Consider the following 55805-nt stretch of genomic DNA (forward strand, 5'->3'; position numbering starts at 1 on the left):
GCGCGAGCGCTGCGGCATCGCCGACGACCCCGCCTTCGACGCACAGATGGACGCCGACCGCTGGCCGCTGCTCAAGCTGCGCATGGCCGACGTGTTCCGCACCCGCACGCGCGACGAGTGGTGCGTGCTGCTCGAAGGCAGCGACGCCTGCTTCGCGCCCGTGCTCGACTGGGACGAGGCCCCGGAGCATCCGCACAACGTGGCGCGCGGCACCTTCGCCAACGTGGGCGGCGTGGTGCAGCCCGCGCCCGCGCCACGCTTCAGCCGCACCGCGCCCGTGGTGCCGCCGGCCACGGCGCGCGACGACGGCCCCACCATGCTGCGCCGCTGGGGAGTGGCAGCGGATGCCATCGCGCCCCTGTGCGGGGCCTGAAAGAGCCCCTCATGTTCCTCACCCAACCCCTGCTCAAAGGCCGCCGCGAAAACGCCAAAGCCACCGCCGTGGTCTGCGGCAACACGCGCCTGGACTTCGGCTCCTTCACCGACCGCGTCGCGCGCCTGGGCGCCGTGCTGAAGCAGCTCGGCATGGCGCGTGGCGATCGCGTCGGCATGATGAGCCTCAACTCGCACCGCTTCGTCGAATACTTCTTCGGCACCTGGTGGGGCGGCGGCGTCATCAATCCGGTCAACATCCGCTGGAACCCGAAGGAGGTCGCGTACTCGCTCGACGACTGCGACACCCGCATCCTGCTGGTCGACGACCTCTTCGCGCCCATGGTGCCCGCGCTGCGCCAGCTGTCGAAGTCGCTGCGCACCGTGGTGTATTGCGGCGACGGCGCCGTGCCCGATGGCATGGCCGGCTACGAGGCGCTGCTGGCGCAAGCGGAACCCATCGACGACGCGCCGCACAGCGGCGACGAGCTCGCGGCCATCATGTACACGGGCGGCACCACTGGCCAGCCCAAGGGCGTGATGCTCACGCACGGCAGCCTGTGCATCAATGCGCTGGGCACGGTGGCGGCATTGCCGCGCGACACGCACGACGCGGCCGCCATCGTCGCGGCGCCCATGTTCCACGTGGCCGGCTGCGGCGTGGCGTTGCAGAGCCTGTTGCGGCAGATGCCGGTGCACGTAGTGCCGATGTTCGACGAACTGGCCGTGCTGCAGACCTTGCAGTCAGCGCGCATCACCGAGATGTTCCTGGTGCCGACCATGATCAAGCGCGTGATCGAGCATCCGCGTTTCGCCGAGTTCGACCTGTCGAGCCTGCGCCTGCTGTCGTACGGCGCGGCGCCCATCGACGCAGCGCTGCTCGACCAGGCCATGCGCGCCTTTCCGGGCACCGCGTTCGCACAGGTGTACGGCATGACCGAGCTGTCGCCCGTCGTCACCGCGCTGCCGCCGCACTGCCATCAGCCGGGGCCCGACCGCGAGCGCCTGCTGCGCTCGGCGGGTACGCCGATTTCCATTGCCGAAGTGCGCATCGTCGACGGCGAAGACAACGAGCTGCCCCACGGCCAGGTCGGCGAGATCGTCGCGCGCGGCCCCATGGTCATGAAGGGCTACTGGAACAAGCCCGAGCAGACCGAGGCCGCGCTGCGCGGCGGCTGGATGCACACCGGCGACGGCGGCTACATGGACGAGCAGGGCTTCGTGTACGTGGTCGACCGCATGAAGGACATGATCGTGAGCGGCGGCGAGAACGTGTATTCGGCCGAGGTCGAGAACGCCATCGCACAGATGCCGCAGGTGCTGATGTCCGCCGTGATCGGGGTGCCCGACGACAAGTGGGGCGAGCGCGTGCATGCGGTGATCGTGCGGCGCGAAGGCATGGCGCTGGAGGCAGAGGCCGTCATCGCCCATTGCCGCGACCACATTGCCAGCTACAAGTGTCCGCGCAGCGTGGAGTTCCGCGACGCGCTGCCGCTCTCGGCGGCCGGCAAGCTGCAGAAGTTCCAGCTGCGCGAACCCTTCTGGGCCGGCAGGGAGCGCCGCGTCGGCTGAGCGCCCGAAGACAGCAAGACAACAAACCAAGGAAGACAACATGTCCATCGATTTCCGCCGCTCCTGGAGCGACGAAGACCTGGAGCTGTACCGCGACAACGTGGTGCGCTTCGTCGAGACCGAAGTGCTCCCGCACGACGAGGAGGCCCGCAAGCGCGGCCACGTGGGGCACGAGGTGTGGCGCAAGGCCGGCGCCCTCGGCCTTCTGTGCGCCGACATTCCCGAGGAATACGGCGGTGCGGGTGGCGACTTCCGCCACGAGGCCGTGGTCTACGAGGAGATGTCGCGCCGTGCGCTCACCGGCATGGCAACTTCGGTGCACGCCATCGTGGCGCACTACTTCCTCAACCACGGCACCGAGGCGCAGAAGCTCCACTACCTGCCGCGCATGGCGCGCGGCGAACTGATAGGAGCCATCGCCATGACCGAGCCCGGCGCGGGCTCCGACCTGCAGGGCGTGCGCACCCGCGCCGAGAAAACGAAGGACGGGAAGGACGGCGGCTACCTCATCAACGGCTCCAAGACCTTCATCACCAATGGCTACCTCGCCGGCGTGGTGCTGGTGGTGGCCAAGACCGATCCGACGCAGGGCGCGAAGGGCACGTCGATCCTCATCGTCGAGACCGAGGGCTGCCAGGGCTTTCGCGTGGGCCGCGTGCTCGACAAGATCGGCATGAAGGCGCAGGACACCTCCGAGCTGTTCTTCGACGACGTGCGCGTGGGCGCCGATGCTCTGCTGGGCGGCGTGGAAGGGCAGGGCTTCTTCCAGCTCATGAGCGACCTGCCTTACGAGCGCACCATCATCGGCCTGAGCGCGCTGGCCACCATGGAAGGCGCCTACCAGGCCACGCTCGACTACGTGCGCGACCGCAAGGCCTTCGGCAAGCCGATCGCCGAGTTCCAGAACACCAGGTTCAAGCTGGCCGAGATCGCCACGCAGATCAAGGTGGGCCGCGCCTTCATCGACCGCTGCGTGGAAGACCTCGTGGCCGGCAAGCTCGACACCGCCACCGCCTCGATGGCCAAGCTCTGGGGCTCGGAGGCACAGGGCCGCGTGATCGACGAGTGCCTGCAGCTCTTCGGTGGCTACGGCTTCATGAGCGAGTACATGGTGGCGCGCATGTATGCCGACGCCCGGGTGCAGCGCATCTACGGCGGCACCAACGAGATCATGAAGGAAGTGATCGCCAGGGCGCTGTGAGCCCTGGCGTGTTCAGTCACGACAGCCGCCGGATCTCCGCCCGTGCAATCTCGCGGTGGGGGTACGACGGCGAGAGGCCGATGAACTGCGTGTACTTCTCGCGCGCCGCGTCGGTGTGGCCGGCGTCTTCCAGCTCCAGCGCTTCCAGCGTGAACTGGGTGAAGAGCCGGTTGGCATCGTTCTCGCGCGCCGACGCGGCCAGCGACTTGGGCTGCAGTTCGGGCTGCGCGGCGTAGATCTGCCGCTGCACTTCGATCACCTCGATCAGCGCGCGGCCGATGCGCTGGATGTTCTCGTCCACGGGGTCGAGGCCGGTGGCCCGCACATCCGCTGCGGCCTGGTCCAGCAGATGCGAGGCCACGCGCAGCAACTGGTGGAGCTGCTTGTGCGTCGTCATGGGTGGGCCGCTCCGCGCACGCAGCAGCTTTCGGGCTTCGCCGCTTCGGCGAAGCCGGTTTCGTGCAGAGCCTTCATCCGTTGTTCCGCTTGGCGCTGGATGCCGCCGCCCGTGCGCGCGGCTTGCGCTGCGAGGCTGGCTGGGCCGCAGCTTCTTCTTCGGCGCGCAGCTTCTCGGCGAGCTGACTTGTCCGCTCGGCGATGGCCAGGCTCTTGGCCATTTCGGCGCCGTGCACCTTCACCGAAAACGCCTTGCTCACGCTGCCCTTGCCTGTGCTGTAGGTAATGGCCAGCCAGTAGCCGGGATGGCTGGGGTTGGGCGTCTTGAAGTGCACGCCGCTCACGCCGCTGGTGTTGTTGCGCCGGGTGATCTCGGATTTGGAGCGCTTTGCCGTGCGCGGCCCGGGCGGATGGGCCGACAGCCCCATGCGGATCGCCTCCTCGGCCGGGTGTATGCGCGCCAGGCCCGTCATGCGCTTGAGCTGCTGCGCGCGCTCCTGGATCGCCAGCGCCTGCGCGTCGTCGCCCAGGTCCGCGACGGAGAAGTCGGTGCGAAGAATTTCGTCGGGCGCGATGTAGGTCTTGGCCATCCACGCCCGCACACGGCCGCCCGGCGCGAGATGGTGGAACACGCCCGTCACGCCGGTGCTGTTGTTGGTGCGGTGTTTTTCGGCCCGCTCGCGGCGCGCCTGCGGCGGCACGCTGCGCACGATGAAGTCGCGCCAGTCCTGCGCGTGGAGCAGGGCCTGTTCCGCGCCGCCATAGCTGGCCTTGCCGAACAGCCTGTGATGGCGAACGCCGTTGCGAACGATGGAAACTTCGAAACCCCAGGACCTGGAGTAGATGCCGTACATGGCTGCCGGGTTGGGGATACCTTTGGGCATTCTCGACGTGATGCTGCTACTTTTGCGCTCAGTTTTACTGAGTCTGATGGGCTCCCCGATCTGCTCGTCGCTCATCGGCGCGCGCATTTCGCAGCTATTTTGGCCGAAGCGCCATGACGATTCCGCGGAAGCGGTCATGCCCGGGACAAAGCGGGGGATAGCGCCGGGAACAGCACCGGGGATAGGGCGTGCATTTTCACCGGCCCTCGCGCGAACGAGGCCGGTCCCGAGGGGCTGCACTCTCACTGCTGCGGCCTCGCCTCGGCGGCGGCCTGGGCGGTCTGCCGGGTCTCCTGCCGGAAGGGAATGACGAGCAAGTCGGCGGTGGAGGTTTTCGGCATCAGCTTCTGCTCGAGCTGGCGCTCGCGCTCCTCGATGGCCAGCAGCTTGGCCTTCTCGGGCCCGTGCTCCTTGATGGAGAAGGCCTTGCTCACGCTGCCCTTGCCCGCGGTGTAGGTAATGGCGAGCCAGTAGCCCGGGTGGCCCGGGTTGGGCGCCTTGAAATGCACGCCGCTCACGCCGCTGGAATTGGTGCTGCGCCTGATCTCGGACTTCGAGCGCTTGGGCGCCAGCAGTTCGGAGTGGCTGGCCGGCGGGCTCTTGCGGATCGTTTCCTCGGCCGGATGCAGCTTTGCCAGCCCCGCCATGCGCTCCAGCTGTCGCTCGCGCTCCTCGATGGCCAGCGCCTGAGCGGCCTCGCCCACCAGGTTCACGGGAAAGTCGGTGCGCAGGATCTCGTCCTGCCCGATGTAGGTCTTGGCAACCCAGGCGCGCACCCTGCCGCCCGAGGCGACCTGGCAGAAGACGCCGGACACGCCGGTGGTGTTGTTGATCCGCAGCTTCTCGGCCCGGGTGCGCCGCGGCACCGGCGGCACGCTGCGCACCACGCCGTCGCGCCAGTTCTGTGCCTGCAGCAGCGCCTGCTCCTCGCCGCCGTAGCTGGCGCGGCCGAACTGCTTGTAGTAGCGCGTGCCATTGCGCACGATCGACACCTCGAAGCCCCAGGCACGAGGGTAGATGCCATACATGGCGGCGGGGTTGGGAATACCTTTGGGCATGGTGGCTTCGGCTTGCGTCGCTCTCTGTTGCTTGCGGTACCGCAGCGTTCGGAAGGCGCGGTTCCTGAGAGGGATGCTAGGGATTGCGAGGCGGCCGGGGTATCACCGGAATCCGTAGTAATCGTGACTGCCGAAGTCACGCCTGAAGAACAAAGTTCTACATCGAGAGCCGGGCAGGCCGCTACCTGATCACCCCGAGCCTGCGCGCGATCGCCACCGCCTGCGTCCGGCTCTTCGCGTCCAGCTTCATGTTGATGTTGCGCAGGTGCGTGCGCACCGTGCTGTCCGACACGAACAGCTTCTCCGCCATCGCGTTGTTCGAGTAGCCCTCGGCCAGCAACTGCAGCACGCGGATTTCCTTGCGCGTCAGCGGCTCCTTCATGGCGTTGTCGCCGGTCGGCGCCTCCGCTTCGCCTGCTACCGCCGGTCCCACGGCTTGCAGCAGCCGCTGCAGATGGTCCGCCAGGATCGGGTCGTTGGTGCTGCTGCTGCGCGCGCCTTCATGCTGCGCCGCCGCATACCGATGCACCAGCATTCCCACGGCCGGCCCTTCGTCGAGGATCAGCCGCATGAACCCTTCCTGGCTTGCCGTCTGCAGCACTTCGCCGAATTCATCGACGGCGGCGGTCACGTCGCCGACACGCTGCAGCGCCAGCGCGCGCAGCACCTTGAGCTTGAGCACGCGCCGGTTGCGGGCCGAGGCCAGCGCGGCGTGCAGCTCCGCGTCGAGCACGCCCAGCGCCGCGCGCGCATCGCCGAAGGTGATCTCCCAGCGTGCCTTCGCCAGCGCGAGGTAGTCGAGGTCGTGCGCGGGCAGGCGCTGCCGCTGCTCGCGTTCCCACAGCGCGGGGTCGTCGGCGCGCAGCAGCTCGTCGTGCGAGGCGGGCCCGTTGCCCTGCAGCAGCAGCATGCGCGAGCGCTCCAGCTTGGCGCCCGCCACCACGCGCGGCAACTGCCGGTGGTGGCCCAGGTATTCGAGCTCGGTCAGGGCCTGGAAGGCCGCGTCGATGTCGCCCGCATGGAAGGCGAGGCGCGAGCGCATCACATGGCTCAGGATCATGTGGTCGGGCAGGCCCACGTCGCGCGCCAGCGGCAGGTACACGTTCAGCAGGTGCTCGGCCTGCACGAGCTGGTTGGTTTCGTACACGGCGCCTGCGTACAGCACGCCGGCCCATGCATTGCCGTGGCTGTGGTTGTAGGACACCGCATGCGTCGAATCGACCGCCATGCGCAGCCGCGCGGTGGCCTGCCGCAGCCGGCCTTCGTGCAGGTCGAACAGGCCCGCCAGCGACTCGGTGTACATGCGGTTGAAGGTGCTGTTGCCCTGCTCGCGCCGAGCCACGTCGAGCAGGCGCCGCGCTTCCTGCTGGTCGCCGCGCACGGCCAGGATGTGGGACATGGCGTTGAGCAGCACGCTGTCGGCAAAGGCCAGGCCGGTGGGCAGGCGCGCCAGGCTCGGGCGGCCGGCTTCGTAGGCCTCGTCGTGCCGGTCCTGCATGGCCAGCAGCAGGGGCACCAGCGTGTGGGCGCTGGCGCGCACTTCGGCAATGGGGCTGTCGAGGCAGCCCGATTGCTCGAGCTGCCGCATCGCATCCCATGGGCCATGGGTGAAGCAGGTGGCCCAGAGCGAGATGGGCTGCAGGAACGGGTGTTCGCGCAGCTGATGCTCGGGTATGGCCGAGAACCAGCGCGCCAGCATGCGCATGCGGCCCTGTTCGAGGAACTGCGTCGCGTAGCTGTCGAGCAGGGTCAGCGCATACGGGTGGTCGCCGCCTTCGATGGCATGGTCGATGGCAGGCACGGGGCGGTCATGCGCTTCGTACCAGCCCGCCGCCGCCAGGTGCAGGCGCTCCAGCTCGCCGGGTTGCTCGCGCGCCAGTTGCGCGCGCAGGAAGTCGGCAAACAGGCTGTGATAGCGCCATGCATCGCCGTCGCCGCTCACGGGCGTGACGAACAGGTTCGACGCGGCCAGCCGTTCGAGGATGGCCGCGCAGTCCACGCGCGGGCACAGCGCCTGGCACACCGACGCGTCGAGCTGCCGCAGGATGCTGGTGCGCAGCAGAAAGTCGCGTATCTCCTGCGGCTGGTGCGCGAGCACGTCTTCGGCCAGGTAGTCGGCCACGGCGCGGTCTGAGCCTGAAAAGCGTTCGACAAAACCGCTCGTGGTGCCATGCCGCTCCAGCGCCATCGACGCGAGCCAGATCGCGGCCACCCAGCCTTCGGTCTTGCGGTGCAGCTGCGACAGCATGTCGGCCGGCAACGCCTGGGTTGCCTGCACTTGGCGCAGGCTGAAGAAGGCGCTGGTTTCTTCGAGGCTGAAGCGCAGGCGGTCGGTGTCGATCTCCATCAGCTGGCCGCGCGCGCGCAGGCGCCCCAGGCCCAGGTCGGGCAGGCTGCGCGAGCCGATCACGATCTGCCCGCGTCGCGGCAGGTGCTCGATGATTTCGCGCACCAGCCCCAGCACGGCCGGCTCCTGCACTCTTTCGAAATCGTCGAGAAACAGCGTGAAAGGCGAGTCGTGCGCGGCCAGCGCGGCCACAGCATCGAAGGGCGCATTGGCGAGCGGCTCTTCCACACCCAGGCGCTGCACGGCCTCGGCCAGGCAGGCGAGAAAACGCGATACGTCGTTGTCGGCACGGTCCAGCGTGAGCCACGCGGTGGCAATGCCCTGCGCCTCCATGCGCTCGCGAATCTGCGCCATGGCTGTCGTCTTGCCGAAGCCGGCCGGCGCCCGCACGAGCACCAGCTTCACGGCTGCCGAGGCGATCTCCTCGCTGATAGCGGTGCGCAGCACCTGCGTGGCGACGAAGGCCGGGGGGTTGAGCTTGGTTTCGAGAATCCGGGGTGTGGGGGACTGCATGCGGTGCTGCTGAAATCCCGTCGTTTCCGACGATGTGTGCGGCTGATTCTGCTTCCTAAACTGGCTGTGGACAAACCCGTCAAGACACCTCAAGGACACCAGCAGATGCAACTCGATTCCAGCATTGCAGCCGTCGTCACCGGCGGCGCCTCGGGGCTCGGCGCCGCCACCGCGCGCCGCCTTGCCAGCCACGGCGTGAAAGTCGCGCTGTTCGATCTCAACGCCGAGCAGGGCGAAGCCTTGGCCAAAGAACTGGGCGGGGTCTTCTGCAAGGTCGACGTCACCTCCGAAGAGCAGGTCGACGCGGCCTTCGCCAAGGCACGCGCGGCGCACGGCCAGGAGCGCGTGCTCGTCAACTGCGCCGGCACCGGCAACGCGGTGAAGACCGCAAGCCGCGACAAGGCCACGGGCGAGATCAAGCACTTTCCGCTCGCGAATTTCGACCGCATCATCCAGATCAACCTGGTCGGCACTTTCCGCTGCATCGCCAAGTCGGCGGCCGGCATGCTCACGCTCGACATGCTGCAGGACGGCGAGCGCGGCGCCATCGTCAACACCGCCTCGGTGGCGGCGCAGGACGGCCAGATGGGCCAGGCCGCCTACACCGCGTCGAAGGCCGGCATCGTCGGCATGACGCTGCCGATTGCGCGCGACCTCATGAGCGAGGGCATCCGCGTGAACACCATCCTGCCGGGCATCTTCGACACGCCGCTGCTGCAGGGCGCGCCCGACAACGTGAAGGCCGCGCTGGCGGCGTCGGTGCCATTCCCCAAGCGGCTGGGCAACCCGGCGGAATACGCGACGCTGGCGGAGCTGATGATCACCAACGGGTATTTCAACGGCGAAAGCGTGAGGCTCGACGGCGCCATCCGCATGGCGCCGCGCTGAGCGGTTCGACCCTCCGCACTCTCGCGCTCGGACATACCTCTTATGGGGGATGTGCAGGTGCGCACCTTCCGATTGAATTCGCAGCCAGAGGCAGCATGGCCGGCCGACGCATCGGCCGCACCAGGTGCCACTGGAGGGGAATTCGATGAGCGCTATCGACGAAGAGGTGGCCAGGCGCCGTGCCGCACTGGGAGATCCTGCCTTGACAGGTTCGACCCAAAAGTGGGGGCTTGCGCTTTCGGGTGGTGGCATCCGCAGCGCAACCTTCTGCCTCGGCGTCTTCAGCGCGCTCGCGCGGCGAGGGGCGTTGCTGCGCTTCGACCTGATGTCTTCGGTGTCGGGCGGCGGCTATGCCGCCTCCATGCTCGGGCGGCTCTTCAGCCGGGCGCGCAATCGCGCGGATCTCGATCGCATCCAGGACGAAGTCGGCAAGGCAGGGTCGAGCTGGTTCATCTGGTGGCTGCGCGCCAACGGTCGCTACCTGATTCCGCGCGGGCCGCTCGACCGCACCTTCGCGGTGGCGCTGTACCTGCGCAACCTGCTCGGCGTGCACGTGGAGCTGGGCCTGGTGTCCGTGCTGGCGGGGCTCGCGCTTGCAGCGCTGAATCTGGTGGTCTGGTGGGGCATGGCGGAAGTGGGGTACCTGCCCGGCATCGCGGGCTACTTCCAGTGGCTGGCCGAGTGGCTGCCGTCGTGGACGCCGGTGGTCTGGCTGGCGCTGCCGGTGGTCGGGGTGTTCGTGCTGGTCCATGCGTCGGCATATTGGGCCGTGCCGTGGGTGGCGGCCACGCGCCAGCAAGGCGGCGTCTGGAGGATCTGCCTGGGCGTGCTTGTCGCGAGTGCCCTGCTGCTTGGGCTGGGCCTGACATTCGGAGATATCCGCAGCGAGACCGGCGACGATCTCAGGAACTTTCTCTGGAGCGGTTTCGGCGTGCTGATCGCCGTCTGGTTCTTTGCCGTGCGTCTGGCGGATGGCGTGTTGACGGAGTCCGAGGACCGCGGCACCCACCAGCCGCAGCCCGACAAGGCGCGGAACCTCCTGACGAACAAGCTCGCCTTCAGTTTTCGCGTGCTGATCGTCGTGCTGGCGGTCGGGCTGGCCGATCGGCTCGCATGGCACGTGGCGTTCCAGCAGATCGGGCTGGCGAGCGCGGGCATTTATCTCGCGATGGCAGCGGCAGTGTTGCGTGTGGTGCTGCCGCTGGCGTCGAACCTGGTGCCGGGGCGGTCGACGTCGAAGGCCCTCATGGCCATTGCGCATCTGCTGGGCTATTTGCTGGCCTTCCTGCTGTTCGCGTGGTGGGTGTCGCTGGTGTACAAGGCCGTGCTCGGCGGGCTGTTCGTGCCGCGCCAGGACCTGGCTTTTTCCGATGCATGGCGCATCTGGGGGCTGCTGCTGGTGCCAGTGGTGAGCTATCTCTGGTGCACGGGCAAGACGCCGGCGTTCCTGAACCTCTCGTCGCTGCATGCCTTCTATCGGGCACGGCTGATCCGCAGCTATCTGGGTGCGGCCAACGCGCAGCGTTTCGGCCAGCCTTCGGCGCAGGGCGCGTACGGGGTTCTGGGGGCGTTGGACTCTGTGCCGGCCGTGTTCCCGCCAAACCTGGACACCGCCTCGGTCAACACCATCGTTGCGGACGATGACGCCGATCTTGCGCACTACAAGCCGCAGGCCTCAGGAGGACCGGTCCACCTGCTCAATGTGTGCCTCAACCAGACCAAGGACCCGAGGGGGCAGCTCTTCAACCAGGACCGCCGCGGCCTGTCGTTGACCGTGGCATCGGGCGGCCTCATGCGAGTGGGGCAGGAAGAGTGGAAGGAGCTGAAAGGCAGCGACACGCCGATGACGCTCGGCAGCTGGATGGCCGTGTCGGGTGCCGCCGTGGCACCGGGCCTGGGCAAGCTCACGCGCGGCGGCGTGGCTGCGCTGCTCGTGTTCGCGGGCGTGCGGCTGGGCTACTGGTGGCGCCAGCCGGAGAAAGACAAGAAGCATTGGTCGGATTTCCTGACCAAGTCGTGGGGCCTGATGCGCGAGACGCTGGCGATTTTCGAGGGCAAGGAAGGCCGCGACTGGTTCATGACCGATGGCGGGCATTTCGAGAACACCGGCGCCTACGCGTTGCTCTCGGAGCGCGCGGAAGTCATCGTCGTGGTGGATTGCGGAGCCGACCCCGACTACACCTTCGGCGATGTCGAAAACCTGGTGCGCAAGGCGCGCATCGACTTGCAGGCCGACATCGAGTTCCTGCGGCCCCGGCGGGCACTGCCGGGCGAGGTTCCGCGAGGGCTGGCGTCGGAGCCCTCGGGCTTCTACGGTGCGCTGCACGCATTCGGCTCGCTGCAGGAGCTGGCCTCGAACGCGAGCAATGCCTGCCTGGCGGTGGCCCGGATCAACTACGCCGACAGGGACGGAGTTGTGGAGGTCGGGCCGAAGCTGACGCGGGAGCGCGGAATCCTGCTGATCGTCAAGCCGAACATGTGCAAGGGCCTGCCCATCGATCTTCAGAACTTCAAGCGGGCAGCGCCAACCTTTCCCCAGGAAACGACCGCCGACCAGTTCTTCTCGGAAGCGCAATGGGAGAGCTACTTCCGGCTCGGGCAGGTCCTGGCGCAAGACCTGAGCCCGGCATTCATCGAAGCTCTGCGCGCGGACTGCGTCAAGAACGAACCGGCGCATTTCGTGCCGGACGACTGCTCGGTGGCCCTGTCGGGCGCTGCGCTGAACGGCGACGAAAAAACGGCGCGCGGACGCATCATCGGCAGCGTGGGCGCCACGGCGGTGGGCGCGTCGATCGGGCTGGGCGCGGCGGCGACGCTGGGTGTGTCCGCGTGGCAGGCGATCGACAGCGTGAAGGTGGGGAGTGCCAGCCGCGTGGACAGGGAGCGCAAGGCGCTCGATGAACTGAGCGATCTCTGGAGCAAGCTGCCCGTGGCTCTTCCTGCGAATGCCAGGCCCATGCAGGTCGCTCCCCAGCTCGAGGCGCTGGCCAGCGAACTTCTCAAGACCGCGGACACGCTGTGCCCGGCCGGCGAGGTGGACTGGTTCAAGCGCTCCGAGCTGGCCAAGCGCATCTACGCAGACACCCTCGCCGAGTGCAGCAAGGTGGTGCCTTATGTCTTTTCTCGCGCTTGCAAGGGGCTTGTGGAGGCGGAGCATCCGGAGGCGCAGAGCGGGCTTGCCGCCTGCCTCAAACAGGGGCCGGACAAGGTCGCCAAGGAGCCGCTGCCGCGCTATTGGGGCTATGACTATTCGGCCGCGGCGCCGCTCGATGGCATGCACCTTTGCAGTTCTTTCCGTGCCGAATTGCTTGTGGCCCGTAATCACTATCTGACGGATTACGGAGAGGCTGGCGATCAGAGCGCTTCGCCGTCCGGGAAGGATGCAGGAGCGTCGAAATCGGACGGTCTTGGTGAGCGTCGCGCATGTCCCACGGTAGAGACGAAGCCAGCCGGGGCTCCGCCGGCGGTGGGTGCTCCTCCCGTGAATGCGCCGGTTCCGGCGCCGCCGCCCGCGCCGGCGGCTTCCGCGCCCGCCCCGGCTGTACCTGCCGCATCGCCGCCTTCCGCCGCGCCACCTCCCGCCGCGCCGCTTGCACCGGCTGCTGCCGTGACGGCGCGAGCCACCTCGGCACCTGCGGCGACGTCTGGCAGCGAGGGCCCGAAGAGTGAAATCTGCAAGGGCGTGCAGGTCTACATCCAGATTTACGACGGCAGCCAGAGAGACGCCGCACGCACCTATCGTGAGGGTTGGCAGGGCATGGGCGCCAGCGTGCCTCCGATCGAGAACGTCACGGAGTCGGCGCGCAAGAACAACCTCCCGCCGCCGAGGCAGGTGAGCCAACCCACGGTGCGCTATCACGACAAGGCATCGATCGGTTGCGCCTACGCGCTGCGCCGCGATGCCAATTGGTCTGTGGAGCCGCTGTCCCCCCGACTCAAGCCGAGCAACCGCACCGTCGAGGTCTGGATTCCGACCTCGGCGTCACTCTCCGCGAAGTAGGGGACGCAAAGCGGGAGTCCAAAATCGTCCGTTCCGACGACGCTGCGCCGCGGCACGGCGCCAACAATTCTCCAAACCCCAGACCCAGCCGGAGAATTCCCCATGCCCGAAGCATTCATCGTCGCCGCCGCACGCACCGCCGGAGGCCGCCGCAACGGCCGCCTTGCCGGCTGGCACCCGGCCGACCTCGCCGCGCAGGTGCTCAACGCCCTGGTGGAGCGCACTGACGCCGACCCCGCGCTGGTCGAGGACGTCATCATGGGCTGCGTCGACCAGGCCGGCGAGCAGTCTTCCAACATCGCGCGCAACGCGGTGCTGGCGTCGAAGCTGCCCGAATCGGTGCCGGCCACTTCGGTCGACCGCCAGTGCGGCTCGTCGCAGCAGGCGCTGCACTTCGCGGCGCAGGCCGTGATGTCGGGCAGCATGGACATCGTCATCGCCGCCGGTGTGGAAAGCATGACGCGCGTGCCGATGGGCATGCCCAGTACGCTGCCGCTGAAGAATGGCCTGGGCTTCTACGTGAGCCCGCTCATGGCACAACGCTATCCCGACATCCAGTTCAGCCAGTTCACCGGCGCCGAGATGATCGCCAGGAACTACGGCATCGAGAAGGACGAGCTCGACCGCTACGCATTCGAAAGCCACAAGCGCGCCATTGCCGCCACCCAGGCCGGCCTCTTCGAGCGCGAGATCGTGCCGATTGCGGTGCGCATGGCCGACGGCACCGAGCCCGGCGAGCTGCACACCACCGACGAGGGCATCCGCTACGACGCCACGCTGGAGAGCATCGCGGCCGTCAAGCTCATTGCCGAAGGTGGGCGCTGCACCGCCGCCACCGCCAGCCAGATCTGCGACGGCGCGAGCGGCCTGCTGGTGGTGAACGAGCGCGGCCTGAAGACGCTGGGCGTGAAGCCGCTCGCGCGCATCCACCACATGAGCGTGATGGGCCACGACCCGGTGATCATGCTGGAGGCACCGCTGCCCGCCACGCAGCGCGCGCTGAAGAAGGCGGGCATGAAGATCGAGGACATCGACCTGTACGAAGTCAACGAGGCCTTCGCACCGGTGCCGCTGGCCTGGCTGCAGGCACTGGGCGCCGACCCGGCCCGGCTGAACGTGAACGGCGGCGCGATCGCGCTGGGTCATCCGCTTGGCGCCTCGGGCACCAAGCTGATGACCACGCTGGTCCACGCGCTCGGCCAGCGCGGCAAGCGCTACGGCCTGCAGACCATGTGCGAAGGCGGCGGCATGGCCAACGTGACCATCGTCGAGCGGCTCTGAGCGCGGCGCGCCCGCGCTGCGGGGCGCCCGGATCGGCGATGCCAACATAATCGGGCCCCATGGGCGCCCTGCCAGCCATCCTCGACCCCCGCTCCGTCATCATTCTTGCGGGGCTCATGGGCGTGGTGATGGCGCTCGTGATGTTCTTCATGCGGCGCAGCTACCCGGCCACCATCCAGGGGCTGGACGAGTGGTCCCGGGCGCCGCTCATGGCGTTCGTGAGCACCATGCTGTTTGCGGCGCGCGGCTTCTTTCCGGACTTCCTCACGATCGTCGTCGCCAACTTCGTGCTGTACCAGGCCTGCATCCTGTACTACGCGGGCAGCCAGAAATTCCTGCTCGGGCGGCGCGACACCCGGGGCTGGACGGTGCTGAACGGCTGCCTGGCGCTGGCCATGTTCTGGTTCAGCAGCGTGAAGCCCGACTTCGAGACCCGCCTGCTGCTCATTACCCTGGCGGTGTCGGCGCTGTTTTTCTTCCACGCCCAGCTGTACATGCGCCACGAGGGCGGGGTGTTCGGCAAGCGGCTGATGATCGGGCTGCTGCTGGCGCAGGCGCTGGTGGCCGGCCTGCGCTTCGTGTCGGTAGTGGCGGGGCTGGCTGGCAGCAGCCTGATGGACGGCACATGGATCCAGGCGCTCTACATCAGCATGTACTCGTTCACCGTGCTGCTGCTGTCCATCGCCGTCATCCTCATGGCCACCGACCGGGTGCACACCGAGTTCGAATACCTGGCCACGCGCGACCCGCTCACCGGTGCGCTCAACCGTCGTGCGGTGCTGGATGCATGCGGCGCCGTGTTTACCTCGGGCCGCCGGCGCATGGCGCTGCTGATGGTGGACCTTGACCACTTCAAGGACATCAACGACCGCTTCGGCCACCAGATGGGCGACGCGGTGCTGCGCGAGGCGGTCGGCCGCATGCAGCGCGCCATCGGCGACAAGGGCCTGCTCGGGCGCTACGGCGGCGAAGAATTCGTGGTGCTGCTGCCCGATGTGGGCAAGACCGAGGCGATGGAGATCGCCGCGCGCCTCAAGCAGAACATCGACGAACCGTTCCCGGCCGATTCGCCGATGGCCGCCGTCGGCTCGATGGCGGTGAGCATCGGCGTGGCGGCCAGCGAGAGCGGTACAGGCAGCACTGGCGTCGACGATGTGCTGGCGCTGGCCGATGCGGCGCTGTATCGCGCGAAGGCGATGGGGCGGGATCAGGTGATTGCGGCTGCCTGAGGGTCGTTGTCACCGCCGGACCGCACCGCTCGCCAGCACGATCCCCGGCACCACCAGCGCCAGGGCCAGAAGCACCGCGCCGGTGATCGGTTCGTTCATCCAGACCGCCGCGCCCAGTGTGGTCAGCACCGGCACCAGCGCCGCCGACAGCGACGCGCGCGGCGCGCCGAGCCGCGCGACGGCCACCATGTAGACCACCAGCCCAAGCACTCCCGCGACCACGCCTTGCGTCGTGGCTTGCAGCGCGATATCGGGCCATGGCGCGCTGAGCAGCTGCGGTGCACCGACGATCAGCAGCACAGGCAAAAGCGTCAGCGCCGACCACCCGTTCACGAACGCCGCGCCTTGCCACGGCGTGAGCCCGCAGTGCGCGAACGCGAGCGAGTGCACGGCCCACAACATGGCCGCCGCAAGGAAGAGCAGATCACCGCGCCAGTCGAGCGAGCCGCCGCGAAAGCTCCCCGCAGCGAACAGCGCCATGCCGATGGCAATGCAGGCCAGCCCAACAAGCCTGAGGCCCTCGACCTTCTGCCCCTTGTGAAGCCACGCGCCAATGGCTGTGAAGAGCGGCAGGCTGCCTGCCATGAAGATGCCCATGTGGCTCGCGGGCGCCCATTGCGCGCCGGCCAGCACCAGCAGTCCGAAGGGCAGGCCGCCGCCGATGACTAGCAGCGCGAGCACCAGCCGCGAAGCCTTCGGCGCGATGCGCTTGCTGCCGAACCACAGCGGCGCGAGCAGCAGTGCGGGGATGCCGTAGCGCATCAGCGCCAGTTCCATCGGCCCGAGCGTGGTGGTCACGCCGTGGCGCGAAACGAGTTGCCAGGCGCTGCCGATGAAGGCTGCGGCCAGCGCGGCGAGCAGGCCGGCGGAAAGATTGCGATCCATCATCGCGGCGAGTCTCGCGATCGCGCCGCGCGGCGGCTATCAAATTCGTGCGCTGCCGGCGAGCACGCGGCGGGCTTCGCCCAGCGTCACGCCCACTTCGCGGCGGAACACCGCGCCCAGGTGGCTCTGGCTGCAATAGCCGAGGTCGTGCGCGATGCCCGCGAGGTCGCTGTCGCCATCGACGAGCCGCTCCATGGCTACTGCGAGCCGCAGATGCTGGCGGTACTGATGAAGGCTCAGGCCAGTCTGCTGCCGGAAGCTGCGTGCCAGATGGAATGGCGAGCGCGAGACTGCGTCGGCCACTTCGCGCATCGGGAGCTTCGCCTCCCGGTCGGCGGTTTCCGCGAGCAGCCGCTTCGCGCGAATGACCGCACCCGTCAGCGGCAGTTGCCGGCGCGACATGCCGAGTTCATCGACCAGTGAAGCGATGGCATCGGCACCGGCATCGCCCGCACGCAGTTGCCGCTGCGCCGCGTGAACCCGGTACAGCGACCGTGGTGAAAGCAGGCAGAACACCGGCGCCGCATCTGCGCGAGACGGCCGATGCCGACTGACGACCATGCTGTGTCGGGCTGCATGCACCACCGGCCGCAGTTGATAGACCATGGCGTCGCAGAACTGCATGGCGGTGAGCCCGTCGACCAGCCAGGTGCCGTTGCCCGTGCGCACATCTAGCACCGTGCGGCCCACCGGGAAGATGATGCGCCGCGATTCCAGCGTGTAGGGGATGCTCCAGTCAGGCCCTTGCTGCGCGTGGGAGCGCACGTGCTCGACCGTGAACTCGTGTCCGGTGTAGAGGAGGGTGCGTTCCTGTGGCATGACTGGATGGCCGTCGACTACTTTTCGCCCCAGCGCCAGCGCGGTGGCTCGCCCTTGATCCAGCAGACGGCGACGAGCGCGATGGTCAGCCCCATGAGGGCCGCGAAAAACAGCAGGGGTTCCCGTTCGGGGCGGATGGACAACACAGCCGTCACCACCAGCAGGCCGTACACGGCCATCACCGCCCAGCCTTGCCAGCAGTTGGGCAGGCCCCAGCCCCAGCCGTAGCGCTTGGCGGGAAACCAGTAGGGCTGCTTTTGCATCACGTCTCCTTGTCGATTTGCCGGATTCTGTCCGCTCTGCCTGAAGAGATGCTGAGCTTCAGCCTCACGCAAACGGATAAGGCCCTTGCATCTTCCCGATGTGGCTCACATGGCTCACCATGCCGTGCACCTCGTCCCACAGATGCAGCATGCAGCCGGGCCGGCCCATGTAGGAGGCCGGCGCCGCATCGGCGGCCAGCTGCAGCGCGATCTCGGTCGTGCTGCTCGGGCATGAACACACGACCGTGCCCGCCCAGCGCCGCAGCATGGTGCGGTGCACGTGGCCGCACAGCACCAGCTCGATGTTGGGGGCGCCGCGCACGATGGCCTCGAGCGGCGCCGTGTCCATGTAGCGGTACGTATCCATGTAGGGAATGCCGCTCACGAAGGGCGGGTGATGCAGCATCAGCAGCGTCGGCTTGATGCGGTCGGCTTCGAGCGTGCGCCGCAGCCACTCCAATCCTTGCGCATCGATGCCGCCATGGTGAAGGCCGGGAATGCACGAGTCCAGCGCCACGATACGCACCGCGTGGTCGTCGATGCAGTAGTGCAGCGCGCCTTCGGCCGGCAGGTACGCGTGGTCCGCGAAGGCCGCACGAAAGTTCTCGCGGTGGTCGTGGTTGCCGGGAATCACGAGGTACGGAATCGTCAGCTTCGCGAGCAGGTGCCGCACCTGTGCGTATTCCTCGGGCCGGCCGTCGTCGACAAGGTCACCGGTCAGCAGCACCAGGTCGGGCTTGCGGTCGAGCGCGTGCAGGTGGTCGATGGCTTCCTCGAACATTCGGTTCGAATCGGCCACGCCCTGGTAGAGCTGGCCGGCGGGGCGGACGTGGGGGTCGGAGATCTGTGCGATGAGCATGCCGCATCATCAAGCACGATCCGTTCCCTCCGGTGGATTCAGATGCCGACGAACTCGGCCACGTCGGCCAGCGGCGCGCGCTCGGTCACCAGCGCATCGAGCGGTCGGCTGCGGTCGGCATAGCCGATGGACATGCCCGTGAACAGCATGCGCTCGGGCGGCAGGGCGATGAACTGGCCGATGGTCTGCGGGTAGATCGCCCAGCACTCCTGCGGGCAGCTGTCGAGCCCTTCTCCGCGCAGCAGCAGCATCACGTTCTGCAGCATCATCCCCAGGTCGGACCACTGTGGCGGGCCCATGCGGCGGTCGACGCTGCAGAACAGCGCGAGCGGCGCGCCGAAGAACTGGTAGTTGCGCGCAAACCATTCGCGGCGCGCGGCCTTGTCTTCGCGGGGAATGCCCAGGCGCGCATACATCGCCTCGCCCACGGCGAAGCGGCGGTCGCGGTATGGCGCGACAAGCTCGCGCGGGTAGATGTCGTACTCGCTGCCTTCGCCGGTGGGCGCCTCCTGCACGCGCGTGCGCATGATCGCCTTGAGCTCGGCGAGTTTTTCTCCACCCACCACATGCAGGTGCCACGGCTGCAGGTTTCCGCCCGAAGGCGCGCGCAGCGCCTGCTCGACGACGCGGCGGATGACATCGCCGGGCACCGGCGTGTCGAGAAAGTCGCGCACCGAGCGGCGGGTGGCGATGGCGTCCTGAACGTTCATGCAAAAGTCCTCTTGAAGGGCCATGCTAGGGGCAACCCTCGAACGACCTCAATCGTCCGTTCCGACGATGCGGCGCCGAGTGGCGGCTGCCTAGCATCGCCCCAGCGTACAGGAGACAAAACATGTTCGGATTGATGCAAGACCGCCCGCTGCTGATCTCGTCGCTCATCGACCACGCGGCCACCTTCCACCCGCATGCCGAAGTCGTGGGTCGCACGGTGGAGGGGCCGGTGCATCGCACCAACTACGCGGAGATACAGCGCCGCGCCAAGCAGGTGGCCAACGCGCTGAAGACGCTGGGCATCGAACCCGGCGACCGCGTGGGCACGCTCGCGTGGAACACGTACCGCCACCTGGCGCTGTACTTCGGCGTGTCGGGTTCGGGTGCGGTGCTGCACACGGTGAACCCGCGGCTATTTCCGGAGCAGATCGACTACATCGTCAACCACGCCGAAGACGAGGTGCTGTTCTTCGATGCCAACTTCGCTCCGCTGGTCGAGAAGCTCGCCCCCGGCCTGAAGTCGGTGCGCGCCTTCATCGCGATGACCGACCGTGCCCACATGCCCACCATCGACGTGCCCAACCTGCTGTGCTACGACGAGCTCATCGGCGCGCAGAGCGAGACCTACGCCTGGCCCGAGTTCGACGAACGCACCGCCTCGTCGCTTTGCTACACATCGGGCACCACCGGTAATCCGAAGGGCGTGCTGTATTCGCATCGCTCCACGGTGCTGCACTCGCTGATGGAATGCGCGCCCGACACCTTCGGCGTCAACTCGCAGATGACGCTGCTGCTCGCGGTGCCCATGTTCCACGCCAACGCATGGGGCATGCCGTATGCGGCCGCGATGACCGGCATGAAGCTCGTCATGCCCGGCCCGCACATGGACGGCCAGAGCCTGTACGAGCTGATGCGCGACGAGAAGGTCGGCTTCTCGCAGGCCGTGCCGACCATCTGGCTCATGCTGTTCCAGTACTTCGACGCGCACCCCGAAATCGACACGCGCGCCATTGGCCTGAAGCGCATCGGCGTGGGTGGTGCGGCCACGCCGCGCAGCATGATCGAACGCTTCGAGCGCGACTTCGGCGCCGACTTCGTGCAGGGCTGGGGCATGACCGAAACCAGCCCCATCGGCGTGATCGGCAACCTGCTGCCCAAGCACCTGTCGATGCCGAAGGAAGAGCAGATGCGCGTGAAGATGCGCCAGGGCCGCGGCGTGTGGGGCGTGGAGCTGAAGATCGTCGGCGAGGACGGCCAGCGCCTGCCGCACGACGGCAAGGCCTTCGGCCATCTGCACGTGCGCGGCCCGTGGATTGCGAGCGGCTACTTCAAGAGCGAGGGCGGCCCGGTGCTCGACGCCGAGGGCTTCTTCCCGACAGGCGACGTCGCCAATATCGACGAAGACGGCTACGTGCAACTGGTCGACCGCGCGAAGGACGTCATCAAATCGGGCGGCGAATGGATTTCTTCCATCGACCTGGAGAACGCCGCGAGCATGCACCCGGCAGTGGCCGAAGCGGCGGTGATCGGCATCGCGCATCCGAAGTGGCAGGAGCGTCCGCTGCTCATCGTGGTGAAGCGTGCGGGTGTCGAAGTCACGCGCGAGGAACTGCTCACTTTCCTTGCACAGCGCGTCGTGAAGTGGTGGCTACCGGAAGACGTGGTCTTCGTCGACACGCTGCCGCATACAGCCACCGGCAAGCTGCTGAAGACCAAGCTGCGCGAGCAGTTCAAAGGTTACGTTGCGACGACATCTGTTTGACGGTTTGATGACTTGTTAGATTTTTCTGTGGACAACTCTGTGAGTTGTGGGTGGAGGCGCAGAGGCGAAGCGAGGATTGGCGTGGCTTCCCACCACGTTGCCTGTTGAATAGGCAGCCCGTCGATGGGGGAGGCCGAAAGGCATAGGGTGGGTGCGTATGTATACAAACAGGAGGGGCGATCGGCGTCGACTCCCTCCTATAACTGGACACCGCGAAACTAGCTGGTGCCCCGCGCCAGCTGAGCCCGCCCGAACGGCGTGATGCGCCGGATCACCGCCAGCTCCTGTGGCTCGCGGCTCTCCTTCCACGCCAGCACCGGGCTGATCGCCGCATCGACGAACCCGGCCTGCTTCAGCGCCTCGATGCAGTTGATCTCCTGCGCGTCGTCCACGCGAAGCGGGAATGTCGAACGCTCGATCATGCGCAGGTAGTGCAGCGGTTCGATGCCCATGCGTGCCGGCTTCGGTGGGGCGTCGGTGTTGCTGGCGCTGCGACCGCGCAGGTTGTCGATCTCGGCGTGCCCCTCGTCGGTGATGCAGACCACCAGCGCCGCCTGCGCCAGCCTGTAGCTGCCCCCGGTGTCGAAAGCAGGGTCGATGGCGGCCTCGATCAGGCCGGTTGCTTTCAGGACGGAAACGCGTCGCACGTCCTGCGCGTCCGTCACGTGCATCGGCAGGCGAGCGTGTTCCAACTGAAGAAGGTAACTGAGCGGCACCGAAGATCCCCTGTCTACGTTTTCCCCGGCCCTCAAAGCCGCGTCATGCCGTCCAGCCAAAGCAGGGGCGGCAAGAACGCCCCCCGACTTCCTGGACAACTCATGCGCCTCGGACCAATCCAGCCCGCGAGGGTGTTGGTCGAGAAGGGTGTGAATTGTGAATATTTGTCAACAATTCTTGTAGGACGGCCGGTCGAGCGCCATCACCGAAACAGGGTATTTCCTCTGGCCGGGTTCTGGGGGTTCAGAGAAAGCAGTCGACGCGCTTGCTCAGTGCTTGTGACCGCCGTGTCCCGCGGGCTGCGCAGAGGCATTGAGCGCCCGCACTGGCGCTTTCACTTCGACGGATTCACGCTTGCCGTCCTTGCCTTCGAACACCAGCGTGAGCGGCACGGTGTCGCCTTCCTTCACCTGCTGCTTGAGGTCAAGCAGCATCACGTGATAGCCACCGGGCTTGAGCTCGACGTTCTTGCCCGCGGGCAGGTCGAGCGCGGGGACCTGGCGCATGCGCATCACGTTGTCCTGCATGGCCATTTCGTGCACCTCGACGACGGGCGTGACGGGCGAGCTTGCCGAGACCAGTTTGGTGTCTTTCGCGGCGCTGAGCTGCATGAATGCGCCGGTGGCCTTCTGTTGCGGCACGGTGGCGCGCACCCAGGCGTCCTTGACGGTGACCTGGGCGTGGGCGTGTGCGGCGAGCAATGCGGCGGTGGCGATGAGGAGGGTGCGTGCGATGGGGTTTTTCATGAATGAAATCTCCTGGAGTTGAAGTGATGGAAGTCAGGCGGATGCGGTCTGAAGGATCTGGCGAAGGTCTTGCGCGCATTCTTCCGCGCTCTGTTCGTGGCGCAGCACGAGGCGGATCTTTCCCTTCGGGTCGAACACGTAGCTGAAGGCCGAGTGGTCCATGGTGTACGAGGAGCCCGTGGGCACTTTCTTGTAGAACACCTTGAAGTCTTTCGCGGTCTCGCTGGTTCGCTGCATGTCGCCATAGAGGCCGATGAAGCTGGCGTCGAAGGCCTGCGTGTAGGCCTTGAGCACGACAGGCAGATCACGCTCGGGGTCGACGGTGACGAAGATCACCTGCAGGCGCTCGCCGTCCGCGCCGAGCAGTCGCTTGATTTCTGCCGCGCGCACGAGTGCTGTGGGGCACACGTCGGGGCACTGGGTGAAGCCGAAGAACATCATCACGGCCTTGCCTTTGAAGTCGGCCAGCGTGCGTTCATGGCCGTCCGCGTCGGTCAGGCGGAAGTCCTGCGCGTATCTGGCGCCGGTGATGTCGACGCCGTTGAAGCTGGCGGGCAGCACCTTGTCGCAGGCTGCGAGGGTCGTGAGTGCGGCGAGGCTGCCGACGGACAGCAGCAGGAAGCGCCTTGTTGGATGGGGTGTGTGGATCATTGAAAAAGCTCTCTTCGGCACAGGTGCGGGTGCCGATGGATTCATTGCAGGAACACACGCGATGGGCGAGCCTCGACCGAGGCGGCAGCATCACGCGCGCAAGAACTGAAGAAGCGTCAGGAGAGCGAAGGAGGCCCGCGCGCCGGCAAGGGCGCCGCAGTGACCGCGGCGATGTGCGCGGACGGAATCGGCTGGACTGCGCGAGCCAGCGGCATGAGCGCGGGCAGCTCGACGATGGGTGTTGTCGCGGGCGGGGCTCCGTTGAGCACGCACAGCGGGCAGTCCATGTGGCCCGCGCCCATCTCTTGCGCGCCGTCGTCGGTGTGCACGATGGCTTTCACCGAGCCGGCGTTCGAGCAGACCAGTTCCACGGTCTGCGGATGCACGACTGGCGAGGCGATGGCCGCGCCGAGCGACAGCGCGAACCACAGCAGCACCCAGCGGATCAGGTCCACGCCCGGACACCGCAGGCCCGCTCGGGCGGCGGGCGGGTTCGGTGTGGCGAGGGAAGGCGCGAGCATCGGCGCGGATTATCGGTCAGCATGCTCGGTAAAGAAAAAATCCTTGTAAGTCATTGACTCACAAGGCTTTTTCGTTTTGTTGGTGGCTCTTCACGGACTCGAACCGCGGACCTGTGGATTATGATTCCATCGCTCTAACCGACTGAGCTAAAGAGCCGTCAGTGCTGATTTGCACCGAGCCCAAAATTATAGCCCAGGCTGAGGGCCCAGTTCAACCACCCGCGGGCAACTTGCCCAATTCTTCGGAAACGAGCCGCACGATCAGCTTGTCCAGCGTCTGCACCGAGTAGTTGCCGACGTCGTGCACCGTCTGCGTTCCCGGGCCGCTCGCCGGGTTGGTCGCTTCCCTGTAGGTCAGGAACACGAAGCGTCCGCCGGTGTACTGCGCGATCTGGCGCTGGATGTATTCGCCCTGCTTGTCGAGCCCCGAGGCGCCCACGCTCAACACCTTGATGCCCTTGCCCAGCGCGGCGACCATGTCGTCGTCGTAATGCGGGCCGCCGTAGTCGAGGTGCGGCGGAGCGTCGGCCAGCAGCACCACGAGGCGCGTGGTGCCGTTGCCGCGCCAGCTCATCTTGTGGATGGTTTCGTTCAGGGCCTCGTTCATCGCCTCGGGGTAGTCGCCGCCGCCTGCAGCACGCAGCGCATCGAGCACGCCCTGGAAGGCGTTGAGGTCGTTGGTGAAGTCGTGGCGGCGCACGAGAAATTCGTCGGTGCGGTCGCGATACGCCACCAGGCCAAAGCAGGTGTCGGGGCGGCTCGGCAGTTTGGCGACCTGGTCGGCGATCGTGCGCAGGGTGGTCTTGAGCTTCGCGATCTCGTCGTCCATCGAGCCGGTGGCATCGATCAGGAAGACCAGGTCGAGCCGGGCGCGCGCGGGCACGGCGCCCTTGCCGTCGAGTACGACGTCGATGGCGTTCTTCTGGCCACGCTGCAGGAAGGCGGTGCTCTGGCGGCCGTTCTTGCGCACGGTCACTTCGTACACCGGGCTCTGCGCCTTGTCGAAGGCGTTCGGATGCAGCCATGCGCGCCCGCCCGCATCGGTGCGGGCCCACATGGCGGCGCCGTTCGCGGCCTGCACGGCCACTTCGGCATCGGGCACGACTGCGCCGCGCGCGTCGCGCACCTGGAGCAGGTAGCGCGCGCTGATGTCGCGCTCGCGGTGAACGACCTGGGTGCGGCCGCGAAAGGCCAGGTATTCGCTGAAGTCGGCGTTGTCGTCGACCATGCCGGCGGTGACGGGCTCGTTGGCGGGGCGCGGGGCCTGGGCTGGCGGCTGGAGGCCGCCGCTTATGCGTGCCGCGGGGGCTGCCGGTGTAGCGGGTGCCGGTGGAACTTCCGCGATGGCGGCGTCGGCGCGGGCCTCCGCTGCGGGAGCCGGCATGGATTTCGCCGCCGAAACCGAAGGCGCCACAGGGCGACGCAGCGAGTAGTCCTTCAACGCATCGGTGCCCGCGGGTTCGCGCCGGAATTCGGAAACGCGCGCCATGCCCGGTGTCTCGTAGGTCTGGACCGGCCTCGCGCAGTGCGTGGCCGACGGCGCCTCGAAGTTCGGCACCGTCTGCGCTACCTGCAAGCGGCTGTCGGGTGCGGGCGTGGGCCAGCGCGTGGCGCCGGCAACGGCAGGGGGCTCGGTGGCGCCGCAGGCGGTCAGGAGCAGTTGGGCGCACAGCAGCACGACGAGCGGGCGGCGAAACCTGGGAACGAAAGCTTGGGTCATGAAAGCACTCCGGGTTGTTGGGTGCAGGCTGATACGGCCGGCCACCGCCAGCGGGGTTGAGCCTCGTCGACTTTTTTTGCCACCCCGAACCCCGGTGCGGTCCGCCGCCCGTACAAGCTGGGGTGAAAATCCTTCGATGTCCGCGCTTCCCCGCGCCCCTTCCGCCAAGAACGCCCCCGAGCGCCAGGCCATGCCCGACGACCAGTTGATGCTGGCCTACGCACAAGGCGACGCCGCCGCGTTCGACGTGCTCTACGCGCGCCACGAAGGCGGACTGTTCCGCTTCGTCAAGCGGCTGCTGGGCGCGCGGCTCGTGGCGCAGGCCGACGAGGTGTTCCAGGACACGTGGGTGCGGATCATCTCGGCGCGCGACAGCTTCTCGCCACAGGGCGCGACGTGGCGCACCTGGGCCTTCACCATTGCGCACAACCTGGCGATGGACCGGCTGCGCGTGAGCGGGCGCGAAGTGACGCTCGATGCGCACCCGGACGACGACAGCGACCCCGTGCCCACGCTCGACCGCGGCGTGCGCGGGGCCGTCGATGCGGCGGCGCATCCGTCGGCCGAAGAGCTGGCGTTCTGGCGCGCCGCGGGTCGTCGCTTGCTGGCCTGCCTCGATGAACTGCCGGCTGAGCAGCGAGCCGCGTTCCTGCTGCACCATGAGGACGGCCTGACCGTCGAGGCGCTGGCCGCGAGCCTGGAGATTGGCTTCGAGACCGTGCGCAGCCGCCTGCGCTATGGCTTGCAAAAACTGCGCGGCTGCATGGAGCGCTATCTGTCGGTGCTGGAGCAACGGGCATGAGCGGCAACAACACCGAATTCGACGACGACAACGGCGATCTGCGCGACCCCGCGCTGCGCCGCGCGCTGGACCATGCACCCGACAGCGAGGCAACGCCCGATCCGCGCACGCGCGCCGCGATCCTGAAGATGGCGCACAACCTGGCTCCTGCGTCGGTGACAGCGAGCCCTGCCGCCAATAGCGCGAGCGCCGCATCGTGGTGGCGACGCCTTTTCGGCGGTGGCGGTGAGCCGCGTGCGCGCATGCCGTGGAACGCGGCTTTCGCGACGGTGCTGGTGGCTGGCTTCGTGGCGGTGCTGTGGCATCGCGAGCCAGTGCCTGATGTGCGACTCGATGGTGAAGCGCGTGTGGGCGGGGCGACTGCGCAAGCGCCGGCGCCGGTTGCACCACCTGCACCGGCACCAGCTCAATCGGCCGCGGAGGTTGCGACTTCAGCCGAAGCACCGGCGGCCGCCGCTGCGCCGCCGCCAGCCGTCGCAAAAGCGCCCGCAGCACCTGCAGCCGAGCAACGCGCCAAGGCCCCGGTCGCGCGCGACTCTTCTTCCCCCAAGAAGGCCGCTGATGCGGCGAGTGCAGATGCCCCCCAGCGAGCTGCGCCGCAGCCATCTCTCAAGCAGGCAGCCCCTGCGCCCGCCGCGCCTGTGCCGGCCGCTCCCGCCGAGCCGGCCGTGCCTTCTACGCCGCCTGCCGTCGTGGCCGAGCAATCCGCACCCGCGCCCGTCGTTCGCGATGAACGCCGCGAAGCGCGCGTGGAAAACGAACGGCGAAGTGCTTATGCGGCAGGAGCGCCCGCAGCGGCAGCACCACCGCCACCAGCCGCCGCGCCCGCGAACCAGGACAACGCCAGCGCTGAACTTTCCGGCGGACTGAGTTCGACCGCGCCTGGCGCTGCCGCCAAGGCCATGACAAGGTCTCGGAGCGCGGCAACGTCCTTCTCCGCACTCGAGCGATGGACGTCTTTCAACTTCACGCGTTCAGGCGCCAGCGTGCGCCACGAGCGCGGCGACATCGAAGGCCTGCCGGCGCTCGTGAGCACCGTGGCGCGTTCGGCCACGACGCCCGATGAACCACTCGCCGCACCGGTCGAGGCGCGGCTTGAGCTGTACCGAGGCAATGCGCTGCTCGCCGTGCTGGAAATCGCCGGCGGCCAGGTGCGCTGGACATCGCAGCCCGGCGGCGCGGCTCTCGTCGGCACGCCGCCGGCGCAGGCGCTCGACGCGCTGCGCTCGCTGCTTACGCGCTGATCAGATCAGGCGTTCTTGAAATCCGGCGCGCGCTTGTTGAGGAAGGCGTCCATGCCTTCCTTCTGGTCGACGGTGGCGAACAGCGCGTGGAACAGGCGGCGCTCGAACATCACGCCGTCGCTCAGGCCACTTTCGAAGGCGCGGTTGACCGATTCCTTCGCCGCCATCACCGAGATCTGCGAGTAGCCGCAGATGATCAGCGCCGCGCCCAGCGCCTCATCGGCGAGCTTTTCGAAGGGCACCACGCGGCTCACGAGGCCGGCGCGCTCGGCTTCGGCGGCGTCCATCATGCGGGCCGTGAGCACCATGTCCATGGCCTTGCTCTTGCCCACCGCGCGCGGCAGGCGCTGCGTGCCGCCGGCGCCGGGGATCACGCCGATCTTGATTTCGGGCTGGCCGAACTTGGCGTTGTCGGCCGCGATGATGAAGTCGCACATCATCGCCAGCTCGCAGCCGCCGCCCAATGCGAAGCCGGCCACCGCGCCAATCACGGGCTTGCGGATCGAGCGGATGGCTTCCCAGTTGCGCGTGATGTAGTCGCCCTTGTAGGTGTCGATGAAGCTGTACTTGGCCATCGCCGCGATGTCGGCGCCGGCCGCGAAGGCGCGCTCGCTGCCCGTGAGGATGATGCAGCCGATGGCGTCGTCCGCATCGAAGGCCTTGAGGGCCTGGCCCAGCTCGGTCATGAGCGCGTCGTTCAACGCATTCAGGGCCTTCGGACGGTTGAGGGTGATGATGCCGACCTTGCCTGCTTCGGTCCGCACTTCGATGTTTTCGTAGCTCATGGTGTCTCCGGGGGAAGGGGAAGAAAAACGCGCTTCACTATACCCAGCATGGCCGGCGCGGGTGGCGGGGCATTGCGAGTTCCCATAGAGTGCCCGCCATGAGTTCCAACTACGCCTACCTGTTCGTCGCCATCGTGGCCGAAGTGATCGCCACCAGTTTTCTCAAGGGGTCCGAAGGCTTCACCCGGCTGTGGCCCACGCTGGCCTCGGTGGTGGGCTATGTGATCGCGTTCTTCTTTCTCTCGCTCACGCTGCGCACCATCCCCACGGGCATCGCCTATGCGATCTGGTCCGGCGTGGGCATCGTGCTGATCTCGCTGGTGAGCTGGCTGTGGTTCGGGCAGAAGCTCGACGGGCCGGCCATTGCGGGGCTCGCGCTGATCATCGCGGGCGTGGTGGTCGTGAACGTGTTTTCGAAGTCGGTTTCCCACTGAGCGACCCTGCTCGGCGCACGTGGCTTTTAGTTGAGAATTGTTCTCATCTAGAATGCCCGCCATGGAGTTCCCGATGCAAGAACATGCCGTGTTGCTGCGGGCCTATGCCCGCGTGCAGGAGCGCTGCTCGCGCCTGCTGGTCGAGCAGGCCGCGCTCGTCGAAAGGCTCGAAGCGCAGATCGTGCGTTTGCGTGGCGCGCTGGTGGCGCGCGACTCGGCCATTGCCATCGTGCGCGAAGAGCTCGCAGTGCGTGCCGCCACGGGCGGTGCGCTGCCGAAGCGGCTGAGCGCGCTGCTGTCGCCGGGCAGCAAGCGCCACCTGAAGACGCCGCCCGAACCGCAGGCGCCCGCCGACCTGCGCGAGAAGGCTGTGCTGTGCGTCGGCCATGAAGACGAGGCGCCTTCGCTCGCGCGCCAGCTGGTCGAGATTGCCGGTGGCCGCTACCTGCACCACGACGGTGGCGACGACGCGGACGATCCCGCGCTCGAAGCCAGCCTGCGCGCCGCCGACCTCGTGATCTGCCAGACCGGCTGCGTGAGCCACGGCGCCTACTGGCGTGTGCAAGACCACTGCCGACGCACCGGCAAACCCTGCGTGCTGGTCGGTGAGCCGCAGCCGATGCTCTTCGTGCGGCACCCGACTACGGCAGAAAACGCCTAGCCGGCCAACCAGCCCGCCACCTTCGTGGCGTCGTGCGAGAACAGGCGCCAGGTGGTCACGCCGACAGGCAACACCAGCGGCAGCCTGATCAGCTTGCGGTCGCGCGCCACGATGGCCGTGCACTTCGCGGCATCGCCCAGGTACAGCGCCAAGTCGTCGAGCTTGGCGATGCGCCAGGCCTGCGCAGCCTGCTGCTGGCCCTTCTTGCCGACAGCGGGCAATTCGATGCCGATCCACTCGTCGTTTGCGGAGAAGCCGGCCTTCTCGGCCGCGCCGCCGCGCAACACCACCTTCACCTGCACGCTGCCATTGGCCTCGGCCACGCGCAGGCCCAACGCCTGCGCCTGCTGCGACGGGTCCTCCAGCGTGGCCACGCCGTGCGCGCGCAGCAATTGCGCGAGCGGAAGCTCCTCGGTCGAATGCACCCAGCGCGCCAGCTCCAGCGCATACGAGCGGCCGCTCACGGCCTCGAGCGCCGCTGCAATGTCGGCCTCGCTGATGGGCCCGCCACTGCTTTGCGTCCACAGGTGGCGCATCACGTCGTCGAGCGAACCCTTGCCTTCATGGCGCAGCGTGAGGTCGAAGCACAGCGCCACCAGCGCGCCCTTGGTGTAGTAGCTCACCGTGCTGTTGGGCGTCTGCTCGTCCTGGCGGTAGTACTTGACCCAGGCGTCGAAGCTCGCGTCGGCCACCGGCTGCACCAGGCGGCCCGGCGTCTGCATGACCTGGTTGATGGTCTTGTTCAGCAGGCGCAGGTAGGCTGCGTCGTCGATGCGACCGGCGCGGCGCAGCAGCAGGTCGTCGTAGTAGCTGGTGAAGCCCTCGAAGAACCACAGCAGCTGCGTGTAGTTCTCCTGGCTGTAGTCGTAGCGCGCGAACTCGGCCGGCCGCATGCGCTTGACGTTCCAGGTGTGGAAGTACTCGTGGCTGATGAGGCCCATCAGCGTGGTGTAGCCATCGGGCTGCTTCTTCTTTTCGCCGCGCTGCGGAAGGTCGCGGCGGTTGCAGATCAGCGCGGTGGAATGGCGGTGTTCGAGCCCGCCGTAGCCGTCGTCGACCGCATTGAGCATGAACACGTAGCGGTCGATCGGCGGCTTCGGCCCGCCGCGCTTGCCGACCTTGTCGCCGTGCCAGAAGCGCATCTCGGCTTCACAGATCGCCTTGGTGTCGGCAATCAGCTTCTCGCCGTCGAACGAGGCCGCGGCACCGGCAACCACGAAGCGGTGCGGCACGCCGCAGGCTTCGAATTCGGCGCTCCAGAAAGCGCCCAGCTCGACCGGACTGTCGGCCAGCTCGTCGTAACCCGAGGCCTGGTAGCTGCCGAAGCCTTGCTTGTCGGCCTTCAGCGGAACGAGGGCAGTGGCGCACGACCAGCGCGCGGCGTCGTCGGCCAGCTTGGGCGCGACGATCTCCAGCGCATGCGGCGCCTCGGTCTGGCCTTCGACGCGCAGGCACACGCTGGTGCCGTTGAAGAAGCCGCGCTCGGCGTCGAGCCAGGCAGTGCGCACCGAGTTGTCGTACGCGCAGACCTGGTAATGCAGCACCAGCGGCTGGCCGGGCGTGCATTCAACGAGCCAGCTGCATTTGTCGAGCTGCATCAGCGCCGGCTTGCGGCGGCCCTGCGTGGCGCGCAGGCCCTGCAGGTTCTTGGCGAATTCGCGCACCAGGTAGCTGCCCGGAATCCACACCGGCAGCGACACGTGCTGCTGCGCGGCGGGCGCGTCGATGGTGAGCGTCACGCTGAACAGATGCGCGTGCAGGTCCGCGCATTCGACGCGATAGCGCACGCCCGCCACGGGTGCGGCGACAGCGGCGGCGCGCCGCGAAACGGTCTTCGTCGCCATCAGCTGGACGAAGCGGCGAGTTGCTTCTCGACCTGCTCTGCGGGAATGGCGCCGGGCGTGCGCGTGCCGTCGCTGAAGATCAGCGTGGGCGTGCCGGTGATGTTGTACTTGCGGCCGAACTCGACGTTGCGCTGCAGCGCGGTCACGTCGCAATTGCCCGTCGCGGTGGTGGGACGGGTGCTCGATTCCATCCAGTCGCCCCAGGCCTTGCCCTTGTCCTTGCTGCACCAGATGTCGCGCGACTTGATGTTCGAATCGGGGCCCAGCACCGGGTACAGGAACAGGTACACGGTGACGTTGTCGACCGTCTTCATGTCCTTCTCGAAGCGCTTGCAGTAGCCGCAGTTCGGGTCTTCGAACACCGCGAGCTTGCGCTTGCCGTTGCCGCGCACGATCTTGATCGAGTCCTTCAGCGGCAGCTGGTCGAAGGCGACGGCGCTGAGCTTTTCCACGCGCTCTTCGGTCAGGTTCTTGCGCGACTTCACGTCGATCAGGTTGCCCTGGATGAGGTAGTTGCCCTGCTCGTCGGTGTAGAAGATCTGCGAGCCGTTCACGCGCACTTCGTAGACACCCGGAATCGGCGACTTCGACACTTCGTCGATGGCCGGGAACTGCGGAATGCGTGCGGGCAGGTTCTTGCGGATCTCGGCTTCGCCGGCTGTGGCGGCCACGACCGCGCCCAGCGTGCAGGCGGCGAGTAGAAGGTTGCGTACGAGTGTCATCGGGAGATCCGTTGGTTCGGTTCTAAATCTAAAAGAGGTGCGGGTCGTGTCAGGCCTTCAGGCCCATGGCCTGCGCCGTGATCCAGCGCTTGACGAGGCGCGTGCGGTCGAAGCCGCGCATGCCCCAGTTGCGCAATGCAGGAAGCGGACCCAGGTTGTGCGCGAAAAGCTGCTGCAATCCGTCGGTCGCCAGGCTCATCTGCAGCACGTCGGCGCGGCGGGCGCGTTCGTAGCGGCGCAGCAGGCGTGCATCGCCCACGCTGCGCCAGTAGTCGCGGTTCTTGATCACGTCGGCCAGCGCGGCCGCATCGGCCAGGCCCAGGTTCAGGCCCTGGCCCGCCAGCGGATGCACCGTGTGGGCTGCATCGCCCGCCAGTGCCCAGGAGCGGTTCGGCTGCCCGGGCATGGCGCCGGTCCAGCGGTCGGCGATGGCGCGGGCCAGCGGCCAGGCGCCACGCTCGCTCGTGAGCTTGAGCGCGCCGAGCGCGTTGTGGCTGGCGTCGGTGATGGCTGCGTTGAATTCGTCGTTGCCCTGCGCGAGCAGTTCGGGCGCGCGCAGCTGGTCAACTGACCACACCAGCGCGACCGTCTTGCCGTGCGCGCCGCCGAGCGGCAGCAGCGCGAGCACCTCGCCCTTGTCGTTGAACCACTGGCGCGCGATGCCGTCGTGCGACTGCTCGGCCTCCAGGCGCGCCGCGATCGCGTGTTGCGGATAGCGCGTGACCTCGTAGCTCACGCCGAGGGCTTCGCGCGTGGTGCTGGCCTTGCCTTCGCACACCACGGTGAGTGGGGCGGCCACGGGCTCGGTCACCACTTCGATCAGGGGCTGGAAGCGCACCGCGTCGGCCAGTTGCTGCTCGAGCGCGGGCACGTCGACGATCCAGGCCAGCGCATCGACCTTCTGGCGCGCGGCGCTGAACTGCACCCGCCCGCCTTCGTCGCCATGCACGAGCATTTCGCGCACGGCCGTGGCATGGGCCGCATCGGGCCAGGCGCGCAGCGATTCGAGCAGCGTGCGGGAGGCGGTGTTGAGCGCGTAGGCGCGGATGTCTTCCTTGCCCTGCATGGCCGGCGGCACCACCAGCGCGACGCGCACACGCTCGCGCGCGAGCAGCAGGGCCAGCGTACGGCCAACGATGCCGGCGCCGCGAATGCAAACTTCAGGGGGGAGGGCCATCAAAGGATTGTAGGAGTTGCCCGCCAGCCCGCGCCTGGCGCCTTTCCCCCGGGGCGCCAAGGTCTTCCGGCTGCCGCGATGCGGGACAATTGCGGCCGAATTCCAAGGAACCCCCACCGTGTCCCAGCCCGCTTTCGACCTCGAAGCCACCATCGCGCGCCTGTTCGTCTACCCGGTCAAGTCCTGCGCCGGGGTCGAGCTTCCCGAAATGCTGCTGACCGAGACGGGGCTGGAGTTCGACCGGGCCTGGATGGTGGTCGACGCCCAGGGCGAATTCGTCTCCCAGCGGCAGCTGCCGCGCATGGCGCTGATCAAGCCGCAGATGAAGCACATGGAAGTGGTGCTGCGCGCCCCCGGCATGCTGGCGCTGCACCTGGCCTTCGATCGGGTCGAGGAGCCGGTGCGGGTGCGCGTGTGGAACGACGACGTGGCCGCCTACGACATGGGCGACATCGCCGCGCAGTGGTTCAGCGACTTTCTCTCCGAGCCCGGCAAGCCACAGACCCTGCGCCTCGTGCGCTTCGACCCCGAGCACAAGCGCCTGTCGAGCATGAAGTGGACCGATGGCGTCGAGGCGCAGACCCAGTTCGCCGACGGCTACGCGCTGCTGGTGGCAAGCGAAGGCTCGCTGGCCGAGCTCAACGAACGCCTCGCGGCGCAGGGCCACGGGGCAGTGGGCATCGAGCGCTTCCGTCCCAACATCGTGCTGGCGGGTATCGAGTCGCACGACGAGGACCGGGTCGATGCGCTGCACATCACGACCGGCGAAGGCGAGGCTGAGCTGCGCCCCGTCAAGCCCTGCACGCGCTGCCCGATTCCCGACATCGATCCGGCCACGGCCCTCAGCAGCCCGGAGGTTGGCGACACGCTGCGCACCTACCGCGCCGACGTGCGCGTGGACGGCGGCATCACCTTCGGCATGAACTGCATCGTGATCCAGGGCGTGGAGCACATGCTCAAGGTCGGGCAGGCGGTGGGCGCGAACTACAAGTTCGAATGACCAGCGCCAGGCCGGCGCTTCAGAACTTCACGCCGGCAATCAGGATGATGTTGGCGTAGGGCGTGCACTCGCCCGTGCGCACGACGGCGCGGGCTTTTGCGCTGCGGCGCTTGAATTCTTCGTGCGACACCGTCTGCGGCGCGATGCCCAGCGACTGCGGATACCAGCCCGGCAGCTTCTTCGCATCGCCCAGCGCCTCGTCGGCCACAACGATGCTTTCCACCTGCATTTCCGACAGCACCGCCTGCAACACGTCGGTGAGCTGCGGCACGCCGCGTGCCACGGCGAGGTCGATGCGGCGCGGGCCGTCGGGAATCGGCAGGCCGGCGTCGCCGAGCACGAGCATGTCGCCATGGCCCAGCGAGGCGATCACATGGGACAGTTCGGCGTGCAGCAGGGGAGAGCGTTTCACAGCTTGATCCAGTCGGGAGGCAGGGGGCTGCGCAGCACGGCGTCGCGCTGCGGAATGGAGGGCTGGGCGCCGGGCTGCTGGATGCACAGCGCGGCAGCGCGGATGCCCAGGCGCACGGCTTCATCGAAGGACTGGCCTTCGCCCAGCGCGACTGCGAGCGCGCCCAGGAAGGTGTCGCCGGCGGCCGTGGTGTCGACCGCCTGTACCTTCGGCGCGGGATGGTGGCGCGCGCCGTCGGCATCGACTGCCACGGCGCCGCGCGCGCCGAGCGTGACGACTACGCGCGCAATCCCCTTGGCGCGCAGGGCCTGACCGGCCTGAGCGGCTTCCTGCGGGCTGTCGGCCGACTGGCCGCACAACGTCTGCGCCTCGATTTCATTGACGACCAGCGTGTCGATCTGCGGCCAAAGCGGTTCGGCTATCGCCTGCACCGGCGACGGGTTGAGCAACACCTTGCAGCCCGCACCATGCGCCACCGCGATGGCGCGCGCGACCTGGTCCATCGGTGTCTCGAACTGCGTCACGAGGAAGGCCGCGCCCTGCACCTGCTGCTTCAGCGCGGCTTCGTCGATCTCGAGCCGGGCATTGGCGCCGGGAATCATCACGATGCGGTTCTGGCCGCTGTCCTCCACAAGGATCAGCGCCGTGCCGGTCGGCTCGCCCGCCACGGTGCGCAGCGCGGCGGTGTCGATACCGTCGCGCTCCAATGCCTGGCGCAGCGACTGGCCGTGCGCGTCGTCGCCGACGCAGCCGATCATTTGCACCTGGCCGCCTTCGCGCGCGCAGCTCACGGCCTGGTTGGCGCCCTTGCCGCCCGGAATGTTGGCGATCGAATGGCCCAGCAGGGTCTCGCCCGCGGCCGGCGCGTGCGGCACACGCAGCACCAGGTCCATGTTGAGGCTGCCGAGCACCACGATGCGCGGCGCCTGGGAGGAACTGGTGGAAGAAGAAGGCTTCAGGCTCACGGGGTGCGGGACTTTCGGGTTTCCGTTGAAGGCGTTTCGGTCGCGACAGGAGCTGCGGGCTCGCGGAAGCTCGCGTGCCGCGCGGTCGAGGCGCGCACGCGCAGCTCGGGCTGCAGCACCACCTTGCGCGCATCGCGCCGCTTGCCGCCGACGCGTTCGAGCAGCATGTCGACCGCCAGCGCGCCGATGCGCTCCTTGGGCTGCGCCACGGTGGTGAGCGGGGGGCTTGTGTAGGCCGAGAGTTCGATGTCGTCGAAGCCGACGATCGAGAGTTCGTCGGGCACCCGCACGCCGCTTTCATGCGCGGCACGCAGCGCGCCGATGGCCATCAGGTCGTTGCAGACGAACACGGCCGACGGCTTGCGCTCGGTGCGAAGAATGGCGTGCATTGCCTCGTAGCCGCCCTGGCTGGTGAAGCCGCCGCGCCACAGCAGCGCTTCGGCATTCGCGATGTCGGGTGTTGCGCCAGTTTCGGCCAGCGCCATGCGCCAGCCTTCGATGCGCTGCTCGCTCGGCATCACGCCCACCGGTCCGCCGATGCAGGCAATGCGCTTGTGGCCCAGCGACAGCAGGTGCCGCACCGCGAGCAGGCCGCCCTGCATGTGCGCGGTTTCCACCAGGTCGCAGGCCGGGTCGGCGATCTCGCGGTCGACCAGCACCGTGGGCATGCGCAGGCCGCGCAGCTGCTTCATGAGGGAGTCGTCGTCGCCCGCGCCGGTCGACACCACGATCAGCCCGTCAATGCGGCGTTCGGCCAGCACCTGCAGGTAGACGCTCTGGCGGTGGGGCTCGTCGTCGGTGTTGCACAGCACCAGCGTGTAGCCGGCGCCGAAGCAGCGGTCCTCCACGATGCGCACGATTTCGGCGAAGTAGGGGTTCGAGCTGTTGGGAATCAGCATGCCCAGCGTCGAGGTGGTGTTGCTCTTCAGGCTGCGCGCCATCGCGTTGGGCACGTAGCCCAGCTCGCGGATGGCGAGCTCCACGCGCTCGCGCACCTTGGCGCTCACGTGGCGGGTGTCGTTGACCACGTGCGACACGGTGGTGACGGACACATCCGCCTTGAGTGCGACGTCTTTGATGGTGGCCATGGCTTTTCCTGTTCCTGGTGGGGCGGGATTCTGTCGTCAGGCCAGACGGCGGTCGGCACGGCGCTGGCGCAGGGTGTCGATGATGACCGCCACCACAATCACGGCACCGGTGATGATGCGTTTGCTCGGCTCGCTCGCGCCAACCTGCGCAAGGCCCGCTTCGAGCACCGCGATGATCAGCACGCCGAAGAAGGTGTTGATCACCGAGCCGCGGCCGCCCATGAGGCTGGTGCCGCCGATGACCACGGCAGCGATCACCTGCAGCTCGATGCCGACGCCGGCGTTCGGGTCGGCTGCTTCGAGGCGCGCCGATTGCATCAGGCCCGCGAGGCCGGCCAGCAGCCCGGTAACGGCGAACACGATGATGCGGATGGGGCGCGGGTCGACGCCCGCCAGGCGCATGGCTTCTTCATTTGTGCCGATGCCCACCACATGGCGGCCGAATACCGTGCGCGTGAGCACCATCTGCCCGATGACCACCAGCACCACCGCCAGCACGAAGGCGGCCGAGATGCCGCCGATCCACGGCGCGGCCAGGCCCGAGATGGCGTCGCCCACATATTGCGTGCGCGAATCGGTCACGAGGTAGGCGCCGCCGCGCACCGCTTCGAGCATGCCCAGCGAAACGATGAAACTTGGCAGCCGCCATGCGACCGACACCGCGCCCGTGACCGTGCCGCAGATGAGCCCGGTAACGAGGCCGAGCACCGCGGCCACCGGCACCGAGAGCTTCCATTCGAGGATCGCCGCCGCCGTGACGGCCGCGCTCAGCGCCAGCACCGAGCCGACTGAAAGATCGATGCCCGCGATGATCAGCACGAAGGTCATGCCGACCGCCATCACCGCCAGCGCGGGAATCTCGTTCGCGATGGAGACGAAGGTCTCGCGCGTCAGGAAGTATTCGCTCAGCGAACCGAAGAGCGCGATCATGCCCACGAGCACGACCGTCAGGCCCAGGTAGGTGCCGAGCTGGCCCTTGAGTGCGGAGGGCGAGGCCGGCAGGTTTTGTTTGGTGGAGGCTTCGGCGTTCATTGTGTGTCGGCGGTGACCGGGGTCGAATCGGAAACGGGAGATACCGTCGGCGGGCTGGCGGCGCGTCCTGTCGCGTCGCTGAATGCTGCGGCCAGCAGCGATTGTTCGGTCCACTCGCCGCGCTCGAACACCGCGACCAGCCGGCCGGCGCTCATCACGCCGATGCGGTCGCACATGGCCATCAGTTCGCGCAGGTCGCTCGACACCATCAGCAGCGCCTTGCCGGCGTCGGTCATGCGGTCGAGTTCGGCGTACAGGTCGGCGCGCGCGCCCACGTCCACGCCGCGCGTGGGTTCGTCGAGCAGCAGCACCTTGCATTCGCGATGCAGCCAGCGCGCGAACACCACCTTCTGCTGGTTGCCGCCGCTGAGCGTGGCCACCGGTTGCTCGATGCTGCGCGAGCGGATGCGCAGCAGTTCCACCAGCTTCTGCGCAATGCTGCGCTCCTTGGCGCGCTGCAGCCAGCCGGCGTGCGAGATCGCGCCCAGGTCGCTCAGCGTGGCGTTGACGCGGATCGATTGCGTCAGCAGCAGGCCTTGCGACTTGCGGTCTTCCGTGACGAGGCCGATGCCCGCGCGGATGGCCTGCATCGGCGAGCGCCAGCCCTTGCGCGCGTGCTGCGTGGGCTGGCCGTTTTCATAAAGGGTGATTTCGCCGCGGTCGGCGCGGTCGGCGCCGAACAGCAGCCGCACCAGTTCGGTCCGGCCCGAGCCGACCAGACCGGCCAGGCCCATGACTTCGCCCGCATGCAGGTCGATGTCTACGTCGCGCACGACCTGCGCCCGGCCGATGCCGCGTGCGCTCAGCAGCACGGGCCCGGCCACGCGGCGGTCGCGGCCTTCATGCTCGTGCACCGCGCGGCCGACCATGCGCTGCACCAGTTCGGATTCGCGCACGCCGGCCATGGCGCGCACGTCCACCAGCCGGCCGTCGCGCAGCACGGCCACGCGGTCGGCGATGCGCTGCAATTCTTCGAGGCGGTGCGACACATACACGATGGCCACGCCGCGCGTCTTCAGCAGCTCGATCTGCTCGAACAGGTGCGAGGTTTCGCGCGGGGTGAGCATGGCGGTGGGCTCGTCGAGCACCAGCACGCGCGTGTCGTCCTGCAGGTTGCGCGCGATCTCCACCATCTGCTGCTGGCCGATGCCCAGCCGAGCCACGGGTGTGGCCGGGTCGATGTTCTCCATGCCGATCTTGGCGAGCTGGCGCGCGGCCAGCTCGTGCAGCTTGCTGCGGCGGATCCAGCCGGTCTTGTTGGGCAGCCGGTCGAGCAGCAGGTTCTCGGCCACCGACAGCGTGGTGACGAGGCCGAGTTCCTGCATGACCATGCGCACGCCCAGCCGCTCGGCGTCGCGGCGCGAGCCGGGCGCAAAGGGCTTGCCGTCGAGCAGCATCTGGCCGCGCGTGGGCTGCACCAGCCCGCAGACGATTTTCGACAGCGTGCTCTTGCCGGCGCCGTTCTCGCCCGTGAGGGCCAGCACTTCGCCGGCATTGAGCACGATCGAGACGTCGTCCAGCACCGGCGCCGCATAGTCCTTGCCCATGGCGCTCAGCGAGAGCACGGGCATGGCCGTTGTGAGATTCATGGCGGCGGATGCTGTCAACGTCTGCTCTTTCTGGTTGCTTACTTCGAGTCTTTGGTGACCAGCACCACGTCGGTCTTCACTTCGGCGGGCATCTCCGACTGCTTCTTCTTGTCGGCGATGGCCTTCAGTGCGGTCTCGATGCCGAACACGGCTTGCTTGGCGGCGAACTGGTCGGCTGTGGCGAGCACGCGGCCGTCCTTCAGCATCGGCTTGATGGCGCCGATGTTGTCGTAGCCCACCACCAGCACCTTGCCGGTCTTGCCCGCGGCCTTGACCGCAGCCACGGCGCCCAGCGCCATGCTGTCGTTGCCGGCGAGCAAGGCCTTCAGGTCGGGGTGCTCGCGCATCATGCCGGCGGCCACGGTGTTGCCCTTGTCGATTTCCCACTGGCCGGACTGCACGCCCACCACCGTCACGCCGGCGGCCTTCATTGCGTCCTGGTAGCCCAACGTGCGCTGCTGCGCATTGAAGGTGGTCGACACGCCTTCGATGATGCCGACCTTGTCGCCCGACTTCAGCTCCTTGGCCAGCGCGTCGCCCACCAGCTTGGCGCCGGCGCGGTTGTCGGGGCCCACGAACGGCACCAGGATGCCCTTTTCCTTCAGCGCGGCACCGTCGAGCTGGTTGTCGATGTTGACGACCAGGATGCCCTTGTCGATGGCCGCCTTGATCACCGGCACCAGCGCCTTCGAATCGGCCGGCGCGATGACCAGCGCGTTGATCTTCTGCGCCACCATCTGCTCGACCATCTTGATCTGGGCGGCGGTGTCGGTCTCGTCCTTGATGCCGTTGGCCACCAGCGTGTACTGGGCGGCATTGGCCTTCTGGTGCGCCTTGGCGCCGTCTTCCATGGTGCGGAAGAACTCGTTGGCCAGCGACTTCATGACCAGCGCGACCTTGGGCTTGTCCTGGGCGAAGGCGGGTGTTCCGGCGATGGCGCCCAGCAGCGTGAGAGCGGCGGCGCTTTGCAGGGTACGGCGGGTGAACTTCATGGTGAATGTCTCCTGAGGTGGTTGATCAGAACGGTGCGCCGGTCTTTGCCGGGGGCTCTGATGTTAGCTGAGGGAAACGTTTGCGCAAACGTTTGCCAGTCGGTGCTAACCCTGAGGTTTCGAGCAGGCAAATGCGAGCTCGAAGACCTGCCGGACGGGCCTGCAACCATGCTCGCCTAAAATCGCCGGTTACCCAAGAGGACCTCCCATGAGTTTGCAATGCGGCATCGTCGGCCTGCCCAACGTCGGTAAATCCACCCTTTTCAATGCGTTGACCAAGGCCGGCATCGCGGCGGAAAACTATCCGTTCTGCACCATCGAGCCCAATGTGGGCGTGGTGGAAGTGCCCGATCCCCGGCTCGCGCAACTGAGCGAGATCGTCAAGCCCGAGCGCGTGGTGCCCGCCATCGTCGAGTTCGTCGACATCGCCGGCCTGGTGGCTGGTGCCAGCACCGGCGAAGGCCTGGGCAACAAGTTTCTGGCGCACATCCGCGAGACCGACGCCACCGTCAACGTGGTGCGCTGCTTCGACGACGAGAACGTGATCCACGTGGCCGGCAAGGTTGACCCGATCTCCGACATCGAAGTGATCCAGACCGAACTCTGCCTGGCCGACCTGGCCACGGTCGAGAAGGCGCTGCACCGCCACACCAAGGTGGCCCGTTCCGGCGACAAGGACGCGCAAAAGCTGGTCGGCCTGCTCGAGCGCTGCCAGGCCGCGCTGAACGAGAACACGCCGGTGCGCGCGCTCGACTTCACCAAGGAAGAGTTGCCGCTGGTCAAGAGCTTCACGCTCATCACTGCCAAGCCTGCGATGTTCGTGGGCAACGTGGCGGAAGACGGCTTCGAGAACAACCCGTATCTCGACCGCCTGCGCGAATATGCCGCCAAGCAGGGCGCTCCGGTTGTCGCCATCTGCGCCAAGATCGAAGCCGACCTGGCCGAGATGGACGACGAAGACAAGAAGATGTTCCTCGCCGAGATCGGCCAGGAAGAGCCGGGCCTGAACCGCTTGATCCGTGCGGCCTTCAAGCTGCTGGGCCTGCAAACGTACTTCACCGCCGGCGTGAAGGAAGTGCGTGCATGGACCATCCACATCGGCGACACCGGCCCGCAGGCGGCCGGCGTGATCCACGGCGACTTCGAGAAGGGCTACATCCGCGCCCAGACCATCGCGTTCGAGGACTACATCGCCTTCAAGGGCGAGCAGGGCGCGAAGGACGCGGGGAAGATGCGTTCGGAAGGCAAGGAATACGTCGTCAAGGATGGCGACGTGATGAACTTCCTGTTCAGTTCGTAGGGGGCAACACCTGAGGCCCGGCGGAGCCGGTTCCTCGGTGTCTCGCGAAAAGAGCTTCGCGATTTTCTTGATGTTGTTGGGTAGACTGCGCGCGCCCTATTTTTCCTGCAAGGCCCGCCTTCATGCTCACCGTCCACCACCTCAACAACTCGCGCTCGCAGCGTGTGCTCTGGCTGCTCGAAGAACTCGAGCTGCCGTACGAGATCGTTCACTACCAGCGCGATCCGCAAACCAGTCTGGCGCCTGCTTCGCTGCGGGCCATTCATCCGCTGGGCAAGTCACCGGTGGTAACGACGGATGACGGACTCACGCTCGCGGAATCGGGCGCGATCATCGAAACGCTCATCGAGCGCTACGGCCACGGCCGCCTTGCGCCTGCGGCCGGTTCGCCGGAGGCGCTGCGCTATCGCTACTGGCTGCACTTTGCCGAAGGCACGGCGATGTCGCCGTTGCTGCTCAAGCTGGTGTTCGATCGCATCGAGACGAGCAAGATGCCTTTCTTCGCGAAGCCGATCGCCAAGGCGATCTCGGCCAAGGCGAAGTCGGCGTTCATCAACCCGAACATCGCAAGCCACCTGAACTACATGGAAGCCGAACTCGGCAAGAGCGAGTGGTTCGCCGGCGATGCGTTCACGGGCGCGGACATCCAGATGAGCTTCGTGGCCGAAGCTGCGCAGGCGCGCGGCGGGCTCGATGCGAAGCGGCCGAAGCTGATGGCGTACCTGGAGCGAATCCACGCGCGTCCCGCGTACAAGCGCGCGCTCGAACGCGGCGGCCCCTACGCCCTGTTGAACTGATCAGAAGATCTGCAGCAGCGCCACCGTCATGGTGATGTAGCGCAGAAACTTGCCCACGGTCATGTAGGCAACGCATGGCCAGAACGGCAGCTTGAGCCAACCTGCGACCGCGCACAGCGGGTCGCCCACCAGTGGCAGCCAGCTCAACAGGCAGGCCTTCGGGCCGAGCCGCTCCAGCCAGCCCAGAACACGCACATGATGTTTCGAGTGCGAGTATTTGTCGGCCACCTTGTGCGCGCCGTAGCCCATCCACCAGTCGACCGCGCCCCCCAGCGTGTTGCCTATGGTCGCCACCGCGATGGCCGGCCAGAACATGTCGGGGTTGAGCTTGAGCAGCCCGAAGAGAAAGGGCTCGGAGCCCACCGGCAGTAGCGTCGCGGAGACGAACGCCGCCACGAACAAGGTCGAGAGACCGTACTGCGGCAGCGCCAGCAGCGCCATGAGGGAGTCGAGCCAGGCTTGCATAAGGTCGGCGCAGTATAGGCAGCGCTTGCTTCGCAACCCCGCAGGAGAAAGCCCCGGAATGCACCGGTGTTTGTACGGGTACCCAGGGCGCAAATCGTTTCAGTCGCTGAAATGCGGCGTGGCTACAATCGTGCCTCATTTTTCAGCAGCCGAACGCGCACGCTCCTCTTTCCAATGACCTTGCAGATCGGCACCCACACGCTGGAAAACCGCCTGTTCGTCGCGCCCATGGCCGGCGTGACGGACCGGCCCTTCCGCATGCTGTGCCGCGAACTCGGCGCCGGTTATGCGGTCAGCGAGATGGTCACGTCGCGCAAGGAGCTCTGGGGCACGCTCAAGACATCGCGCCGCGCGAACCATGATGGCGAACCGGGCCCCATTGCGGTGCAGATTGCCGGCACCGATGCGGCCATGATGGCCGAGGCCACGGTCTACAACATCGAGCGTGGTGCGCAGATCATCGACATCAACATGGGCTGTCCGGCCAAGAAGGTCTGCAACAAGTGGGCAGGCTCGGCGCTGATGCGCGACGAGCCGCTGGCGCTTGAAATCGTGCAGGCCGTGGTCGATGCGGCGCAGCCTTTCGGCGTGCCGGTCACGCTCAAGATGCGCACCGGCTGGAGCCAGGAGCACCGCAACGCAGTGAAGCTCGCGCGCGATTTCGAATCGGCCGGCGTGCAGATGCTCACGGTGCATGGCCGCACGCGCGAGCAGGGCTACAAGGGCTTTGCCGAGTACGACACCATCGCCGCCGTGAAGGCCGCGGTGCGCGTGCCGGTGGTGGCCAACGGCGACATCCGCTCGCCCGAGAAGGCACGCGACGTGCTTGCGGCCACCGGCGCCGACGCGGTGATGATCGGCCGCGCCGCGCAGGGCCGCCCGTGGATCTTTCGCGAGATCGCGCACTTCCTGGAAACGGGCACGCATCGCGCGCCGCCGCTGGTCGCCGAAGTGCGCCGCTTGCTGCTCGACCATCTCGTGGAGCACTATGCGCTCTACGGCGACTACAGCGGTGTGCGCACGGCGCGCAAGCACATCGGCTGGTACGTGCGCACGCTGCCCGACGGCGAAGCGTTCCGCGCACGCATGAACACCATCGAGGACTGTGCCGAGCAGCTGCGCGCGGTCGGCGACTATTTCGACGGGCTGGCGGACCGCATGGATCGCATGCCCGTGCAGCACCTGGCGGACGAAGAGGCGTCGTCGGGTGAAGAGGAGGCGGCTTGCGCCGTCGATTGAAAAAAAGAGAAGAAGCAATGAGCAAGAAACATATCGAGGACTGCGTGCGCACCAGTCTGGACAGCTACTTTCGCGATCTGCGTGGCACCGAACCCGACGGCATGTACGAAATGCTCGTGCGTGTGGTCGAGAAACCCCTGCTCGACGTCGTGATGACGCGTGCGGAAGGCAATCAATCCAAGGCCGCGCAATGGTTGGGCCTGAATCGCAACACGCTTCGCAAGAAGCTCGTTGAACACAAACTTTTGAAATAACTCCACGGCATATCCAATGGCCCAGACCGCACTCATCTCCGTTTCCGACAAGACCGGCATTCTCGAATTCGCCCAGGCGCTGCATGCGCTGGGCATCAAGCTGCTGTCCACCGGCGGCACTGCCAAGCTGCTGGCCGATGCCGGCCTGCCCGTCACCGAAGTTGCCGACCACACCGGCTTTCCGGAGATGCTCGATGGCCGCGTGAAGACGCTGCACCCGAAGATCCACGGCGGCCTGCTCGCGCGCCGCGACCTGCCCGCGCACGTGGCGGCCATCAAGGAACATGGCATCGACACCATCGACCTGCTGGTGGTCAACCTGTACCCGTTCGAAGCCACCGTGGCCAAGCCCGGCTGCACGCTCGAAGACGCGATCGAGAACATCGACATCGGCGGCCCGGCCATGGTGCGCAGCGCGGCCAAGAACTGGAAGGACGTGGGTGTGCTGACCGACGCGTCGCAATACGCCGTGGCGCTCGCCGAGCTCAAGGCCGACGGCAAGCTCAGCGACAAGACCAAGTTCGCGTTTTCGGTGGCAGCGTTCAACCGCATCGCCGACTACGACGGCGCCATCAGCGACTACCTCTCGGCCATCGATTTCGATGCCAGCATCGGCCAGCCCGCGCCCAAGCGCTCGCTGTTCCCCGCGCAAAGCAACGGCCGTTTCGTGAAGGTGCAAGACCTGCGCTACGGCGAGAACCCGCACCAGCAGGCCGCGTTCTACCGCGACCTGCATCCGGCGCCCGGTTCGCTCGTGTCGGCCAAGCAGCTGCAGGGCAAGGAGCTGAGCTACAACAACATCGCCGACGCTGATGCCGCGTGGGAATGCGTGAAGAGCTTCGACGTGCCGGCTTGCGTGATCGTGAAGCACGCCAACCCCTGCGGCGTTGCCATCGGCAAGGATGCTGCCGAGGCTTACGGCAAGGCTTTCAAGACCGATCCGACCTCGGCCTTCGGCGGCATCATCGCCTTCAACCGTCCGGTCGATGGCGCGACGGCTCAGGAGATCTCCAAGCAGTTCGTCGAAGTGCTGATGGCGCCCGATTACACACCCGAGGCATTGGAGCTGTTCCAGGCGACCAAGAACCGGCAGAACGTGCGCATTCTCAAGATATCGCTGCCGCCGGGCGGCGCGAGCGACTGGGACAACGGCCGCAATGCGATGGACGTGAAGCGCATCGGCTCAGGCCTGTTGATGCAGACCGCCGACAACCATGAGCTCGCGGCCAGCGACCTCAAGGTGGTCAGCAAGAAGCAGCCCACGCCGCAGCAGCTGCAAGACCTGCTGTTCGCATGGAAGGTCGCGAAGTACGTGAAGAGCAACGCGATCGTGTTCTGCGCCAACGGCATGACCATGGGCGTGGGCGCGGGCCAGATGAGCCGCCTCGATTCGGCGCGCATCGCCAGCATCAAGGCCGAGCATGCCGGCCTTTCGCTGAAGGACACGGCAGTGGCCAGCGACGCCTTCTTCCCGTTCCGCGACGGCCTCGACGTGGTGGTCGATGCGGGCGCGAGCTGCGTCATCCAGCCGGGTGGCTCGATGCGCGACCAGGAAGTGATCGATGCCGCCGACGAGCGCGGCGTGGTGATGGTGCTGTCGGGCGTGCGTCACTTCCGCCACTGATCGGCGGAACGCGGGGTTCGGCGGCCGCGAGACTTACTCGTGGTTGCCGAAGCGGTATTTCAGCTGGAAGGTGATGGCGCCGTACAGCCGGTTTTTGATCGTCGGTACGTAGGCGATGTTGAGGCCCCAGTTCTTGCCTTCGATGGCCGCCACCGGAAGGATGGCCGGGAACCAGTTGCCGTTGCGGTAGTTCGGGTAGCCGTCGAAGCCGCCGACCACGGCGCCGAACTTCACGCCATAGAACTCGAAGGGCAGCGCGTACAGGCCCACGTAGTTCGACTGCCGGCGGTCGCTGTTGCGGAAGGTGCCCGCAGTGACGCGGAAGGTGTCGTTCAGCGGGTACTCGAAGCCCAGCCCCTGGTTGACGTTCTCCAAGCCCTTGCCGCCGTCGAAGTGCGCCGAATAGAAGCCTGGGTTGATCCAGATGTTCTTCGGATCGAAGGACTCTTGCGCTGATGCGAAGCCGGGAATGAGAAGAGCGATGCTCAGGACCGGCAACGTGCGCAGGGAGTTCATGGGCTAGGGCGTCCTGAAGATTTGTCTTGCGGCTTCGATGGTGGCGGCGATGTCGTCGTCGCTGTGGGTTGCGCTCACGAAGCCTGCTTCGTAAAGCGCGGGGGCAATATACACGCCGCGATCGAGCAAACCGTGAAACAACGCATTGAATTTCGCGTTGTCGGTTGTCATCACGGTGGCATAGTTTTGCGGCAGGTCCTTCATCAGGAAGAAGCCGAACATGCCGCCTTCGCTGTCGGCATTGAAGGGCTGGCCTTCGGCTGCTGCGGCGGCCTTCAGGCCGTCGACCAGCGTGCGCGTTTTCTTGCCGAGCGCTTCATAGAAGCCGGGCTTGGCGATTTCCTTCAACGTGGCGAGGCCACAGGCCGTGGCCACCGGATTGCCCGACAGCGTTCCCGCCTGGTAGACCGGACCCAGCGGCGCGAGCTGTTCCATGATCGCGCGCGGCCCGCCGAAGGCCGCCAGAGGCATGCCGCCGCCGATGACCTTGCCGAGAACAGTGAGGTCGGGCTTGATGCCCAGCACGCCTTGCGCGCCGTGCAGGCCCACGCGAAAGCCGGTCATCACCTCGTCGAAGATCAGCAGGGCGCCGTGTTGCGTGCAGAGTTCGCGGCAGCGCTTGGCGAACTCGGGCGTGGCGCGCACGAAGTTCATGTTGCCGGCAATGGCTTCGATCATCAGGCAGGCGATGTCGTTGCCGTGCAGTGCGAAGGCTTCTTCGAGCTGCTGCAGGTTGTTGTACTCGAGCACGATGGTGTGCTGCACCACCTCGGGCGGCACGCCGGCCGATGTCGGGTTGCCGAAGGTGGCGAGGCCGGAGCCGGCCTTTACCAGCAGTGCGTCGGCGTGACCGTGGTAGCAGCCCTCGAACTTGATGATGCTCTTGCGGCCGGTGGCGCCGCGCGCCAGGCGCAGCGCGCTCATGGCGGCTTCGGTGCCCGAGCTTACGAGCCGCACCATCTCCATAGACGGCACCAGCGCGAGGATGGCCTCGGCCAATTCGATTTCGCGCTCGGTCGGCGCGCCGTACGAGAAGCCTTCGAGCACGGCCTTCTGCACCGCCTCGACCACGGCAGGGTGGCCATGGCCCAGGATCATCGGGCCCCAGGAGCCGATGTAGTCGATGTAGCGCTTGTCGTTGGCGTCCCAGAAGTAGGCGCCCTGCGCGCGCTGGATGAAGCGGGGCGTGCCGCCCACGGCCTTGAAGGCGCGTACGGGCGAGTTGACGCCCCCGGGGATCACGGCGCGGGCGCGCTCGAAAAGAATGTCGTTGCGGTCGGTCATCAGTGTCGGGTGTCGTGTGGGGGGAGGGCGAAGTCCGGTGCGGCGTCCGGGTCTTCATCGTCTTCGTCGTCCTCGGGCTCGGCCCAGAACAGGCGGTCGGGCAGCACGTGGCCCATGCCGGGGCGAAAGCCCGCGTCGAGGCAGCGGTCCATGTAGGCCAGCGCCTCGGTGGTCGCGGCCACGAGGTCGGTGCCGCTCGCCAGCAGGGCGGCCAGCGCGGCCGACAGGGTGTCGCCGGCGCCGGCAAAGACGGCTTCGAGCCGTTCGTACTTCTCGTTGGCGAGCACCGACTGCGGCGAGGCCAGAACGTTGTCGATGAACTGCTCGGGCAGCACCATGCCGGTTACCAGCGTGTAGGGCACGCCGAACTCGCCGGCGGCCTTCGCAATGTCGCGCGCGCCGGGCGGACGCTCGCCGTTCCAGTCCGGAAGCAGCCAGCGCCACAGAGTACTGTGGTTTCCAACCAACACCGTCGTCTGAGGCAAAACAAGTTCCCGAAAAGCGTCCAGATAGGGCTCGATCAGGTTCTCGTCCCACCACGAAAGGTTGGGCATGTAGGCCACCACGGGCACCTCGGGATAGTCGGCGGCGGTCTCGGCGATGGTGCTCAGGGCCTCGGGGGTACCGGCAAAGCCCACCTTGATCAGCTGGACTTCCACGTCCTCCAGGATGGCGCGCGCCTGCTCGGCGATGGCCTCCTCGTCGAAGGGAAAGTGGTCGAAAATCTCGGCCGTGTCCCTGGCGTAGGCGCCTGTGACGACGGGCAGGACGTGTGCGCCCACCGACGCCATGGCGAGGGCATCGGCGCCCAGCCCGCCCGCCCCGCTGGGGTCGCTGGCGTTGAAGACCAGCACGCAGGGGGGATTCAGGTCGCGTTCGGCCAGCTCGCCTTCATCCTGCGAGGGGTCGTTAAGATCGCCCGGTTTGCGGGTTTTGTCTGCTGGAAGTAAGTAGATGGTCATACGCCGGGCGGAATCCCCTGGATGGTGGCATAGGCGCGACGTTTACCGTCTGCCAGTGAGATACGCATAGATACACTCGTTGCATTTAATGAACAAGGACTTTAAGCTCCGATGAATACGAAAACTTGGATGTGCCTGATTTGTGGGTGGATCTATGACGAAGCGGTTGGTGTACCGGAAGACGGCATCGCGGCAGGCACGGCCTGGGCCGATGTGCCGATGAACTGGACCTGTCCTGAGTGCGGTGCGCGCAAGGAAGACTTCGAAATGGTTGAAATCTGAAAGCATGGCATAGATAGAGCTACGCGGTCTGCGTCGATGTTCGGCGCGGCGGGCTTCCAAGTCTCATGAGCAGGAGCGTTTGCAATGGGCCCGAATGGATCAGGTTACAAGGTGCTTGTCATCGACGACAGCAATACCATCCGGCGCAGTGCCGAGATTTTTCTGAAGCAGGGTGGGCACGAGGTTCTTCTTGCGGAGGACGGCTTCGACGCGCTCTCCAAGGTTAACGACCACAAGCCGCATCTGATTTTCTGCGACATCCTGATGCCGCGGCTCGACGGCTACCAGACCTGCGCCATCATCAAGCGCAACGCCCATTTTTCCAACGTTCCGGTCGTCATGCTGTCTTCGAAAGACGGTGTATTCGACAAGGCCCGCGGCCGTATGGTCGGATCGCAAGACTACCTGACCAAGCCTTTCACCAAAGACCAGCTGCTGCAGGCCGTGCAGCAGTTTGGCATCGTTCAACAGGAAGTGCAGTAATGCCTATTCGCAAAATCCTCGTCGTCGACGACTCCAAGACGGAACTGGTGTTCCTGACCGACCTCCTCCAGAAGAACGGCTTTGCCGTCAAGACGGCTGAAAACGCCGACGACGCCATGCGCCGCCTGGAAGAAGACCACCCCGACCTGATCCTCATGGACGTCGTGATGCCCGGCCAGAACGGCTTCCAGCTCACGCGCGCCATCGCCCGTGACCCGAAGTACGCGGCGATCCCGATCATCCTGTGCACCAGCAAGAACCAGGAAACCGACCGCGTCTGGGGCATGCGCCAGGGCGCACGCGACTACATCGTGAAGCCGGTCAACGCAGCCGACCTGATGTCCAAGATCAGCGCGCTGAACTGAGCGAAAGCCTGCCGAGTCCATGGCGAATCGCGATGCTCTGAGAGCCTTCCAGTCCCGGCTGGCGAGCCGCCTGCAGGCCGCTCGCACGACGGGCGTGGCCGCCACGTGGCTGGCGGTCGAGGCGGGCGAGGGCAAATACCTCTTTCCGCTGGGACACGCCGGCGAAATCTTTCCCTGGACGCCGCCACAGCCCGTGCCTTACACGGAGCCGTGGTTCCTCGGCGTTGCCAACCTGCGCGGCGGCCTCTACGGCGTGGTGCAGCTGTCGGCATTCGCCTCCGGCGTTCCAGTCGCGCTGGCCGCCACCGAGGCGGCGCGCATCCAGTCGCGGCTCGTTGCTTTCAACGAGCTGCTCGAAGTCAACTGCGCATTGCTGGTCGATCGACTGGCGGGGTTGCGGGGGGCGGAGGCCTTCACGGCGTCCGAGCCTCCTGGCGCAGAAGCACCTGCCTGGCATGGGCATCTGTTTACCGATGCAGCGGGGGAGCGCTGGCAGGAAGTCAACCTGCAAGCGCTTTCGCAGCAACCCCAGTTTTTGAGTATTGGTGCGTAGTGCTCCCGCACGCCGTACCGGAAACCACCTGAAGGACCGACCGTGAGCTCGATCGCCGACAAGTTCAAGAAATTACTGCCCGTGAACAACGGGAACGACAAGGCCCGCGTCGATGGCTCCGGTTCCACGATATCGCTTGACGATGTCGACACCGTCCAGGTTCCGGACGAGAAAACCGTGCGCCTCGCCAGGAAAGGTGCCGCGACCACGGACACCAGCTTCGGCGAGCTCGACCTGCCGGGCGGCGGCGACGCCGCCAACGAGCCGGGCGCCACGGCTGCCGAAGCGGTGCCCGACACCACCGGCGGCCGCGCGGGCTCCAACCCGGCGAGGCAGCAGCGGATCCTGGCCATCCTGCTGGCCGTCGTGGTGCTGTTGCTGCTGCTGGTTGCAGGCTCCGCCATTCTTCGCGCGGAACGCCTGGCGCAGCAGGTGGCGGCCACCGGCCAGTCGCTGATGCAGTCGCAGCGTCTTGCCAAGTCGATCTCGCAGGCCCTCGTTGGCAGCGCCTCGGCGTTCGTCGAAGTGAAGGACAGCGCCGACGACCTCTCGCGCCGCGTGCAGGGCCTGACCAACGGCGACGACTCGTTGCGCCTGGAACGCGTGGGCAACCAGTACGACGAGGAGATGAACAAGATCAATCCTCTCGTCACCCGCGCCGACGCCAGCGCCAAGGCCGTGCTGGCCCAGCGCCAGATCCTGACGCAGGTGGGTGCCGCTCTGCGCGACATCAACCAGCAGTCGTCCACGCTGCTCGAAATGACGGAAACCGTCGCGTCGCTGAAGATGCAGCAGAACGCCACGCTGCCTGAAATCTCGGCCGCCGGCCAGCTCGTGATGCTGACGCAGCGCATCGGCAAGTCGACCAACGAGTTCTTCACGGTCGAGGGCGTGAACCCCGACGCCGTGTTCCTGCTGGGCAAGGACCTGAACACCTTCCAGGAAACCACCCGCGGCCTGCTCGACGGCAACGCGCAGCAGCGCTTCCCCGGTTCGAAAGACCCGCAGACCCGCCAGCAGCTCGAAGCCATCCTGAAGACCTACGAGCAGATGCGCACACAGGCTTCGGCCATTCTGGGCAACCTGCAGGGTCTGGTGGCGGCGCGCGAAGCGCAGGCTTCCATCCTGACCGACAGCGAGCCGCTGCGTAAGTCGCTCGGCGACCTGCAGGAAAAGCTCTCCGCACGCACCGGCCTGGGCGCCGGCACCATCGTGCTGCTGTTCGTGCTGTCGCTGGCCGCCCTGGCACTTGCCGGTGCCATCGGTTTCGTGCAGGTGCGCGAAGGCCGCGAACGTGCCGCCGTCGCCGAACGCGAACGTCTGGCTGCCGAGCAGGCTTCCGACGAAGCCGGCCGCGTGAACAACGCCAACCAGGCCGCCATTCTTCGGCTGATGAACGAACTGCAGACAGTGGCCGAAGGCGACCTGACGCAGGAAGCCACCGTGACCGAGGACATCACCGGCGCTATCGCCGACTCGGTGAACTACACGGTGGAAGAACTGCGACTGCTGGTGGGCAACGTGCAGAACACGGCTACCCGCGTGGCGCAGACGACGTCGCAGGTGGAAAGCACCTCGACCGAGCTGCTCGCCGCCTCGACCGAACAGCTGCGCGAAATTCGCGAAACCGGCCAGTCGGTGCTGACCATGGCCGAGCGAATCAACGGCGTGTCTACCCAGGCGCAAGAGTCCGCCACGGTGGCGCGCCAGTCGCTGCAGGCTGCATCCTCGGGTCTGCAGGCCGTGCAGAACGCCATTGGCGGTATGAACTCCATCCGCGACCAGATCCAGGAAACCTCCAAGCGGATCAAGCGCCTGGGCGAATCCTCGCAGGAGATTGGCGAAATCACCGAGCTGATCTCGGACATTACCGAACAGACGAACGTGCTGGCCCTGAACGCCGCCATCCAGGCCGCATCGGCCGGTGAAGCCGGACGAGGCTTCTCGGTGGTGGCGGAAGAAGTTCAGCGACTGGCCGAACGCTCCGCAGACGCTACGCGCCAGATCTCGGCGCTGGTGAAGGCGATTCAGACCGACACCCAGGATGCCGTGGGCGCCATGGAGCGCTCCACGCAGGGTGTGGTCGAAGGGGCCAAGCTGTCCGACAACGCGGGTACCGCGCTGTCCGAGATCGACCGCGTGTCGCGCCGACTCGCCGACCTGATTGAGCAGATTTCGCAATCCGCCTCCCGCGAAGCCGATTCGGCCAACGTGGTGGCCGCGAACATCCAGCACATTTTTGCCGTGACGGAACAGACCGGAGAAGGTACGCGCACCACCGCCCAGCAGGTGCGCGAACTGTCGCAGATGGCCGAAGAGCTGCGTCGTTCGGTGGCTCGTTTCAAGATTGCCTGACCCACAAGATAGATAAGAACGGCGAGCACCCAACGTGTCGATTCAAACCCCTGCCACGGCCCCCCTCGCCGGCAACGTGCCGGCCACCGAAGACCTCGGGCCGCTGGCCTGGGTGCTGGGAGAAATCCAGAAATCCCTCGACGGTGTAGGCAAGTCGCTGCGGCGCTTCGTGCGCGACGTGGACGCTGCGGCCGAGCCCGAGGCCGGCCCGTTGCAGATGGCCCGCCAGCAACTGCACCAGGCCGTTGGCGCGCTGCAGATGGTGGGGCATGCCTCGCCCGCGCTGGTGCTTGGCGCCATCGAGTTCGCGGTGCAGGGCTTCATCGCCGAACCGCAGCGCTGCACCGATGCCGCGGTGGTCAAGATCGAGCGTGCCGGCTTCGCCGTCACCGATTTCCTCAACGCCCTGCTGGCCGGCAAGCCCGTGTCGTCGGTGGCGCTGTTTCCCCAGTATCGCGACGTGCTGGAGCTCGTCGGCAACGAGCGCGTTCACCCGGCCGACCTGTGGAGCACCGTCTGGCGCTGGGTCGAGATCAAGCCCGCGCCGACGCAGGCCGCCATCGCCTATGACCCGGCCGTGCGCTCGAAGCTCGACCGCGAAGTGCTGCAACTCGTCAAGACCGGCGACGTGCAGGCCGCCCGGCGGTTGCATGCGCTGTGCCTGGGGCTCGGCCGCGGCGCATTGCTGCCCCGCGTCGCCAGCTTCTGGACCCTGGCCGCCGGCTTCTTCGAAGCGCTGGCCACCGGGTTGATCACGCCCGACTCCTACGTCAAGCGCGCCGCCTCGCGCGTGCTGCTGCAGTACGCCACGCTCGCGCGCGGCGACAGCCTCGTGTCCGACCGTCTCGGGCAAGACCTGCTGTTCTTCTGCGCGCAGGCCGTACCCGCCGCCAGCGACGACGCGGCCACGCTGCGCACCGTGCGCAGCGCCTGGGGCATCGCTGGCGAACAGCGCATCGACTACACCGTCGAGCAGTTCGGCCGCTTCGATCCGCTGGTGCTGCAACAGGCGCGCAAGCGCATCGAGACCGCCAAGGAAATGTGGTCGGGCCTCTCGGGCGGCGACATCACCCGCACGCGCCAGGTGGCCGACACCTTCGCGCAGCTCGGCGAATCGCTGCAGAAGCTGCACCCGCCGAGCCTGCCGATGGTGCAGGCGCTGACCCATTCGGTCGAAGCCTCCGTGCGCTCCGGCCAGGCCCCGGGCACCGAACTCGCGATGGAAGTCGCCACCTCGGTGCTCTACCTGGAAGCCGCGCTCGAAGACCTGGACCCCAGCGATCCGCAGCTCACCTCGCGCACCCTGCAACTGGCGGGCCGCATCGAACGCGTGCGCGCGGGCGGCCATTCCGAGCCGCTCGAGCCGTGGATGGAAGACCTCTACCGCCGCGTGAGCGACCGCCAGACCATGGGTACTGTGGTCGACGAACTGCGCAGCCACCTGAGCGAACTCGAGAAATCGCTAGACCAGTATTTCCGCCGCCCGGCCGAAAAGGGCCTGCTGCGCACCGTGCCGACGCAACTCCTGCAGATGCGCGGTGTGTTCTCCGTGCTCGGCCTCGACCAGGCCGCGCTCACCGTGCAGCGCATGCGCGACGACGTCGAGGCGATGCTCGTCAGCACCTCGCCAGCCGAAGAAATGGCCGGCTTCGACGCGCTGGGCAACAACCTCGGCGCGCTGGGCTTCCTGATCGACATGCTGGGCTACCAGCCCGCACTGGCCAAGCGCCTGTTCGTGTTCGACGCCGAAGCCGGCGAACTCAAGCCGCTGATGGGCCGTCAGGCCACCGACAGCGCGGTTGCCGACGGCGCTGCGCCGAGCCCGGCGCCGGTCGCCCAGGCCGTGCTCAGCATCGAGGAGGTCGACGCACAGATCGCCTCGAAGCTCGCCGCTCTCGCCACGCCCAACCGCAAGGCCAAGGTTTCGCCGATCGAGGAATTCAGCAGCAAGGCCGACAGCTGGACGAACAAGATTTCCGGTCCGTCCGCGCTGCCCGACACCGAAGTCACCGAGCTCGAAGAAGACGACCTGCAGAACATCTTCCTCGACGAGGCCCGCGAGGTGGTGCAGAACGGCCTGGCCGCCATTGCCGAACTCGCCAGCTACCCGGACGACACCGAAGAACTCACGATCCTGCGTCGTGCCTTCCACACGCTCAAGGGCAGCTCGCGCATGGTCGGCCTCACCGACTTCGGCGACGCTGCCTGGTCGCTCGAACAGGTGCTCAACACCTGGCTGGCCGACCAGCGTGCCGCCACGCCGGAACTGCTCTCGGCCACCGAACGCACGATGAAGGACTTCAGCCAGTGGGTCGAGGCCATCGCCTCGGGCTCTGCGCACGGCTGGCAATCGGCACCGTTCAGCCGCGTGGCCAACGCGCTGCTGGCCGGCGAGCCCGTGCCCCCGCCGGTGCGCGTGGCCGATGCGGAGGCCCTGGCGGTCGCCGCGCGCCACATCGCGGCCGAAGCGCCTCACTCCGCGCCCGCACCGCTCGAGGTTGCGGCGCCGGTGGCGGCGCAGCTGCCGCCCCTGCAACTGCCCGATCTGCCGGACCTGTCGCTCATCTCGGAAGCACCCGCACCCGCACCGGTCGCAGCGCCCGAGGTGCCGTTCGAAACTGTGGCTTGGCAAGAGCCCGAGAAGGCTGCCACGCCCGAGCCCGACGACGATTTCGCATCGACCGACTTCATCGATTTCGAAGCGAAGCAGACCACCGAGCCTGCAGCGCTTGAAGCCTTGCCGAGCGGCGAGGAGTTCGATTTCCTGGCGCCCCCTGCGAAGACTCCAGCGGCCGCCGAGCCGGAGCCGGCAGAGCCCGCTCCAGTCATCGAATCGATCGAGGCCACCGTGCCGACCACGGCCGGCCTGCCCGACCTGGACTGGGAGCCCGAGCCGCTGCCCGTGCAGGCTGCTGCTGTTGTTGCAGCCGAGCCCGAAGTCATCGAAGCCGCGGCACTGCCGCTGCACGAAGAAGAGCCAGAAGAGCCGGTCGCCGCACCCGAGCCGCAACCGGTGGCCGAAGCAGAACCGGAGCCCGAGCCCGAACTGCCTGCCCTGGCGGTTGCCGAAGAAGTGGTCGTGCCCATCTTCGAAGCACCCCCGGTGCCCGAAGAAGCGCAGATCCTCGTTGCCGACAAAGAAACAGAAGCAGAAGCGCCCGAACCCGTCGTGGCCGCTGCGCCC

General features: G+C 67.1%; 52 protein-coding genes and 1 tRNA gene (2 of these 53 only partly in view). 24 read left to right on the plus strand and 29 right to left on the minus strand.

Annotated elements, in window-relative coordinates:
* The 3 genes in view from NWF24_RS02530 to NWF24_RS02540 are tightly spaced (at most 40 nt apart) and all read left to right on the plus strand, a layout consistent with a single transcriptional unit that may run on beyond the window.
* Positions 1-373: the 3' portion of a CaiB/BaiF CoA transferase family protein gene (locus NWF24_RS02530; protein ID WP_258352849.1), read on the plus strand. It extends 740 nt beyond the left edge of the window; only the last 373 of its 1113 coding nucleotides appear in the window; its start codon lies beyond the left edge, outside the window; it ends in the stop codon at positions 371-373.
* 11 nt (positions 374-384) lie between these two features.
* Complete coding sequence (locus tag NWF24_RS02535) at positions 385-1944, plus strand: long-chain-fatty-acid--CoA ligase (RefSeq protein ID WP_258352850.1); 1560 nt, start codon at positions 385-387, stop codon at positions 1942-1944.
* 40 nt (positions 1945-1984) lie between these two features.
* Positions 1985-3145, plus strand: a complete 1161-nt coding sequence (locus tag NWF24_RS02540) for an acyl-CoA dehydrogenase family protein (RefSeq protein WP_258352851.1) — start codon at positions 1985-1987, stop codon at positions 3143-3145.
* Positions 3146-3161: 16 nt separating this feature from the next.
* On the opposite strand, the gene NWF24_RS02545 is transcribed toward NWF24_RS02540, so the two are convergent.
* The 4 genes from NWF24_RS02545 to NWF24_RS02560 all read right to left on the minus strand — a co-directional run bounded on the left by NWF24_RS02545 (position 3162) and on the right by NWF24_RS02560 (position 8343).
* Complete coding sequence (locus NWF24_RS02545) at positions 3162-3542, minus strand: hypothetical protein (protein WP_093056673.1); 381 nt, start codon at positions 3540-3542, stop codon at positions 3162-3164.
* A gap of 73 nt (positions 3543-3615) precedes the next feature.
* Complete coding sequence (locus tag NWF24_RS02550) at positions 3616-4425, minus strand: AP2 domain-containing protein (protein WP_258352852.1); 810 nt, start codon at positions 4423-4425, stop codon at positions 3616-3618.
* Between the two features lie 242 nt (positions 4426-4667).
* Positions 4668-5483 (minus strand): AP2 domain-containing protein, encoded by an 816-nt coding sequence (locus NWF24_RS02555; RefSeq protein WP_258352853.1) that lies wholly within the window; start codon positions 5481-5483, stop codon positions 4668-4670.
* Positions 5484-5664: 181 nt separating this feature from the next.
* Complete coding sequence (locus NWF24_RS02560) at positions 5665-8343, minus strand: LuxR C-terminal-related transcriptional regulator (protein WP_258352854.1); 2679 nt, start codon at positions 8341-8343, stop codon at positions 5665-5667.
* 105 nt (positions 8344-8448) lie between these two features.
* Here NWF24_RS02560 and NWF24_RS02565 point away from each other — a divergent pair, with 105 nt between their 5' ends.
* The 4 genes from NWF24_RS02565 to NWF24_RS02580 all read left to right on the plus strand — a co-directional run bounded on the left by NWF24_RS02565 (position 8449) and on the right by NWF24_RS02580 (position 15741).
* Positions 8449-9231 carry an SDR family NAD(P)-dependent oxidoreductase gene (locus NWF24_RS02565; protein ID WP_093056669.1) on the plus strand — a complete coding sequence of 261 codons (783 nt, stop codon included), beginning with the start codon at positions 8449-8451 and terminating at the stop codon, positions 9229-9231.
* A gap of 202 nt (positions 9232-9433) precedes the next feature.
* Positions 9434-13231: a patatin-like phospholipase family protein gene (locus NWF24_RS02570; protein WP_258352855.1), complete on the plus strand. Its 3798-nt coding sequence runs from the start codon at positions 9434-9436 to the stop codon at positions 13229-13231.
* Positions 13232-13333: 102 nt separating this feature from the next.
* Positions 13334-14512, plus strand: coding sequence for an acetyl-CoA C-acetyltransferase (locus tag NWF24_RS02575; RefSeq protein ID WP_258352856.1), 1179 nt, complete (start codon positions 13334-13336; stop codon positions 14510-14512).
* Between the two features lie 59 nt (positions 14513-14571).
* Positions 14572-15741 carry a GGDEF domain-containing protein gene (locus tag NWF24_RS02580; RefSeq protein WP_258352857.1) on the plus strand — a complete coding sequence of 390 codons (1170 nt, stop codon included), beginning with the start codon at positions 14572-14574 and terminating at the stop codon, positions 15739-15741.
* Positions 15742-15750: 9 nt separating this feature from the next.
* On the opposite strand, the gene NWF24_RS02585 is transcribed toward NWF24_RS02580, so the two are convergent.
* The 5 genes from NWF24_RS02585 to NWF24_RS02605 form a co-directional block, all read right to left on the minus strand.
* Positions 15751-16629 (minus strand): DMT family transporter, encoded by an 879-nt coding sequence (locus NWF24_RS02585; protein ID WP_258352858.1) that lies wholly within the window; start codon positions 16627-16629, stop codon positions 15751-15753.
* A 36-nt stretch (positions 16630-16665) separates the two neighbouring features.
* Positions 16666-17445: a helix-turn-helix domain-containing protein gene (locus NWF24_RS02590; protein WP_258352859.1), complete on the minus strand. Its 780-nt coding sequence runs from the start codon at positions 17443-17445 to the stop codon at positions 16666-16668.
* 17 nt (positions 17446-17462) lie between these two features.
* Entirely contained in the window at positions 17463-17708 is a 246-nt protein-coding gene (locus NWF24_RS02595; protein WP_097197945.1) for a hypothetical protein, read from the minus strand.
* A 64-nt stretch (positions 17709-17772) separates the two neighbouring features.
* Complete coding sequence (locus tag NWF24_RS02600; RefSeq protein ID WP_258352860.1) at positions 17773-18567, minus strand: phosphodiesterase; 795 nt, start codon at positions 18565-18567, stop codon at positions 17773-17775.
* Between the two features lie 38 nt (positions 18568-18605).
* On the minus strand, positions 18606-19277 hold the full coding sequence (locus NWF24_RS02605) for a nitroreductase (protein WP_258352861.1): 672 nt from the start codon (positions 19275-19277) through the stop codon (positions 18606-18608).
* A 122-nt stretch (positions 19278-19399) separates the two neighbouring features.
* Between NWF24_RS02605 and NWF24_RS02610 the strand changes: the two genes are divergently transcribed.
* Complete coding sequence (locus NWF24_RS02610; RefSeq protein ID WP_258352862.1) at positions 19400-21040, plus strand: 3-(methylthio)propionyl-CoA ligase; 1641 nt, start codon at positions 19400-19402, stop codon at positions 21038-21040.
* 218 nt (positions 21041-21258) lie between these two features.
* Here NWF24_RS02610 and NWF24_RS02615 read toward each other — a convergent pair whose 3' ends face one another.
* The 6 genes from NWF24_RS02615 to NWF24_RS02640 all read right to left on the minus strand — a co-directional run bounded on the left by NWF24_RS02615 (position 21259) and on the right by NWF24_RS02640 (position 25395).
* The gene (locus tag NWF24_RS02615; RefSeq protein ID WP_258352863.1) at positions 21259-21732 is read right to left on the minus strand and encodes a hypothetical protein; all 474 of its coding nucleotides are present in this window, start codon (positions 21730-21732) and stop codon (positions 21259-21261) included.
* Between the two features lie 294 nt (positions 21733-22026).
* Entirely contained in the window at positions 22027-22503 is a 477-nt protein-coding gene (locus tag NWF24_RS02620) for a copper chaperone PCu(A)C (protein WP_258352864.1), read from the minus strand.
* 33 nt (positions 22504-22536) lie between these two features.
* Positions 22537-23154 (minus strand): SCO family protein, encoded by a 618-nt coding sequence (locus tag NWF24_RS02625; RefSeq protein WP_258352865.1) that lies wholly within the window; start codon positions 23152-23154, stop codon positions 22537-22539.
* Positions 23155-23270: 116 nt separating this feature from the next.
* Complete coding sequence (locus tag NWF24_RS02630; protein ID WP_258352866.1) at positions 23271-23675, minus strand: DUF2946 family protein; 405 nt, start codon at positions 23673-23675, stop codon at positions 23271-23273.
* Positions 23676-23755: 80 nt separating this feature from the next.
* A tRNA-Met gene (locus NWF24_RS02635) sits at positions 23756-23832 on the minus strand.
* Between the two features lie 54 nt (positions 23833-23886).
* On the minus strand, positions 23887-25395 hold the full coding sequence (locus NWF24_RS02640; protein WP_258352867.1) for a VWA domain-containing protein: 1509 nt from the start codon (positions 25393-25395) through the stop codon (positions 23887-23889).
* Between the two features lie 136 nt (positions 25396-25531).
* Between NWF24_RS02640 and NWF24_RS02645 the strand changes: the two genes are divergently transcribed.
* Complete coding sequence (locus tag NWF24_RS02645; RefSeq protein ID WP_258352868.1) at positions 25532-26197, plus strand: sigma-70 family RNA polymerase sigma factor; 666 nt, start codon at positions 25532-25534, stop codon at positions 26195-26197.
* Positions 26194-27441: a hypothetical protein gene (locus NWF24_RS34190; protein WP_309148857.1), complete on the plus strand. Its 1248-nt coding sequence runs from the start codon at positions 26194-26196 to the stop codon at positions 27439-27441. The genes NWF24_RS02645 and NWF24_RS34190 overlap by 4 nt, the downstream gene beginning before the upstream one ends.
* A gap of 5 nt (positions 27442-27446) precedes the next feature.
* Here the strand turns inward: NWF24_RS34190 and NWF24_RS02655 are convergent, their stop codons facing one another.
* Positions 27447-28226 (minus strand): enoyl-CoA hydratase, encoded by a 780-nt coding sequence (locus NWF24_RS02655; RefSeq protein ID WP_258352869.1) that lies wholly within the window; start codon positions 28224-28226, stop codon positions 27447-27449.
* A 98-nt stretch (positions 28227-28324) separates the two neighbouring features.
* On the opposite strand from NWF24_RS02655, the gene NWF24_RS02660 reads away from it, so the two are divergent.
* Together NWF24_RS02660 and NWF24_RS02665 are read left to right on the plus strand one after the other, a co-directional pair.
* Positions 28325-28660, plus strand: coding sequence for an SMR family transporter (locus NWF24_RS02660; RefSeq protein WP_258352870.1), 336 nt, complete (start codon positions 28325-28327; stop codon positions 28658-28660).
* A 73-nt stretch (positions 28661-28733) separates the two neighbouring features.
* The gene (locus NWF24_RS02665) at positions 28734-29321 is read left to right on the plus strand and encodes a DUF2325 domain-containing protein (RefSeq protein WP_258352871.1); all 588 of its coding nucleotides are present in this window, start codon (positions 28734-28736) and stop codon (positions 29319-29321) included.
* On the opposite strand, the gene NWF24_RS02670 is transcribed toward NWF24_RS02665, so the two are convergent.
* The 3 genes from NWF24_RS02670 to NWF24_RS02680 are packed head-to-tail and all read right to left on the minus strand — an operon-like array spanning position 29318 to position 33064.
* Complete coding sequence (locus tag NWF24_RS02670; protein WP_258352872.1) at positions 29318-31165, minus strand: M61 family metallopeptidase; 1848 nt, start codon at positions 31163-31165, stop codon at positions 29318-29320. The genes NWF24_RS02665 and NWF24_RS02670 overlap by 4 nt on opposite strands.
* On the minus strand, positions 31165-31887 hold the full coding sequence (locus tag NWF24_RS02675) for a DsbC family protein (RefSeq protein WP_258352873.1): 723 nt from the start codon (positions 31885-31887) through the stop codon (positions 31165-31167). Before NWF24_RS02675 ends, NWF24_RS02670 begins: the two co-directional genes overlap by 1 nt.
* 49 nt (positions 31888-31936) lie before the next feature.
* Complete coding sequence (locus NWF24_RS02680) at positions 31937-33064, minus strand: FAD-dependent monooxygenase (protein ID WP_258352874.1); 1128 nt, start codon at positions 33062-33064, stop codon at positions 31937-31939.
* A gap of 118 nt (positions 33065-33182) precedes the next feature.
* On the opposite strand from NWF24_RS02680, the gene NWF24_RS02685 reads away from it, so the two are divergent.
* Positions 33183-34064: an MOSC domain-containing protein gene (locus NWF24_RS02685; protein WP_258352875.1), complete on the plus strand. Its 882-nt coding sequence runs from the start codon at positions 33183-33185 to the stop codon at positions 34062-34064.
* A 19-nt stretch (positions 34065-34083) separates the two neighbouring features.
* Here the strand turns inward: NWF24_RS02685 and rbsD are convergent, their stop codons facing one another.
* The 6 genes from rbsD to NWF24_RS02715 are packed head-to-tail and all read right to left on the minus strand — an operon-like array spanning position 34084 to position 40142.
* The gene (gene rbsD / locus NWF24_RS02690) at positions 34084-34476 is read right to left on the minus strand and encodes a D-ribose pyranase (protein WP_258352876.1); all 393 of its coding nucleotides are present in this window, start codon (positions 34474-34476) and stop codon (positions 34084-34086) included.
* A complete protein-coding gene (gene rbsK, locus NWF24_RS02695) occupies positions 34473-35441 on the minus strand; it encodes a ribokinase (protein ID WP_258352877.1) in 969 nt (322 codons plus the stop codon). Before rbsK ends, rbsD begins: the two co-directional genes overlap by 4 nt.
* Positions 35438-36529 carry a LacI family DNA-binding transcriptional regulator gene (locus NWF24_RS02700; protein ID WP_093056646.1) on the minus strand — a complete coding sequence of 364 codons (1092 nt, stop codon included), beginning with the start codon at positions 36527-36529 and terminating at the stop codon, positions 35438-35440. Before NWF24_RS02700 ends, rbsK begins: the two co-directional genes overlap by 4 nt.
* A gap of 36 nt (positions 36530-36565) precedes the next feature.
* Entirely contained in the window at positions 36566-37561 is a 996-nt protein-coding gene (locus tag NWF24_RS02705; RefSeq protein ID WP_258352878.1) for an ABC transporter permease, read from the minus strand.
* Positions 37558-39150 carry a sugar ABC transporter ATP-binding protein gene (locus tag NWF24_RS02710; RefSeq protein ID WP_258352879.1) on the minus strand — a complete coding sequence of 531 codons (1593 nt, stop codon included), beginning with the start codon at positions 39148-39150 and terminating at the stop codon, positions 37558-37560. The genes NWF24_RS02705 and NWF24_RS02710 overlap by 4 nt, the downstream gene beginning before the upstream one ends.
* A gap of 38 nt (positions 39151-39188) precedes the next feature.
* Entirely contained in the window at positions 39189-40142 is a 954-nt protein-coding gene (locus NWF24_RS02715) for a sugar ABC transporter substrate-binding protein (protein WP_258352880.1), read from the minus strand.
* Positions 40143-40350: 208 nt separating this feature from the next.
* Between NWF24_RS02715 and ychF the strand changes: the two genes are divergently transcribed.
* On the plus strand, positions 40351-41442 hold the full coding sequence (gene ychF / locus NWF24_RS02720) for a redox-regulated ATPase YchF (protein ID WP_093056642.1): 1092 nt from the start codon (positions 40351-40353) through the stop codon (positions 41440-41442).
* A gap of 122 nt (positions 41443-41564) precedes the next feature.
* Complete coding sequence (locus NWF24_RS02725) at positions 41565-42239, plus strand: glutathione S-transferase (RefSeq protein ID WP_258352881.1); 675 nt, start codon at positions 41565-41567, stop codon at positions 42237-42239.
* Here the strand turns inward: NWF24_RS02725 and NWF24_RS02730 are convergent, their stop codons facing one another.
* Positions 42240-42704 carry a YqaA family protein gene (locus NWF24_RS02730; RefSeq protein WP_258352882.1) on the minus strand — a complete coding sequence of 155 codons (465 nt, stop codon included), beginning with the start codon at positions 42702-42704 and terminating at the stop codon, positions 42240-42242. It lies immediately after the preceding gene.
* Between the two features lie 174 nt (positions 42705-42878).
* Between NWF24_RS02730 and dusB the strand changes: the two genes are divergently transcribed.
* Genes dusB through purH form a run of 3 tightly spaced genes read left to right on the plus strand, consistent with a single transcriptional unit; the run spans position 42879 to position 45821 of the window.
* On the plus strand, positions 42879-43943 hold the full coding sequence (dusB, locus tag NWF24_RS02735) for a tRNA dihydrouridine synthase DusB (protein ID WP_258352883.1): 1065 nt from the start codon (positions 42879-42881) through the stop codon (positions 43941-43943).
* Between the two features lie 17 nt (positions 43944-43960).
* Positions 43961-44197: a Fis family transcriptional regulator gene (locus tag NWF24_RS02740; protein ID WP_007838304.1), complete on the plus strand. Its 237-nt coding sequence runs from the start codon at positions 43961-43963 to the stop codon at positions 44195-44197.
* Positions 44198-44213: 16 nt separating this feature from the next.
* The gene (gene purH, locus NWF24_RS02745; protein WP_258352884.1) at positions 44214-45821 is read left to right on the plus strand and encodes a bifunctional phosphoribosylaminoimidazolecarboxamide formyltransferase/IMP cyclohydrolase; all 1608 of its coding nucleotides are present in this window, start codon (positions 44214-44216) and stop codon (positions 45819-45821) included.
* Positions 45822-45854: 33 nt separating this feature from the next.
* On the opposite strand, the gene NWF24_RS02750 is transcribed toward purH, so the two are convergent.
* From NWF24_RS02750 to thiD, 3 genes are read right to left on the minus strand one after another with little or no spacing between them, the layout of a single operon-like run.
* Positions 45855-46337, minus strand: coding sequence for a hypothetical protein (locus tag NWF24_RS02750; protein WP_258352885.1), 483 nt, complete (start codon positions 46335-46337; stop codon positions 45855-45857).
* Positions 46338-46340: 3 nt separating this feature from the next.
* Positions 46341-47621, minus strand: a complete 1281-nt coding sequence (hemL, locus tag NWF24_RS02755; protein ID WP_258352886.1) for a glutamate-1-semialdehyde 2,1-aminomutase — start codon at positions 47619-47621, stop codon at positions 46341-46343.
* A complete protein-coding gene (thiD, locus tag NWF24_RS02760; RefSeq protein ID WP_093056633.1) occupies positions 47621-48583 on the minus strand; it encodes a bifunctional hydroxymethylpyrimidine kinase/phosphomethylpyrimidine kinase in 963 nt (320 codons plus the stop codon). Before thiD ends, hemL begins: the two co-directional genes overlap by 1 nt.
* A 111-nt stretch (positions 48584-48694) precedes the next feature.
* On the opposite strand from thiD, the gene NWF24_RS02765 reads away from it, so the two are divergent.
* The 6 genes from NWF24_RS02765 to NWF24_RS02790 form a co-directional block, all read left to right on the plus strand.
* Complete coding sequence (locus NWF24_RS02765; RefSeq protein ID WP_007838397.1) at positions 48695-48865, plus strand: rubredoxin; 171 nt, start codon at positions 48695-48697, stop codon at positions 48863-48865.
* Positions 48866-48949: 84 nt separating this feature from the next.
* The gene (locus tag NWF24_RS02770; protein WP_021012487.1) at positions 48950-49348 is read left to right on the plus strand and encodes a response regulator; all 399 of its coding nucleotides are present in this window, start codon (positions 48950-48952) and stop codon (positions 49346-49348) included.
* The gene (locus NWF24_RS02775) at positions 49348-49713 is read left to right on the plus strand and encodes a response regulator (RefSeq protein WP_093056632.1); all 366 of its coding nucleotides are present in this window, start codon (positions 49348-49350) and stop codon (positions 49711-49713) included. Before NWF24_RS02770 ends, NWF24_RS02775 begins: the two co-directional genes overlap by 1 nt.
* Positions 49714-49732: 19 nt before the next feature.
* Complete coding sequence (locus tag NWF24_RS02780) at positions 49733-50266, plus strand: chemotaxis protein CheW (protein ID WP_093056631.1); 534 nt, start codon at positions 49733-49735, stop codon at positions 50264-50266.
* A gap of 42 nt (positions 50267-50308) precedes the next feature.
* Entirely contained in the window at positions 50309-52621 is a 2313-nt protein-coding gene (locus NWF24_RS02785) for a methyl-accepting chemotaxis protein (RefSeq protein ID WP_258352887.1), read from the plus strand.
* 34 nt (positions 52622-52655) lie between these two features.
* Positions 52656-55805, plus strand: partial view of an Hpt domain-containing protein gene (locus NWF24_RS02790; RefSeq protein WP_258352888.1) — the 5' portion only. 2982 nt of this gene lie beyond the right edge of the window; the window shows 3150 of its 6132 coding nt (coding positions 1-3150); it begins with the start codon at positions 52656-52658; its stop codon lies off the right edge, out of view.

Source organism: Variovorax paradoxus, from assembly GCF_024734665.1.
Classification (GTDB): Bacteria; Pseudomonadota; Gammaproteobacteria; order Burkholderiales; family Burkholderiaceae_C; genus Variovorax.

What these genes read in the sequence shown, in the direction of transcription:
- NWF24_RS02585 (WP_258352858.1), bottom strand. Translation starts at nt 16,629, where the DNA reads ATGATGGATCGCAATCTTTCCGCCGGCCTGCTCGCCGCGCTGGCCGCA.
- NWF24_RS02750 (WP_258352885.1), bottom strand. Translation starts at nt 46,337, where the DNA reads ATGAACTCCCTGCGCACGTTGCCGGTCCTGAGCATCGCTCTTCTCATT.
- ychF (WP_093056642.1), top strand. Translation starts at nt 40,351, where the DNA reads ATGAGTTTGCAATGCGGCATCGTCGGCCTGCCCAACGTCGGTAAATCC.
- NWF24_RS02625 (WP_258352865.1), bottom strand. Translation starts at nt 23,154, where the DNA reads ATGATCCACACACCCCATCCAACAAGGCGCTTCCTGCTGCTGTCCGTC.
- NWF24_RS02700 (WP_093056646.1), bottom strand. Translation starts at nt 36,529, where the DNA reads ATGGCCACCATCAAAGACGTCGCACTCAAGGCGGATGTGTCCGTCACC.
- NWF24_RS02780 (WP_093056631.1), top strand. Translation starts at nt 49,733, where the DNA reads ATGGCGAATCGCGATGCTCTGAGAGCCTTCCAGTCCCGGCTGGCGAGC.
- NWF24_RS02645 (WP_258352868.1), top strand. Translation starts at nt 25,532, where the DNA reads ATGTCCGCGCTTCCCCGCGCCCCTTCCGCCAAGAACGCCCCCGAGCGC.
- NWF24_RS02540 (WP_258352851.1), top strand. Translation starts at nt 1,985, where the DNA reads ATGTCCATCGATTTCCGCCGCTCCTGGAGCGACGAAGACCTGGAGCTG.
- NWF24_RS02640 (WP_258352867.1), bottom strand. Translation starts at nt 25,395, where the DNA reads ATGACCCAAGCTTTCGTTCCCAGGTTTCGCCGCCCGCTCGTCGTGCTG.
- NWF24_RS02590 (WP_258352859.1), bottom strand. Translation starts at nt 17,445, where the DNA reads ATGCCACAGGAACGCACCCTCCTCTACACCGGACACGAGTTCACGGTC.
- NWF24_RS02740 (WP_007838304.1), top strand. Translation starts at nt 43,961, where the DNA reads ATGAGCAAGAAACATATCGAGGACTGCGTGCGCACCAGTCTGGACAGC.
- NWF24_RS02600 (WP_258352860.1), bottom strand. Translation starts at nt 18,567, where the DNA reads ATGCTCATCGCACAGATCTCCGACCCCCACGTCCGCCCCGCCGGCCAG.
- NWF24_RS02610 (WP_258352862.1), top strand. Translation starts at nt 19,400, where the DNA reads ATGTTCGGATTGATGCAAGACCGCCCGCTGCTGATCTCGTCGCTCATC.
- NWF24_RS02630 (WP_258352866.1), bottom strand. Translation starts at nt 23,675, where the DNA reads ATGCTCGCGCCTTCCCTCGCCACACCGAACCCGCCCGCCGCCCGAGCG.
- NWF24_RS02605 (WP_258352861.1), bottom strand. Translation starts at nt 19,277, where the DNA reads ATGAACGTTCAGGACGCCATCGCCACCCGCCGCTCGGTGCGCGACTTT.
- NWF24_RS02775 (WP_093056632.1), top strand. Translation starts at nt 49,348, where the DNA reads ATGCCTATTCGCAAAATCCTCGTCGTCGACGACTCCAAGACGGAACTG.
- NWF24_RS02560 (WP_258352854.1), bottom strand. Translation starts at nt 8,343, where the DNA reads ATGCAGTCCCCCACACCCCGGATTCTCGAAACCAAGCTCAACCCCCCG.
- NWF24_RS02545 (WP_093056673.1), bottom strand. Translation starts at nt 3,542, where the DNA reads ATGACGACGCACAAGCAGCTCCACCAGTTGCTGCGCGTGGCCTCGCAT.
- NWF24_RS02660 (WP_258352870.1), top strand. Translation starts at nt 28,325, where the DNA reads ATGAGTTCCAACTACGCCTACCTGTTCGTCGCCATCGTGGCCGAAGTG.
- NWF24_RS02765 (WP_007838397.1), top strand. Translation starts at nt 48,695, where the DNA reads ATGAATACGAAAACTTGGATGTGCCTGATTTGTGGGTGGATCTATGAC.
- NWF24_RS02665 (WP_258352871.1), top strand. Translation starts at nt 28,734, where the DNA reads ATGCAAGAACATGCCGTGTTGCTGCGGGCCTATGCCCGCGTGCAGGAG.
- NWF24_RS02620 (WP_258352864.1), bottom strand. Translation starts at nt 22,503, where the DNA reads ATGAAAAACCCCATCGCACGCACCCTCCTCATCGCCACCGCCGCATTG.
- NWF24_RS02595 (WP_097197945.1), bottom strand. Translation starts at nt 17,708, where the DNA reads ATGCAAAAGCAGCCCTACTGGTTTCCCGCCAAGCGCTACGGCTGGGGC.
- NWF24_RS02680 (WP_258352874.1), bottom strand. Translation starts at nt 33,064, where the DNA reads ATGGCCCTCCCCCCTGAAGTTTGCATTCGCGGCGCCGGCATCGTTGGC.
- NWF24_RS02770 (WP_021012487.1), top strand. Translation starts at nt 48,950, where the DNA reads ATGGGCCCGAATGGATCAGGTTACAAGGTGCTTGTCATCGACGACAGC.
- NWF24_RS02725 (WP_258352881.1), top strand. Translation starts at nt 41,565, where the DNA reads ATGCTCACCGTCCACCACCTCAACAACTCGCGCTCGCAGCGTGTGCTC.
- NWF24_RS02575 (WP_258352856.1), top strand. Translation starts at nt 13,334, where the DNA reads ATGCCCGAAGCATTCATCGTCGCCGCCGCACGCACCGCCGGAGGCCGC.
- purH (WP_258352884.1), top strand. Translation starts at nt 44,214, where the DNA reads ATGGCCCAGACCGCACTCATCTCCGTTTCCGACAAGACCGGCATTCTC.
- NWF24_RS02705 (WP_258352878.1), bottom strand. Translation starts at nt 37,561, where the DNA reads ATGAACGCCGAAGCCTCCACCAAACAAAACCTGCCGGCCTCGCCCTCC.
- NWF24_RS02555 (WP_258352853.1), bottom strand. Translation starts at nt 5,483, where the DNA reads ATGCCCAAAGGTATTCCCAACCCCGCCGCCATGTATGGCATCTACCCT.
- NWF24_RS02675 (WP_258352873.1), bottom strand. Translation starts at nt 31,887, where the DNA reads ATGACACTCGTACGCAACCTTCTACTCGCCGCCTGCACGCTGGGCGCG.
- dusB (WP_258352883.1), top strand. Translation starts at nt 42,879, where the DNA reads ATGACCTTGCAGATCGGCACCCACACGCTGGAAAACCGCCTGTTCGTC.
- NWF24_RS02670 (WP_258352872.1), bottom strand. Translation starts at nt 31,165, where the DNA reads ATGGCGACGAAGACCGTTTCGCGGCGCGCCGCCGCTGTCGCCGCACCC.
- NWF24_RS02715 (WP_258352880.1), bottom strand. Translation starts at nt 40,142, where the DNA reads ATGAAGTTCACCCGCCGTACCCTGCAAAGCGCCGCCGCTCTCACGCTG.
- NWF24_RS02655 (WP_258352869.1), bottom strand. Translation starts at nt 28,226, where the DNA reads ATGAGCTACGAAAACATCGAAGTGCGGACCGAAGCAGGCAAGGTCGGC.
- NWF24_RS34190 (WP_309148857.1), top strand. Translation starts at nt 26,194, where the DNA reads ATGAGCGGCAACAACACCGAATTCGACGACGACAACGGCGATCTGCGC.
- thiD (WP_093056633.1), bottom strand. Translation starts at nt 48,583, where the DNA reads ATGACCATCTACTTACTTCCAGCAGACAAAACCCGCAAACCGGGCGAT.
- NWF24_RS02535 (WP_258352850.1), top strand. Translation starts at nt 385, where the DNA reads ATGTTCCTCACCCAACCCCTGCTCAAAGGCCGCCGCGAAAACGCCAAA.
- NWF24_RS02580 (WP_258352857.1), top strand. Translation starts at nt 14,572, where the DNA reads ATGGGCGCCCTGCCAGCCATCCTCGACCCCCGCTCCGTCATCATTCTT.
- hemL (WP_258352886.1), bottom strand. Translation starts at nt 47,621, where the DNA reads ATGACCGACCGCAACGACATTCTTTTCGAGCGCGCCCGCGCCGTGATC.
- NWF24_RS02565 (WP_093056669.1), top strand. Translation starts at nt 8,449, where the DNA reads ATGCAACTCGATTCCAGCATTGCAGCCGTCGTCACCGGCGGCGCCTCG.
- NWF24_RS02710 (WP_258352879.1), bottom strand. Translation starts at nt 39,150, where the DNA reads ATGAATCTCACAACGGCCATGCCCGTGCTCTCGCTGAGCGCCATGGGC.
- NWF24_RS02730 (WP_258352882.1), bottom strand. Translation starts at nt 42,704, where the DNA reads ATGCAAGCCTGGCTCGACTCCCTCATGGCGCTGCTGGCGCTGCCGCAG.
- NWF24_RS02550 (WP_258352852.1), bottom strand. Translation starts at nt 4,425, where the DNA reads ATGCCCAAAGGTATCCCCAACCCGGCAGCCATGTACGGCATCTACTCC.